The organism is Actinomyces sp. oral taxon 175 str. F0384, from assembly GCF_000223355.1.
Lineage (GTDB): Bacteria > Actinomycetota > Actinomycetes > Actinomycetales > Actinomycetaceae > Actinomyces > Actinomyces oris.
Genome location: NZ_AFUR01000006.1, coordinates 692,059 through 746,000, shown reverse-complemented (window position 1 = coordinate 746,000; position 53,942 = coordinate 692,059). Strand labels below are relative to the sequence as shown.

The 53,942-nt window shown below is 69.1% G+C and carries 45 protein-coding genes, 1 tRNA gene and 1 pseudogene (1 of these 47 running past the window's edge); 29 read left to right on the top strand and 18 right to left on the bottom strand.

All coding sequences use genetic code 11. The annotated features are described in order from the left end of the window. Positions 1-84: 84 nt before the first annotated feature. From HMPREF9058_RS11630 to HMPREF9058_RS11605, 7 genes and pseudogenes are all read left to right on the top strand, one after another. Positions 85-492 (top strand): FKBP-type peptidyl-prolyl cis-trans isomerase, encoded by a 408-nt coding sequence (locus HMPREF9058_RS11630; protein ID WP_003787493.1) that lies wholly within the window; start codon positions 85-87, stop codon positions 490-492. 222 nt (positions 493-714) lie between these two features. Then, positions 715-1,041 (top strand): annotated as a pseudogene (locus HMPREF9058_RS13215) (DUF2992 family protein); the annotation flags it as partial. A gap of 258 nt (positions 1,042-1,299) precedes the next feature. Next, positions 1,300-3,186, top strand: a complete 1,887-nt coding sequence (ilvD, locus tag HMPREF9058_RS11625) for a dihydroxy-acid dehydratase (RefSeq protein WP_009406970.1) — start codon at positions 1,300-1,302, stop codon at positions 3,184-3,186. Between the two features lie 81 nt (positions 3,187-3,267). After that, positions 3,268-4,119 carry an ATP-binding cassette domain-containing protein gene (locus HMPREF9058_RS11620; RefSeq protein WP_009407238.1) on the top strand — a complete coding sequence of 284 codons (852 nt, stop codon included), beginning with the start codon at positions 3,268-3,270 and terminating at the stop codon, positions 4,117-4,119. Then, positions 4,116-5,054 carry an ABC transporter ATP-binding protein gene (locus HMPREF9058_RS11615; protein WP_009747818.1) on the top strand — a complete coding sequence of 313 codons (939 nt, stop codon included), beginning with the start codon at positions 4,116-4,118 and terminating at the stop codon, positions 5,052-5,054. Before HMPREF9058_RS11620 ends, HMPREF9058_RS11615 begins: the two co-directional genes overlap by 4 nt. Before the next feature lie 62 nt (positions 5,055-5,116). Then, entirely contained in the window at positions 5,117-6,673 is a 1,557-nt protein-coding gene (locus tag HMPREF9058_RS11610; RefSeq protein WP_009747779.1) for an ABC transporter substrate-binding protein, read from the top strand. Next, complete coding sequence (locus tag HMPREF9058_RS11605) at positions 6,670-8,415, top strand: ABC transporter permease subunit (protein ID WP_254654146.1); 1,746 nt, start codon at positions 6,670-6,672, stop codon at positions 8,413-8,415. Before HMPREF9058_RS11610 ends, HMPREF9058_RS11605 begins: the two co-directional genes overlap by 4 nt. Positions 8,416-8,574: 159 nt before the next feature. On the opposite strand, the gene HMPREF9058_RS11600 is transcribed toward HMPREF9058_RS11605, so the two are convergent. Then, positions 8,575-9,108, bottom strand: coding sequence for a DUF4242 domain-containing protein (locus HMPREF9058_RS11600; protein WP_009407354.1), 534 nt, complete (start codon positions 9,106-9,108; stop codon positions 8,575-8,577). Positions 9,109-9,569: 461 nt separating this feature from the next. On the opposite strand from HMPREF9058_RS11600, the gene ilvA reads away from it, so the two are divergent. The 4 genes from ilvA (at position 9,570) to HMPREF9058_RS11580 (ending at position 15,143) form a co-directional block, all read left to right on the top strand. Next, positions 9,570-11,135 carry a threonine ammonia-lyase, biosynthetic gene (ilvA, locus tag HMPREF9058_RS11595; RefSeq protein ID WP_050798065.1) on the top strand — a complete coding sequence of 522 codons (1,566 nt, stop codon included), beginning with the start codon at positions 9,570-9,572 and terminating at the stop codon, positions 11,133-11,135. A gap of 206 nt (positions 11,136-11,341) precedes the next feature. Continuing rightward, positions 11,342-11,896: an NADPH-dependent FMN reductase gene (locus HMPREF9058_RS11590; protein ID WP_009407103.1), complete on the top strand. Its 555-nt coding sequence runs from the start codon at positions 11,342-11,344 to the stop codon at positions 11,894-11,896. Between the two features lie 146 nt (positions 11,897-12,042). Next, positions 12,043-13,992 (top strand): ABC-ATPase domain-containing protein, encoded by a 1,950-nt coding sequence (locus HMPREF9058_RS11585; RefSeq protein WP_009406968.1) that lies wholly within the window; start codon positions 12,043-12,045, stop codon positions 13,990-13,992. Between the two features lie 200 nt (positions 13,993-14,192). Beyond that, positions 14,193-15,143: a hypothetical protein gene (locus tag HMPREF9058_RS11580; protein WP_009747842.1), complete on the top strand. Its 951-nt coding sequence runs from the start codon at positions 14,193-14,195 to the stop codon at positions 15,141-15,143. A gap of 121 nt (positions 15,144-15,264) precedes the next feature. Here the strand turns inward: HMPREF9058_RS11580 and HMPREF9058_RS11575 are convergent, their stop codons facing one another. The 6 genes from HMPREF9058_RS11575 to HMPREF9058_RS11550 all read right to left on the bottom strand — a co-directional run bounded on the left by HMPREF9058_RS11575 (position 15,265) and on the right by HMPREF9058_RS11550 (position 19,729). Next, a complete protein-coding gene (locus tag HMPREF9058_RS11575; RefSeq protein ID WP_009407454.1) occupies positions 15,265-15,993 on the bottom strand; it encodes a hypothetical protein in 729 nt (242 codons plus the stop codon). Between the two features lie 152 nt (positions 15,994-16,145). Beyond that, a complete protein-coding gene (gene msrA, locus HMPREF9058_RS11570; RefSeq protein ID WP_009747730.1) occupies positions 16,146-16,862 on the bottom strand; it encodes a peptide-methionine (S)-S-oxide reductase MsrA in 717 nt (238 codons plus the stop codon). 92 nt (positions 16,863-16,954) lie between these two features. Continuing rightward, a complete protein-coding gene (locus tag HMPREF9058_RS11565) occupies positions 16,955-17,518 on the bottom strand; it encodes a hypothetical protein (RefSeq protein WP_009407370.1) in 564 nt (187 codons plus the stop codon). A 38-nt stretch (positions 17,519-17,556) separates the two neighbouring features. Further along, complete coding sequence (locus tag HMPREF9058_RS11560) at positions 17,557-18,042, bottom strand: hypothetical protein (RefSeq protein ID WP_009407065.1); 486 nt, start codon at positions 18,040-18,042, stop codon at positions 17,557-17,559. 156 nt (positions 18,043-18,198) lie between these two features. Then, on the bottom strand, positions 18,199-18,684 hold the full coding sequence (locus tag HMPREF9058_RS11555; RefSeq protein ID WP_003787454.1) for a transcription elongation factor GreA: 486 nt from the start codon (positions 18,682-18,684) through the stop codon (positions 18,199-18,201). A gap of 334 nt (positions 18,685-19,018) precedes the next feature. After that, the gene (locus tag HMPREF9058_RS11550) at positions 19,019-19,729 is read right to left on the bottom strand and encodes a hemolysin III family protein (protein ID WP_009407273.1); all 711 of its coding nucleotides are present in this window, start codon (positions 19,727-19,729) and stop codon (positions 19,019-19,021) included. 366 nt (positions 19,730-20,095) lie between these two features. On the opposite strand from HMPREF9058_RS11550, the gene uppS reads away from it, so the two are divergent. The 3 genes from uppS to HMPREF9058_RS11535 all read left to right on the top strand — a co-directional run bounded on the left by uppS (position 20,096) and on the right by HMPREF9058_RS11535 (position 23,968). Next, the gene (gene uppS, locus HMPREF9058_RS11545) at positions 20,096-20,923 is read left to right on the top strand and encodes a polyprenyl diphosphate synthase (protein ID WP_009747928.1); all 828 of its coding nucleotides are present in this window, start codon (positions 20,096-20,098) and stop codon (positions 20,921-20,923) included. 384 nt (positions 20,924-21,307) lie between these two features. After that, positions 21,308-22,876: a DEAD/DEAH box helicase gene (locus HMPREF9058_RS11540; RefSeq protein ID WP_009747880.1), complete on the top strand. Its 1,569-nt coding sequence runs from the start codon at positions 21,308-21,310 to the stop codon at positions 22,874-22,876. Between the two features lie 234 nt (positions 22,877-23,110). Further along, positions 23,111-23,968 (top strand): hypothetical protein, encoded by an 858-nt coding sequence (locus tag HMPREF9058_RS11535; RefSeq protein WP_050798064.1) that lies wholly within the window; start codon positions 23,111-23,113, stop codon positions 23,966-23,968. 281 nt (positions 23,969-24,249) lie between these two features. Here HMPREF9058_RS11535 and HMPREF9058_RS11530 read toward each other — a convergent pair. After that, positions 24,250-24,323: transfer RNA gene (locus HMPREF9058_RS11530), tRNA-Lys, on the bottom strand. Positions 24,324-24,510: 187 nt separating this feature from the next. On the opposite strand from HMPREF9058_RS11530, the gene HMPREF9058_RS11525 reads away from it, so the two are divergent. The 3 genes from HMPREF9058_RS11525 to HMPREF9058_RS11515 all read left to right on the top strand — a co-directional run bounded on the left by HMPREF9058_RS11525 (position 24,511) and on the right by HMPREF9058_RS11515 (position 29,478). Beyond that, a complete protein-coding gene (locus HMPREF9058_RS11525; RefSeq protein ID WP_009747761.1) occupies positions 24,511-25,173 on the top strand; it encodes a hypothetical protein in 663 nt (220 codons plus the stop codon). A 348-nt stretch (positions 25,174-25,521) separates the two neighbouring features. Beyond that, on the top strand, positions 25,522-28,437 hold the full coding sequence (locus HMPREF9058_RS11520; RefSeq protein ID WP_043538231.1) for an RNA degradosome polyphosphate kinase: 2,916 nt from the start codon (positions 25,522-25,524) through the stop codon (positions 28,435-28,437). 12 nt (positions 28,438-28,449) lie between these two features. Then, a complete protein-coding gene (locus HMPREF9058_RS11515; RefSeq protein WP_009407303.1) occupies positions 28,450-29,478 on the top strand; it encodes an NUDIX hydrolase in 1,029 nt (342 codons plus the stop codon). A 12-nt stretch (positions 29,479-29,490) separates the two neighbouring features. Here HMPREF9058_RS11515 and HMPREF9058_RS11510 read toward each other — a convergent pair whose 3' ends face one another. Beyond that, positions 29,491-29,766, bottom strand: a complete 276-nt coding sequence (locus tag HMPREF9058_RS11510) for a cell surface protein (protein WP_254654145.1) — start codon at positions 29,764-29,766, stop codon at positions 29,491-29,493. Between the two features lie 196 nt (positions 29,767-29,962). Here HMPREF9058_RS11510 and pstS point away from each other — a divergent pair, with 196 nt between their 5' ends. The 4 genes from pstS (at position 29,963) to pstB (ending at position 34,251) form a co-directional block, all read left to right on the top strand. Next, complete coding sequence (gene pstS / locus HMPREF9058_RS11505) at positions 29,963-31,036, top strand: phosphate ABC transporter substrate-binding protein PstS (protein ID WP_009747941.1); 1,074 nt, start codon at positions 29,963-29,965, stop codon at positions 31,034-31,036. A gap of 91 nt (positions 31,037-31,127) precedes the next feature. After that, a complete protein-coding gene (gene pstC / locus HMPREF9058_RS11500; protein WP_043538229.1) occupies positions 31,128-32,144 on the top strand; it encodes a phosphate ABC transporter permease subunit PstC in 1,017 nt (338 codons plus the stop codon). Positions 32,145-32,360: 216 nt separating this feature from the next. Then, on the top strand, positions 32,361-33,383 hold the full coding sequence (pstA, locus tag HMPREF9058_RS11495) for a phosphate ABC transporter permease PstA (RefSeq protein WP_009407154.1): 1,023 nt from the start codon (positions 32,361-32,363) through the stop codon (positions 33,381-33,383). An 88-nt stretch (positions 33,384-33,471) separates the two neighbouring features. After that, positions 33,472-34,251 (top strand): phosphate ABC transporter ATP-binding protein PstB, encoded by a 780-nt coding sequence (pstB, locus tag HMPREF9058_RS11490; protein WP_003781705.1) that lies wholly within the window; start codon positions 33,472-33,474, stop codon positions 34,249-34,251. 444 nt (positions 34,252-34,695) lie between these two features. Here the strand turns inward: pstB and HMPREF9058_RS11485 are convergent, their stop codons facing one another. Further along, positions 34,696-35,367, bottom strand: a complete 672-nt coding sequence (locus HMPREF9058_RS11485; protein WP_009407144.1) for a response regulator transcription factor — start codon at positions 35,365-35,367, stop codon at positions 34,696-34,698. Positions 35,368-35,574: 207 nt separating this feature from the next. On the opposite strand from HMPREF9058_RS11485, the gene HMPREF9058_RS11480 reads away from it, so the two are divergent. The 6 genes from HMPREF9058_RS11480 to HMPREF9058_RS11455 all read left to right on the top strand — a co-directional run bounded on the left by HMPREF9058_RS11480 (position 35,575) and on the right by HMPREF9058_RS11455 (position 40,736). Then, positions 35,575-36,711, top strand: coding sequence for a hypothetical protein (locus tag HMPREF9058_RS11480; protein ID WP_043538227.1), 1,137 nt, complete (start codon positions 35,575-35,577; stop codon positions 36,709-36,711). A gap of 303 nt (positions 36,712-37,014) precedes the next feature. Next, a complete protein-coding gene (locus HMPREF9058_RS11475; RefSeq protein ID WP_009407034.1) occupies positions 37,015-37,791 on the top strand; it encodes an FABP family protein in 777 nt (258 codons plus the stop codon). Beyond that, positions 37,791-39,020 (top strand): folate-binding protein YgfZ, encoded by a 1,230-nt coding sequence (locus HMPREF9058_RS11470; RefSeq protein WP_009747878.1) that lies wholly within the window; start codon positions 37,791-37,793, stop codon positions 39,018-39,020. Before HMPREF9058_RS11475 ends, HMPREF9058_RS11470 begins: the two co-directional genes overlap by 1 nt. Positions 39,021-39,240: 220 nt before the next feature. Then, entirely contained in the window at positions 39,241-39,612 is a 372-nt protein-coding gene (locus HMPREF9058_RS11465; RefSeq protein WP_009407440.1) for a DUF2516 family protein, read from the top strand. Then, positions 39,612-40,040, top strand: coding sequence for a D-aminoacyl-tRNA deacylase (gene dtd, locus HMPREF9058_RS11460; RefSeq protein ID WP_009747827.1), 429 nt, complete (start codon positions 39,612-39,614; stop codon positions 40,038-40,040). Before HMPREF9058_RS11465 ends, dtd begins: the two co-directional genes overlap by 1 nt. A gap of 189 nt (positions 40,041-40,229) precedes the next feature. Next, positions 40,230-40,736 (top strand): DUF3995 domain-containing protein, encoded by a 507-nt coding sequence (locus tag HMPREF9058_RS11455; RefSeq protein WP_009407086.1) that lies wholly within the window; start codon positions 40,230-40,232, stop codon positions 40,734-40,736. Positions 40,737-40,911: 175 nt separating this feature from the next. Here HMPREF9058_RS11455 and HMPREF9058_RS11450 read toward each other — a convergent pair whose 3' ends face one another. Together HMPREF9058_RS11450 and HMPREF9058_RS11445 are read right to left on the bottom strand one after the other, a co-directional pair. After that, positions 40,912-41,748, bottom strand: a complete 837-nt coding sequence (locus tag HMPREF9058_RS11450) for a DUF559 domain-containing protein (protein ID WP_050798048.1) — start codon at positions 41,746-41,748, stop codon at positions 40,912-40,914. Positions 41,749-42,158: 410 nt separating this feature from the next. Then, positions 42,159-43,184 carry a threonine/serine dehydratase gene (locus HMPREF9058_RS11445; protein WP_009407216.1) on the bottom strand — a complete coding sequence of 342 codons (1,026 nt, stop codon included), beginning with the start codon at positions 43,182-43,184 and terminating at the stop codon, positions 42,159-42,161. A gap of 82 nt (positions 43,185-43,266) precedes the next feature. Here HMPREF9058_RS11445 and HMPREF9058_RS11440 point away from each other — a divergent pair, with 82 nt between their 5' ends. Both HMPREF9058_RS11440 and HMPREF9058_RS11435 read left to right on the top strand, forming a co-directional pair. Further along, positions 43,267-44,184, top strand: coding sequence for a LysR family transcriptional regulator (locus HMPREF9058_RS11440; protein ID WP_009407139.1), 918 nt, complete (start codon positions 43,267-43,269; stop codon positions 44,182-44,184). Positions 44,185-44,237: 53 nt separating this feature from the next. Next, positions 44,238-45,221 carry a ribokinase gene (locus HMPREF9058_RS11435; protein ID WP_009407450.1) on the top strand — a complete coding sequence of 328 codons (984 nt, stop codon included), beginning with the start codon at positions 44,238-44,240 and terminating at the stop codon, positions 45,219-45,221. 105 nt (positions 45,222-45,326) lie between these two features. Here HMPREF9058_RS11435 and HMPREF9058_RS13535 read toward each other — a convergent pair whose 3' ends face one another. The 6 genes from HMPREF9058_RS13535 to HMPREF9058_RS11415 all read right to left on the bottom strand — a co-directional run. After that, positions 45,327-46,529, bottom strand: a complete 1,203-nt coding sequence (locus HMPREF9058_RS13535) for a hypothetical protein (protein ID WP_009747910.1) — start codon at positions 46,527-46,529, stop codon at positions 45,327-45,329. 2 nt (positions 46,530-46,531) lie between these two features. Further along, positions 46,532-48,733 (bottom strand): hypothetical protein, encoded by a 2,202-nt coding sequence (locus HMPREF9058_RS13530; RefSeq protein ID WP_139019029.1) that lies wholly within the window; start codon positions 48,731-48,733, stop codon positions 46,532-46,534. A gap of 153 nt (positions 48,734-48,886) precedes the next feature. Then, positions 48,887-49,819 (bottom strand): hypothetical protein, encoded by a 933-nt coding sequence (locus HMPREF9058_RS11430; RefSeq protein WP_254654143.1) that lies wholly within the window; start codon positions 49,817-49,819, stop codon positions 48,887-48,889. A gap of 276 nt (positions 49,820-50,095) precedes the next feature. After that, positions 50,096-52,300 carry a hypothetical protein gene (locus HMPREF9058_RS11425; protein ID WP_009407155.1) on the bottom strand — a complete coding sequence of 735 codons (2,205 nt, stop codon included), beginning with the start codon at positions 52,298-52,300 and terminating at the stop codon, positions 50,096-50,098. Positions 52,301-52,324: 24 nt separating this feature from the next. Further along, positions 52,325-53,512, bottom strand: a complete 1,188-nt coding sequence (locus tag HMPREF9058_RS11420; RefSeq protein WP_254654142.1) for a hypothetical protein — start codon at positions 53,510-53,512, stop codon at positions 52,325-52,327. Positions 53,513-53,538: 26 nt separating this feature from the next. After that, positions 53,539-53,942, bottom strand: partial view of an MFS transporter gene (locus HMPREF9058_RS11415; protein WP_254654141.1) — the final stretch only. It continues 1,726 nt past the right edge of the window; 404 of the gene's 2,130 nt are visible here — the last part of the coding sequence; the start codon falls outside the window, past its right edge; the stop codon is at positions 53,539-53,541.

Here is a 53,942-nt window from a genome sequence, read left to right as displayed (position 1 = left end):
GGCGGTGCCGCCCCGCTTGCCGGGTTCGCGCTGGGCCGAGGCCCGCTGCGGCGTCCAACCGGGGGCCTCACGTAGGCTCGCCGCATGATTAACACCAACATGCCCTCCGTCGAGGGCGCCAAGGGCACGAAGCCCACGCTCACCTTCCCCGGGACCGAGGCCCCCGAGGGGCTCCAGGTCCAGGTGCTCGACGCCGGCGACGGCCAGGTGGTCGAGGCCGGCGACACGATTGTGGCCAACTACCTGGGCCAGATCTGGGGCGGCGACGTCTTCGACAACTCCTACGACCGCGGCCAGCCGCTGAACTTCCAGGTCGGCGTCGGCATGGTCATCCGCGGCTGGGACGACGGCCTCGTGGGCCAGCGCGTCGGCTCGCGCCTGCTGCTGTCCATCCCCTCCGAGCTCGGCTACGGCGACCGCGGCGTCCCGCAGGCCGGCATCCGCGGCGGCGACACCCTCGTCTTCGTCACGGAGATCCTCGGCGTCATGTGAGCCAGGCCCACTGAGCCACTGACCGCGCGTTCGCACGGCAGGCGCCCAGGACACTGCACCCTGACAGTGCGTCCTGGAGCCCTGCCGTGCGAACGCGCGTCTGTATGCGGTGCTCCGGGGCGGCGTTCACTGCGCTAGCCTGGGGGCGGCGCGCTCGCGCCACACCCGGTAGCACGAACTGCACGGTCCGGAGGAAGTCCGGATGACGCCGTCGGGGCCGAACCCAGCGACGTCGAGCTCTACGACTTCCTCCTGACTCACGGCGGGGCCCTCATCGACCGAGCCGCTGCTTGTCCTCCGGTACCGGCGTCCAGACCGGTGGGCTCGTCATCTGCCCCACGCCCCAACCCCAAGCGCGCCGCCCGGCAGGCCGCCAAGGAGGCTGCCCGGGCGCGTCCGTCCACCGCTGCACAGGCTGCCCTGGCCGCTGCCCGTGAGGAGACCGCGACCCGTGCCTCCCGTGACCGGAGCAGGCGCCGTCGCCAGAAGGCGGACGAGGACTGGGCGCGCCGTCGTCAGCGGGCCAAGCGCCGTCACCGCGGCCGGTGACGCAAGCCCGGTGTTCCGCAAATCGTGGCGGTGAGCGCGGCCCCCTGGGGGTGCGGGACGCCGGCCCGAGACCGTGCCGGGGGTGGCCTTGGCGCGTCTCAGTGCGTCTCAGCGCGTCTCAGGGACAGGGAGCGAAGCGGCGCCCGGAGCCAACGAGGGCTACGCTATGGCAACACGGCGTCGTGAAGCGCTGGCCACCCCCTGAGGCCGGCTCCTTGCGACGCCGTTCCAGTCCGTCTGCCCGAGAAGGAATCGCTCATGCCGCAGTACCGCAGCGCCACCTCCACCCACGGCCGCAACATGGCGGGCGCCCGTGCACTGTGGCGTGCCACCGGCGTCAAGGACTCCGACTTCGGCAAGCCGATCATCGCCATCGCGAACTCCTTCACCCAGTTCGTCCCCGGTCATGTGGGCCTGCGCGACGTCGGACGCCTCGTGGCCACCGAGATCGAGGCCGCCGGGGGCCTGGCCAAGGAGTTCAACACGATCGCCGTCGACGACGGCATCGCCATGGGCCACGACGGCATGCTCTACTCCTTGCCCAGCCGCGACCTCATCGCCGACTCCGTGGAGTACATGGTCAGCGCCCACTGCGCCGACGCCCTCGTGTGCATCTCCAACTGCGACAAGATCACCCCGGGCATGCTCATGGCGGCCATGCGCCTCAACATCCCGGCCATCTTCATCTCTGGTGGCCCCATGGAGTCGGGCAAGATGACCGCGGCCGACGGCACCACCCGCAAGCTCGACCTCATCGACGCCATGATGGACGCCGCCGACCCCACCGTGACCGACGAGACCATCAGCGCCATCGAGCGCCTGGCCTGCCCCACCTGCGGCTCCTGCTCGGGCATGTTCACCGCCAACTCCATGAACTGCCTCACCGAGGCCCTCGGCCTGGCCCTGCCCATGAACGGCACCCTGCTGGCCACCCACGCCGACCGCGGCGAGCTCTTCAAGCGCGTCGGCCACCAGATCGTCGAGATCACCCGGGCCTACTACGAGCACGACGACGCCTCCGTCCTGCCGCGCTCCATCGCCACCAAGGCCGCCTTCGAGAACGCCATGAGCCTGGACATCGCCATGGGCGGCTCCACCAACACCGTCCTGCACCTGCTGGCCGCCGCCCAGGAGGCCGAGGTCGACTTCACCATGGCCGACATCGACCGCCTCTCGCGCAAGGTCCCCCACCTGGCCAAGGTCGCGCCCTCGACGAACCTCTACCACATCGAGGATGTCCACCGCGCCGGCGGCATCATCGGCATCCTCGGCGAGCTCGACCGCGGCGGCCTGCTGGAGACCACCACCTCCAACGTCCTGGGCACCACCCTGGGTGAGGAGCTCGCCGCCTACGACATCGCCCGCCCCGGCCCCGACGGCGTCCCCGGCTCCCAGGTCAGCGAGGAGATCCGCACCGGCTACCTCGCCGCCCCCGCCGGCGTGCGCACCACCGAGATGTTCTCCCAGGCCTCCCGCTGGGAGTCCCTCGACACCGACCGCGCCGCCGGCTGCATCCGCGACATCGAGCACGCCTACTCCGCCGACGGCGGCCTGGCCGTCCTCTTCGGCAACATCGCCGAGAAGGGCTGCATCGTCAAGACCGCCGGCGTGGACGAGTCGATCCTGACCTTCTCCGGGCCCGCCGTCGTCTTCGAGTCCCAGGAGGACGCCGTCGCCGGGATCCTCGGCAAGCAGGTGACGTCCGGCGACGTCGTCATCATCAGCCACGAGGGACCGCGCGGCGGCCCCGGCATGCAGGAGATGCTCTATCCGACCACCTACATCAAGTCCATGCACCTGGGCAAGGAGTGCGCCTTGCTCACCGACGGGCGCTTCTCCGGGGGCACCTCCGGGCTGAGCATCGGCCACGTCTCCCCGGAGGCCGCAGCCGGCGGACTCATCGGCCTGGTGCGCAGCGGCGACATCATCGACATCGACATCCCGCGCCGCGCCATCTCCGTGCGCCTGAGCGATGAGGAGATCGAGCGCCGCCGCGCCGAGGAGGAGGCCCGCGGCGAGGCCGCCTGGACCCCGCACGTGGACCGCCCCCGCAAGGTCTCCGCGGCGCTGCGCGCCTACGCGATGCTCGCCACCAGCGCCGACCTGGGCGCCGTGCGCGACCTCAAGCGCCTCGGCATCAAGTAGCTCTCAGCGGCCGTCAGGGACGACCAGGGTTGACCAACTGCATATTTGAAAATCGTTGTCACTTGCACCTAGGGTTTGCGTGTGACAATCGTTCTCAGATCGCTGGTGGTGCGATCCGGCAGCACGACGCTGGTCAACGGCGTCGCCCTCCGCTTGGAGCCCGCAAGCCGGACCGCCCTGGTCGGCGCCTCCGGAGCGGGCAAGTCCCTCACCTGCGCCGCGCTCGCGGGCACCCTCCCGGCCTCGCTGGGGGTCGCCGGCTCCCTGACCGTTGAGCCCGATGACGCTGACGCAGGCAGCGACCCGAGCACGAGCTCCCCAGCGGGAGGTGAGGACGGCAGCGTCAACCTGCTGGGGCTGCCCGCCGCCCGCCGCCCCCGGGGCAGCCGCATCGCCCTGGTCCCACAGGACCACTCCACAGCCCTGCACCCGCTCATCGCGGTCGGCCGCCAGATCGCGCTGGCCTCCCAAGCCGCCGGACGCAGCCGGGACGAGGCCCGCCAGCGCGCCACCGACTACCTCTACGCCGTCGGGCTCGACGAGTCCTTCGCCGACCGCGTCCCCGGGCGCCTCTCCGGAGGCCAGCGCCAGCGCGTCAGCCTGGCCCTGGCCCTGGCCGCCGAACCAGCCCTCATCATCGCCGACGAGCCCACCACCGCCCTCGACGTCGTCGCCCGCGCCGAGATCCTCGGGCTCCTGAGCTCTCTGACCAGCCTGCCCCAGGCCCCCGCCCTGCTCCTCATCACCCACGACCTGCCCGCCGCCGCCATCTGCGAGAACATCGCCGTCCTCCACGACGGCGCCATCATCGAATCGGGGCAGACCCGCTCCGTCCTGACCCGCCCCGAGCACCCGGTCACGGCCGCCATGTGCGAGGCCGGCGCCGAGGAGACCATCGACGGGGCCCTGGCCGCAGCAGGAGCCGCCGCATGAGCGGGCTTGAGACCCGTGGACTGAGGCGCTCCCACCCTGGGGCCGGCGGCGAGCGACGAGAGGTGCTGCGCGGCGTGGACCTGCGCCTGGAGCCGGGGGAGAACGTGGCCCTCATCGGACGCTCAGGATGCGGCAAGACGACGCTGCTGCGCGCCCTGCTGCTGCTCGACTCCCCGGGCCCGGAGGACACCGGCGAGATCCTGCTCGACGGCCGCCCCGTACGCCGAGGCGGCGCCCGAGCGCTGCGGGCCTTCCGGCGGGCGGTGCAGTACGTGCCCCAGGACGCCGCCGCCACCCTCCACCCGCGCCGCTCAGTGCTGGCGCAGGTGAGCACCCCGCTGCGCACCCTGGGCGTGGTGCGCGACCGCGAGGAGGCCGTCAGCCGAGCCCGGAAGATCCTGGAGAGTCTCGAGATTCACCGCGAGATCTGGGAGAACCGGCCCCACGAGATCTCCGGCGGCCAGGCGCAGCGGGTCTCCATCGCCCGGGCCCTGGCCCTGTCCCCGCGCTACCTCCTGCTCGACGAGCCGGTCTCCGGGCTCGACCCCGCCCTGCGCCGCCAGACCCTCGACCTGCTCGCCGCCATCGAGGCCGACCCCGACGCCGCCACCAGCGATGAGCAGGAGCCCCCCGCCAAGTCCGGCGCGAGTGGCGAGCCGGAGCCCGCCCCGGCTGTGTCTGGCGCCGTGCCCGCCCCGGCTGTGTCTGGCGCCGTGCCCGCCCCGGCTGTGTCTGGCGCCGTGCCCGCCCCGGCCCTGCTAGTGGTGTCGCACGACCTGGCCGCCGTCGCCCGCGTCTGCCAGCGGGCCCTGGTCATGGACGAGGGCTCCATCGTCGAGGACGCCCCCATGCGCCGCCTCCTGACCGAGCCCGCCCACCCGGCCACCCGCGCCCTACGCGACGCCGTGCCCAGCCTGCCGACCACCACCGACTGACGACCTCCCGACCGATGACACCCCGACCGCTGACACCCCGACACAGGCCCGAAGGAGCTTCCATGTCCTTGCCCAGCCCCGCCGTCACCCGCCGCCAGGTCCTCGCCGCCCTCGGCGTCGGAGCCGGCGCCGCCGCCATCGCCTCCTGCTCGCGCAGCTCCTCGGGCGACGGCCGCATCCGCCTGGCCATGTTCCACGCCCCCGAGAGCAAGCTCAACCCGCTCACCAACGACGGCTCCAAGCTCGTCCGCTGGTCCTGCGCCGAGAGCCTCACCACGCTCAACGCCGACGGCGACGCCCAGGAGCTGCTCGCCACCTCCTGGAAGCGCGAGGGCGAGACCACCTGGCGCCTCACCCTGCGCGAGGGCGTCACCTTCCACGACGGCACCGCCCTGAGCGCCGAGAACGCGGCCGCCGCCCTCACCTTCGCCGCCACCGCCGCCAAGCCGCCACGCGTCCTGGACGGAGTCAAGCTCACCGCGAAGGCCGACGGCAAGGACCTCCTCCTGACCACCGCGGCCCCCGACCCCCTCATGCCGCAGCGCCTGTCCAGCCCCCAGCTCGTCATCCTGTCCCCGGCCGCCTACCCCAGCTCCGCCGACGGCGCCATCGACCCCGTCGGCCACGGCACCGGCGCCTTCATCCTCAAGCAGACCAACGGCTCCTCCGGCGCCACCCTGGAACGCAACGACAAGTACTGGGGCACGAAGGCCACCGCCCCCGGCATCGACGTCACCTACGTTCCCGACGGCGCCGCCCGCGCCAACGCCCTGCGCACCGACACCGCGGACATCGTCGAGGCCGTCCCCGTCGCCCAGGTCGGCAACATCGACAAGAACCTTCTCCACGAGGTGGCCACCCCGCGCACCTCCACCCTCTACCTCAACACTCGCTCCGGCCCCTTCGCCGACCCCTCCCTGCGAGCCGCCGCCCGCAACGCCGTCGACCCCGCCGCCCTCATCAAGACCGTCTTCGAGGGGCACGCCGACTCTCCTGTCGGGCTCCTGGGGCCGGCCGTGCCGTGGGCCGCCGAGCTGCGCGCCTGGAAGAAGGAGACCTACCCCGGAGCCTCGGGTGCGGCCGCCACCGGTAAGGTCCCCGGCGCCACCGCCGCGGGGGCCGTTCCCGCCGGCACCGCCATCACCCTGGCCTCCTACACCGACCGCCCCGAGCTCGGAGAGATGGTCCCCCTCCTGGCCCAGCAGCTCGAGGCCGCCGGCTTCAAGGTCACCCAGGACGTGCGCGAGTACAACCAGATCGAGTCCGAGGCCCTGGCCGGCAAGTTCCACGCCGTCCTTGTGTCGCGCTCCACCGTCCTGGACTCCGGCGACGCCGTCGCCTACATGACCGCCGACTTCTCCTCCTCCGGCTCCTACTCCATGAGCGGCCTGCACGACGAGAAGGTCGACGCCGCCATCTCCAAGGCCGCCGCCACGCAGCCCGGCGACGAGCGCCACAAGTCCATCATGGCCGCCGAGCAGGCCATCCTCGCCTCCGGCGCCGCCATCCCGCTGGCCCACGAGCGCGTCATCCAGGGCGAGGCCGCCGGGGTCACCGGCGCCCAGCGCGACCCGGGCGAGCGCGCCCTCATCACCTCGGCCACGACCGTGAAGAAGTGAGCGGCGTGCTCACCCGGCTCGCCGGGCGCTTGCGCACGGGCGACCTCGTCACCGGCATCTCGCGCCTGCTCGCCCTGGCCTGCCTCGTGGGCCTGGTGGGCATGCTGCCCTGGCTCTCGGGCAAGGACCCGGCCCTGACGATCCTGCGTGCCACCTCCTCCGACCGGGAGCCCACACCGGAAATCCTGGACTCCATCCGCAAGAGCATCGGGATCGACGGCGGCCCCCTCCACGTCATCGGGCACTGGCTGGCCGGAGTGGCCCGCGGCGACCTGGGCCGCTCCTGGGTCTCCGGAGCCGACGTCGGCCCGGATGCCGTGGACGCCTTCGGAGTCTCCCTGAGCCTCATGGCCGCCGCGCTCGGCGTCGGAGTCATCGTGGCCGCCGCCCTGGTCCTGCCCGCCCTGCGCGACGGGCTGCGAGGGAGCCCTCGACCCCGCGGCGGCGGCGCCTCCGCGGTCCTCATCTCCCTGCCCGAGTACCTCCTCGCCCCGATCCTCATGCTCGTGCTGGCCGTCTACCTCAGGATCCTGCCGCCCTTCGGGTGGGGCAGCCCCGAGAAGGTCATCATGCCGGCCCTCAGCTTGGGCCTGCCCACCGGCGGCTACCTCGGCGGACTCGTCTCCGACGCCGTCACCGCCACCTTCTCCGAACGCTGGGTGGCCACCTGGTCCACCGCCGGCATCCGCGGCCGAACCCTGGCCGGAGCCGTCCTGCGGCGGGCCCTGGCACCACTGACCGGGCAGGTGGCGCTCGTCGTCGTCGCCCTGACCGGCGGCGCGGTCGCCGTGGAGAAGATCTTCGCCATCCCCGGGCTGGGGCGCGAGCTCCTGGACGCCGCCTCCGCCCAGGACGTGCCGGCCCTCCAGGCCCAGATCCTGCTGCTGCTCGCCCTGGCACTAGCTGCCGGCGTCATCGCCGGAGCGGCCCGGCGCCTCCTCATGGGGCGGGCCGCCGGGGCGGGCGGGCTCACGGCACCGCCCCCGGTGGAGCACCCGGGGCGAGCCGCCCGCGTCATCGCCGTCAGCGGTGCCGCCCTGCTGGCCCTCATGGTCGCCGTCGGGATTCGGCGTGACCCCTACGCCGTCGTCGCGGACAAGCTCGCACAGCCCAGTGCCGCCCTCCCACTGGGCGCCGACTCGCTCGGGCGCGACGTGCTGGCGCGGGTGGCTCACGGGGCCGTGTCCACCGTGAGCGGCGCCGTCATCGTCACTGTGGTGTGCTTCATCATCGCCATGCTGGTGGGACTGGCACCGCGGGCGGCCACGGGGTTCATCGAGGTCGCCAACGCCGCCCCGCCGATCCTGGCCGGCCTCATCGTCGCCGGCGTGTCCGGGCCCAGCGCCACCGGAGCCGCCATCGCCGTGGCCGCTGTCGGCTGGGCGCCCCTGGCCTCCCACGCCGCCGGGCTCGTCGCCGAGAACCGGCAGCGCCCCGACGTCCTCCTCGCCTCGGTCCTGGGGGAGGGGCGCGTGCGGATCACCCTGACCCGGGTCCTGCCCGCCGTCGTCGGCCCCCTGGCGCGCCACGCGGCCCTGAGGCTGCCGGGCAAGGCCCTGGCCCTGGCCGCCCTGGGGTTCCTCGGCCTGGGCGCCCAGAGCCCCGCACCGGAGTGGGGACTGGTCCTGTCCGACGCGCTGCCCTACATCGAACGGGCCCCCTGGGCTGTGGCCACGCCCGCCGCCGCCCTCGTGGTCCTGTCGATCACGTCCGTCGCCGCCTCCCGCAGCATGCGGCGCTGAGACCGCGGAGACCGCTGGGGCCGCTGAGGTCTTGTGGCAGCGGCCCGGCTCCGGCCGGGCCCAGGCCGGGCGCGAGGAGCTACGCCGTCGGGCACAGACAACAAGGCGGGCGCCAACCGCGCGATGGGTTGGCGCCCGCCTCATCAGCGGACCGGAACCTCAGCCCTCCAGGGCGTGGAGGCGGTCGATCGGGGTGGAGACGGCCTCGCGGGCGCGCACCACGGCCTCCTCATCGGGGGCGTCGTAGAAGCACAGGCACTTGACCGTGTCCTCGCGCACATAGGTGCGCAGGAAGCTCACCTCCGGCACCTGGGCGTACTTGGGGGAGTTGGCCTTCTTGCGCGCCAGGTAGGTCTCCATGGAGATCTCCTCGGGGATGTCCCACTCCACGAGGTAGTCGGCCTTGCGGGCCAGGGCGCGCACGTCCTCCAGCTCGGCGCCCACGAGGCGGACCTCGTCGGGGCCGGTGACCTCGGCGTCGGCCGCAGCGGACCGGACGGCCTCGGTCAGGGCGGCGACGTCGTCGGAGCCGAGCTCGACGATGGTGAAGATGCGCTCGTGACTGGCGGTGACCTGCGACTCCAGGACGGAGGCGCCGGCGGCCTCAACGGCCTGGGAGACCTGCGCGATGAGGGCCTCGGCGGCCTCGCGCGACGGGGTGGTGGGGACGAGCTCGAAGAGCTGGAGCGACATGGCGGCTCCTTTCCGTAGGGTGTGCGTACCAACCTTGCGGTCCAGCCGAATTATTCCCGCCGGCTCCGGTGAACTGAGGACGTGCTCGCTCTGCGGACTCACATAGGTATGAGTGTTTCCAGCTATAGGCAGGCGTGGGAGGTGTTGGCCGCCTGTGCTGGCGAGAGCCTCCTTCCGGTCCTGCGTCCAGTTGTGCATCGGCGGGGTCTTGGCACCTCGGGTGCGCCGGCGTGCTGAGCAAGGTGGCCTGACGGCTTCGCCGATCCGGTTCGTGAGGCGATCGGCCTGAGAATGTCCAAAACGGATACAAAGGCCCGAAACGGGGTCAAGGCGTTAGACAAGAACCGCATGATTCCAAGGTTCTATCAGCTACCTGATCGAGCCGCAGGCTCCTTTGTATCCGTTTTGGACATTCGGAGCCCTTCATCGTGATCGGCGCCTTGCCCGTTACGCTGTCACTCGTGAATGAGCTCGACAGCGTCAGCAGCAACGGAACTCCAGCCTGGGACAGCGCCCGCTACCTGCGGGAGATCCTCAAGGCCCCCGTCTACGAGGCGGCCGAGCACACGCCCCTGCAGGAGATGCCGTCCCTGTCGGCCCGCCTGGGCAACACCGTTGAGGTCAAGCGCGAGGACCTCCAGACCGTCCACTCCTTCAAGATCCGCGGCGCCTACAACGCCATGCGCTCCCTGAGCCCGGCCGAGCGCGAGCGCGGCGTCGTCACCGCCTCGGCCGGCAACCACGCCCAGGGCGTGGCCCGCTCCGCCGCACTGCTGGGAATGAGCGCCATCATCGTCATGCCCACCGTCACCCCCCAGATCAAGGTTGACGCCGTTCGCGCCCTGGGTGGCGAGGTCCGCCTCCACGGGGACAACTTCGACGCGGCCAAGGCCGAGGCCACCCGCCTGGCCGAAGCCGAGGGCCTGTCCTACATCGCCCCCTTCGACGACCCCCGCGTCATCGCCGGCCAAGGCACCATCGGCCTGGAGCTCATCCAGCAGGACGCCCACCTCGACCGCGTCTTCGTGCCCGTGGGCGGCGGCGGGCTGGCGGCCGGCGTCGCCGTCCTCATCAAGCAGCTCATGCCCGGGATCAAGGTCATCGGCGTCGAGCACGAGGAGTCGGCCTGCCTCAAGGCCGCCCTGCTGGGTGGGGAGCCCATCACCCTGCACCACGTGGGTCTGTTCGCCGAAGGGGTGGCCGTGCGCCGCATCGGAGAGGAGACCTTCCGCATGTGCCGGGCCCTGCTCGACGACGTCGTCACCGTCTCCTCCGATGAGACCTCCGCCGCCGTGCGCGATATCTTCGACGACGTGCGCGCCATCTCCGAGCCCTCCGGCGCCCTGGCCCTGGCGGGGCTCAAGCGCTACGTCGCCGAGCACCATCTGTCCGGCGAGCGCCTCGCCTTCATCCTGTCCGGCGCCAACCTCAACTTCCACCAGCTGCGCTACATCTCCGAGCGCAGCGAGATCGGTGAGCAGCGCGAGGCCATCCTCGGGGTCACCATCCCCGAGGAGCAGGGCTCCTTCCTGCGCTTCGCCTCGGTCCTGGGGGCCCGCTCGGTCACTGAGTTCAACTACCGCCTCTCCGCGGCCCGTGCCGAGACCGACCCCGCCCGCATCTTCGTGGGTGTGCGTATCGCCCGGCGCCAGGAGCGCGCCGAGATCGTGGCGGACCTGGAGGAGGCCGGCTATGACGTCATCGACCTCACCGACGACGAGCTCGCCAAGGTCCATGTGCGCTCCATGATCGGCGGGCGCGCCACCCCGGGAGTGCCCGAGCGCCTCTTCTCCTTCCTCTTCCCCGAGTCGCCCGGAGCGCTGGCTCACTTCCTTGAGGTGCTGGGGACCCGCTGGAACATCACCCTGTTCCACTACCGCACCGACGGCGCCGACTACGGCCGCATCCTGTGCGCCTTCGCGGCCGGGTCCGACGATGTCGAGCTGACCGAGCACATGGACCGCCTCGGCTACTCCTACAACGAGGAGACCGCCGACCCCGCCTTCCGCTTCTTCCTGGCCCGATAGTCCGTGACGAGTTCGCGGCTCCATGCGCCCTCACCGGAAGGGCGGGGAGGGGGCATTGTGGCCGGTATCATGCAATAAGGGGGAGTTCGTTCTGTCGAAACTCCCATAAGGTTGTTGGTAAATCAATTGTCGCGGCCGGGCACGCCATCGGAGTCTTCGCCTGACGCTGACACCCCGCCCCGGCTCATCTCGATCAGGAGAGAAACATGACCCGTCTTGCCGTCGTCGTCGGTTCCGTCCGCCCCAACCGCGTGGGTGGCGCCATCGCCCAGTGGGTGGTTGACCAGGCCAACGAGATCGAGGGCGTTGAGGCCGAGATCGTCGACATCGCCTCCTTCAACCTGCCCCTGTTCGCCGAGGAGATCCCCCCGCGCATGGCCGTCCCCAGCGACCCGGCCGGCGCCGCCTTCGATGAGGCCCTGAAGTCCTTCGACGCACTGATCTTCGTCACCCCCGAGTACAACTTCTCCATCCCCGGCGCCCTGAAGAACGCCATCGACTTCCTCCAGCCCGGCGCCGTGGCCAACAAGGGCGTGGGCGTGGTCGGCTATTCCTACAGCGTCGGCATCCGCGCCGTCAGCCACCTCCAGCAGATCCTCCAGGGCATGGGCGCCACCGTCGTGGCCTCCAACGTGTTCCTGTCGCTCAACACCGACTTTGCCGACGGCGCCTTCTCGCCAGCCGCTTTCCACGACGCCGAGGTCCCGGCCATGGTGCGCGACGTCGTCGCCCACTCCGACGCCCTGGCCTCCCTGCGCTGAGGACGTCGAGCTCGGCCGGTTCGGCTGAGCCGGAGGACGCCAGTCCATCACGTTGCCGTCGGCGGTACCTGCGGGTGCTCCGGCGGCGACGTCGTTCGTGCCGGGGATGCCGGGACGCGCTTCGGCGGGTGGGTAGGGTTTCCCCCATGACTGAGCGCAGCGAGCGAGACGGTTCCCGCCGGGACGACAGGGGCGGACACGGCGACCGCGGTTATCGGGGAGGCTCCGGCGGCGGAGGGGGCCGCAGTTACCGGGATGGCGACCGCGGCTACCGGGGTTACCGGGGCGGCTCCGGCGGTGATCGCGGAGGAGACCGCGGCTACCGGGATGGCGAGCGAAGCCGTTCGCGCCGCGTCTACGACGACGAGCCCCGCGACGGCCTCCTGGCAGATCTCGTCGGCCACCTCCACGCCCTGGACGGACGCTCCTACGCCGCCTACAAGGCGATCGTCGGACGCTACCGGGCGCCCGCCGGCTGGTTCCTGCACATTGACCGCGTCCAGTCCGACCCCTACGCCCCGCCCACGCGCATCCACGTGGACGTGCCCACCGACCTGTACGGCCTAGAACTGCTCGACGAGGCCGACCTGCTGGCCGATGCAGACCGCCGCCTGGCCGTGGGCGACTTCCTCACCCGCGAGCTGCACGCGGGCTTCCGCGGCACGGCGCTGTCCATCGCCTCCCCGGGCCAGGAGATCCTCCAGCGCTCCAGCATCATCCTGCGCCCCGAGGAGAAGAAGGAGGGGACCGGTTGGGTGCTGGAGGTCCGCGCCCGCCTGGCCCTGCCCGCCCAGGGTCGCTCCATCCAGGGCCACGAGGCCTCCCGGATCGTGGGGCGCGACCTCGTGCGCGAGCTGGAGGAGGCCATGGACCTCACCGGCGAGCGGGGCGATCGGCTCGTGCGCCACGTCGCCACCCTTGAGGACCACCGGGCCCTGACCGCGACGGTGGCCCGCAACGGCTGGGTGGCCTTCCTCGCCGACGGCTCCGTCCTGCCGCGCCGCTCCGGGGTGAGCGACGATCCCCTGGACGGCGGTGTTCCCCTCCAGGCCCCCGAGTCCATGGCCGCCACGGTGGAGCTCCCGCACGCCGGGACAGTGCGCGGCACTGTCGTCGAGGCGGGCGTCAACGTCATCGTCGGAGGTGGCTACCACGGCAAGTCCACGCTGTTGAGCGCCATCGAGCGCGGTGTCTACCCGCACGTGCCCGGGGACGGGCGCGAGCTCGTCGCCACGGTCCCCGACGCCGTCAAGGTGCGGGCCGCCGACGGGCGCGCCGTGACCGGCGTCGACCTGACCCCCTTCATCTCCCACCTGCCGGCCGGGCGCGACACCGCCTCCTTCACCACCCGCAACGCCTCGGGATCCACCTCCCAGGCCGCCTCCATCATCGAGGCCGTCGAGGCCGGCGCCACGACGCTGCTGCTGGACGAGGACACCTCCGCCACGAACCTGCTCATCCGCGACTCGCGCATGCGTGAGCTCGTGGCCGCCGAGCGCGAGCCCATCACGCCCCTGGTGGACCGCATCACCGCGCTGTTCCGCAGGAGGGGCGTCTCCACGGTCATGGTCATGGGCGGCTCCGGGGACTACCTGGACGTGGCCGACCGGGTCCTGCTCATGGACGCCTACCACCTGCGCGACGTCACCGAGCAGGCCCGCCGGGTCGTCGCCGGCCAGCCCCGGCCCCTGACCGGCCTGGAGGACTTCGCCGCGCCCCGGCAGCGCGTCCCCGAGCCCGCCCCGCCGCGCACCCGCCGGGGGCCGGTGCGCACCCGCACCCACGGCACCTCCACCCTCATCCTGGACCGGGAGGACATCGACATCTCCGACGTCGGCGGCGTCACCGACCCGGGGCAGGCCGAGGCCATCGCCTACGCGTTGCGCGCCCTGCTGGAGCAGCGCTTCGACGGGGTCTCCCCGCTGCGCGAGTGCCTGGACGACCTGGAGGCCCTGCTCGATGAGGAGGGCCTGGACGCCCTCACCGACGAGCGCGAGCGGCCCGCCTTCCTCGTGCGCCCCCGCATGGTCGACGTCGCCGCGGCCGTCAGCCGCTACCGCAAGCTCGAGCTGGCTGGCCGGGGGAGCGAGGACTGACGATACGCCCCTGACCGCTGGCCTCCCGCCCGCACACTTCGACCGAATCTTCAGAATCGACCCGGAGCCGCGTCGATTCTGAAGATTCGGTCGAAGTGATCGGCGATCCCGGTGTCCACAACTGCGTCGTCGGCACCCCGTTTCCACAGGACGGCAAGCGCGCTGAGTGAGGGCTGGGGCGTTGCGGGCAGCATGGGGGCATGACCACCGCGATCTCCTCCCCGCCCCTGTCCGACGGCGAGACCCTGCGCCCGCTGATGTGGAACGAGACGGGGCTCGACGGCGCCGCGTGCGCGCGCCCGGACCTCAGCCGCGACTGGCTGCGCGTCGCCGCCGGCGTCTACGCGCCCCGCGCGGCCTGGCAGGAGGCTGCATGGATGGAGCGCTACGAGCTGCTGCTCGAGGCGGCGCACCGGAAGTACGGTGACGAGCTGGTGCTGGCGGGCGCCTCCGCCGTCGCCGCCTACGGGCTGCCACTGGTCGGGACGGTTCTGCGCCGGGTGGAGGTCGTGGGCGGGCACCCCGGCCGGGTTCGGACCTCTTTGCTGAGGCGCCACGTGCGGCGCCCCGGCACTGAGGTCGTCAGAGTGGGCGGGCATCTCGCCGTCGCACTGCCGGACGCGCTCATTGACCTGGCTCGGTGGAATGGCCTCATGGCGGGAGTCGCCGCCATGGATGCGGCCCTGCACGACGGACTGTGCTCCGCGGAGGCCCTGGAGGAGGCACTGGCCCGTCTGCCCGAGACGGCAGGTGGCGGCCCTCGTGCTCGGCAGGCCGTGCGTCTGGCCGACGGCCGCTCCGAGTCGCCGGGCGAGTCGATGTCCCGCGTGCGCATGTGGGAGCACCGGCTTCCCCAGCCGGAGCTGCAGGTGAGTGTGCGGGTTGGGTCGGAGCTCTACATCCTGGACTTCTACTGGCCGGATCATGGGGTGGCCGGGGAGTTCGACGGTCGAGTCAAGTACCGGTCGGCATCCTTCGGGCAGGACCCGGAGGATGTCGTGTGGCGTGAGAAGCTCCGGGAGGACGCGTTGCGAGCCTCGGGCCTGGCGATGGCCCGCTGGACATGGGCGCAGGCCTGGGGCGATACCGGAGCGCAGATGCTGCGGCGGCTGGCCGCTGCCGGGGTCAGGCCCACTGGCCGACGCTGGTAAATCCTCCCACGCTTCGACCAAAACTTCAGAATCGACCCGGAGCCGCGTCGATTCTGAAGATTCGGTCGAAGTGAGTGGGTCGGCGGGGGCTGGTGGGCGCTGTGCGGCTGCGCGGTTCGCGCTAAGCGGCTGAGCCGGCTCGGTACTCGGCGCGGTACTCGCTGGTGCGGGTGTGGATGAGACGGGGGATGGAGATGGTCTTGTCGAAGCTGCCGTCGCGGTAGCCGGCCTGGAGATTGAACAGCACCATGAGCCGCAGCGCCATGGGATTGCTCGTGCGAGCCACGCGCCGCAGCGTGGAGACTGGCATCTTGCGCAGGATGCCCGCGATCTTGCCGGCGTCACGCCAGTTGGCACGCACCGCCGGAACGTTGAGACGGTTGAGGGCCTCGACCTCGCGCAGGAAGAAGTCGGCGCCCTCTCTCTCAGCCGCGCGCCACCAGCCGGCGCGGTAGGTGGCCTCGAGCTGCTCGACGGCGTCGCACAGGGCGTCGTAGTCGACGCCGACGACCTCGGTGCGCAGTTCCTCGGCCCGGATCCGCTCCAGAGCGGCGTGCGCCAGCGGCAGGATGGCGCGGGCGACGGCGTCGACGGCGTTGTTGCGGGTGAGGCGGTCCGTTTCCGGCAGGGGCTTGCCGTCGCGGGGCAGGTGCGCGTCGACCTCCTCCAAGTGCGCGACGGAGGTGCGCAGGTCGCCGGTGAGGCGGGCGGTGGAGCGCGGGACCCCCATGGCGATGAGCAGCTCGGTCGCGGCGCGCCACTGGAAGTCTGTGTCCTCGGACCAGTGGGGCTGCGATGCCTCCCCCGCTGGAGACCGGTCCAACGGGGTGCGAGTCTGCTGGCTGCTCATAGGGGTTGAGCCTCCTGTGGTGCGCAGGGAAACAGGTCAGGAAGTCGCGGGCGCTCGCAGCTGGGAGTGCTGGCCGGCGGCCGGGGGACAGCATCTCAAGACAACGTGTGAGAACGCTGGTGATTGACCCGTCAATGGCTGGGGTGGTGTCCTCAGGCCGGGGCGTCGTCGGGGGCCAGGACGTCGGTCTGGGCGGGAAGGTCCGTGAGGCCGACCGGGCAGGTCACCCCGTTGGGGCCGTGGTTGCAGTAGCCGCCGGGGTTCTTGTGCAGGTAGGCCTGGTGATAGTCCTCAGCCAGGTAGTAGGGGCCGCCGAACTGAGCCGGCGCGTCCGCGGCGTCCTCAATGGTGGTGACGCAGGTTCCCAGGCCCAGGCGGGTCAGCTCGCCCTGGAAGGCGTCGCGGATCTGCACAGCCGCCTCGCGCTGGGCTGGCGTCGTCGTCCACACCGCCGAGCGGTACTGGGTGCCGACGTCGTTGCCGTGGCGGTTCAGGTGCGTGGAGTCGTGGTTCTCCCAGAAAGTCCGCAGTAGGGTCTCCCCGCCCTCGCCGCACACGGCCGGGTCGTAGACGACGCGCACCGTCTCAGCGTGACCGGTCGTCCCGGTGCACACCTCCTGGTACGTGGGATTGGGTGTTTGGCCGCCCATGTAGCCCACCGACGTCGAGACGACGCCGTCCTGGCGCCACAGGATCCGCTCCACCCCCCAGAAGCAGCCGGCCGCCAGGTAGATGACCCGACTGCCCTCGGGCCACGGCCCGTCCAGGGGCGTCTCCAGCACCGGGTGGTCTCCGGGGGTGGGCAGGACCGGCGTCTCGCGGCCGGCCGGCGCCGATCCGCTGAGCGAGTGACGAAGGGCGTTGAACATGAGGACACCGTACTGCGGCCGACCCCTATTCCCGCCCGCGCTTCACTGACCGCGAGGAACGGTCGGGGCGGAGGGACAGGTGCGGGTGTCGGTCAGGCTCTCGGTGAGGGCTCCGACCCGGAGCTGTTCAGCTCGAGCTGGGTGAAGGCCCTCTCGCGCCAGTTGAGGAAGCTCTGGAACCCACCGGTGAGCAGCGCCTGAAGCTCCTCGCCGCTGTTGACGCCGATGATGTCCTGCTCCTGATCCTCCGCGCTCATGTCTTGCGTGATGACTCGCAGATTCTCGGCCGTGTGGTTCCCACGCGGGACGACGAAACTGGGGCATCCTTGAGGGTTGACGATCATGAAGCCCGCCGAGATGCACAGATCAAAGATGAAGTCGCACTCACCGGAGGTGAGGTGGGCATGCCCGGTCCCGGCCGTCATCGCCTCATCCTCCTCGAGCACATTGGAGAAGTGGAAGTCCTGGAGCCCATCGACATTGATGTCGGAGCCGTCCTCGTTGAGCAGCGTTGCGGATGATGACCGGTCTGCGCTGGAGGGCGGGAAGACCTTCATGTGCATTCGACGCCGTTGCAAGAACTCCTGCACGCCGTCGCGATCCGGATCGACGAGTCGGTCTCCGTCGATCTTGTACAGATAAAGAGAGAAGCCCATGGGTGGATACGTCCCGTCCGTGGTTGGATTCCTCGTATCTACGGGATACGCGTATACTCGTACTTTAATGCGGCTTGCATTTCCTGCCAACTGTTGGCCACAACAATCTCAATCTCACCTCGGTCTGCATCATCCCTCACCTCTTGCGGCAGTTGGTCGATCCGGTGATTCCCGCCCGGGATGACGAATAGTAGGGGGACGTCCACGTGAACGAGGAGGAAGTTCGTTGAGACGCACAAGTCGTAGAGCAGTTCGCACTCGTCATCGCTGAGATGGGCGTGTGCAATGAAAGCGCTCAGCTCCGAGTCGTGAATGGAGGGGTCGGAGAGGATGAGATCTCGTGGGTAGCCGTCGTCGAATAACAGTACCGAACCGTCTGCGTTCGTCAGGTGTGTGGTGTCGCTGGAGTGTGTGCTGCGCTGAAGGCTTAGTCCTCGGCGCTCAAGAAAGTCCGACAACCCCCGCTTGTCGCCCCCGATGCTGCGTCCGTCGCTGAATCTGTAGAAATACATTGCATAACCCACAGAACTCTCCTTGCGTCATCTCGACGTCTCAGGGGTTGATTGTTTTCTTGGGTATCGTAGGATCTGGGCCGGGCATTTCTCGCGGCGCCCAACGGAAATTCGGTGGGGCTGCGCGAAGAATGCCCGGCTCGGTGGAAAGAGGAGCGGAAAAGGGGGTCAGACCCGCTCGACCTTGACGATCTCGGCCTGGATCTTCCGGCCGTTGGGGGCCTCATAGGAGACGGTGTCGCCCGCGCGGTGCCCCATGAGGGCCTGCCCCAGCGGGGCGTCGGGGGAGAAGACCTTGACGCCGTCGGGCACGTCCTCGGTGATCTCCTGGCCGCCCAGGGCGAAGACCTGCTCCTTGCCGGCCACCTTCGCGGTGACGATGGTGCCGGCCGAGACCGAGCCGTCGTCGGCCGCCTCGCCGATCTGGGCGTTCTCCAGGGTCTCCTCGAGCTGGATGATGCGCGCCTCGTTGAGCCCCGCCTCCTCGCGGGCGGCGTGGTAGCCGGCGTTCTCCCGCAGGTCACCCTCCTGGCGGGCCGCCTCCACGCGCTGGGCGATCTCCTTGCGCTCGGTCGTCTTGCGGTGCTCAAGCTCGGCGGCCAGCCGGTCGTAGGCCTCCTGGGTGAGCCAGGTGCCCTGTGACTGCTCGGACATGGGTCCTCCTTGAATGACTGGTGATGGTCGCTCGGCAGCCGACGGGTCACCTTGCGACGACGACACCCGGCGGCTCCTCGCGGGGCCGACCGGGTTTGAAGCGCGAGTCTACGCCGCAGCCTGAGGGAATGCTGTGCGGTTGGCGAAAGATACTGGAATACTCCGGGGCTGGGGTTGGGCGGCGGGGTGGGCGAATCCGTGCCGGCCCGCCTGATCGACGTCGTCGCAGGGGTTGGGGGAGAGGGGTGGACAAAGTAGTCGGCTCGACGGCGTGGCGGGCCGCCCACCGGGCCCAGCAGCCTCCGTGGCCGCCTCGCTCAGTCGGCCGTCCCCGCTAGCGCAGAACCGCCAGGAAGCAGGCCACGCACTGGCAGGCCCACGCGGCCACGGTGCACACGTGGAAGATCTCGTGGAAGCCGAACCAGCGCGGCGAGGGGTCGGGAGTCTTGCGGGCGTAGACCACGGCGCCCAGCGTGTAGGTGACGCCGCCGGCCACCAGTAGCCACACGATCGCTGGGCCGCCCGCCCGCCAGAACTGTGGCAGGAACCAGATCGCCACCCAGCCCAGAATGATGTAGAGGGCGGTGGTGAACCAGCGCGGGGCGTGCATCCACAGCAGGTTCGTGGCCGTGCCGATCGCCGCTCCCGCCCACACGATCCCCAGGACCAGGGTGGTCGTGCGCGTCGGCAGCAGCGCCGCCGAAAGGGGCGTGTAGGTGCCGGCGATGAGCAGATAGATGTTCGCGTGGTCGATCCGCCGCAGGGTGGCCGCGACCTTCGCCGGCCAGTGCCCGGTGCCGATGTGGTAGACGCCGGAGTTGGCGAACAGCAGCAGTGAGCACGTCAGGTAGACGGCGCAGGCCCACTTCAGGCCCGCTCCCGGCGCCAGCACCGTCAGCACGATGCAGGCCGCCAGGGCCAGCGGTGCGGTACCGGCGTGGATCCAACCGCGCAGCCTGGGCTTGACGGAGGCGATGACGCCCTTGGCGCTCATGGACGTGGAGCGGCGCGGGGCCTGCGACGTCGAGGGCGATGTCGGTGACATGGGCGTGAGCGTCCTTCTGGGTGGTGTGGAGTGGGAACGGGTTGATGCTGAACCTTACGACTCCGTAGGTTACGTGACCGTAGGTTGCGGTGGTAGCGATCCGGACGGCGATGTGACACGGCAGGCATGGTGGCCTGCGTCGGCAGGTTCCGCGGCCGCCGTCGTCAGAGCCGGTGCGGTCCGGCCGCCTGGCACGCCTCCGTTGTGCCCCGGCAACCCTGGGTGAACCTGATGGCCGGATTTGACCCGGCTGTTAACCGGCTCGTCCAGCGCAGGAGGGGCCTTGCGCGATAGCGTTGGAGGTGGCCCCGAGCCGTCGGGCCCCGTCCCCCAGCAACCCCACCGAGGAGCCCCGAGGAATACGGCATGGCAGGCGACAACCTCCTCTACGACATCTACGAGCGCCGGCTGGCTGCGCGCATCGACCCGGCCACGGTGCCCCACCACGTGGGTGTCATCCTCGACGGCAACCGGCGCTGGGCCAAGTCCATGGGCTTCGGGGCCGCGCAGGGCCACAAGCGCGGCGCGGACAAGATCGAGGAGTTCCTCGGGTGGGCCGAGCAGATGGGGGTCCAAGTCGTCACCCTGTGGCTGCTGAGCACCGACAATCTCTCCCGCGACCCGGCCGAGCTCTCGCCCTTGCTGGACATCATCGCCCACGCCGTCGACGAGCTCGCCGAGACCGGCCGCTGGAGCCTGCGCCTCGTGGGCGCCGTCGACCTCCTGCCCGAGCCGCTGGCCGAGCGCCTGCGCGCCGCCGTCGTCCGCTCCCGGCCGTCGAGCGCAGAGGCCTCTGGGGTAGGTGGGTCGGCGGACGAGGCTGTCGAGACCGCTGAGGCCGAGGACCGGCGCATGCAGGTCAACATCGCCGTCGGCTACGGGGGGCGGCAGGAGATCGCCGATGCTGTGCGTGAGCTGCTGCGCGAGCGGGCCGCCGCCGGGGCGAGCCTGGAGGAGGTGGCCGCCTCCCTCAGTGAGGAGGACATCACTGAGCACCTCTACACCAAGGGTCAGCCCGACCCCGACCTGGTCATCCGCACCTCGGGCGAGCAGCGGCTCTCCGGGTTCCTGCTGTGGCAGTCGGTGCACTCCGAGTACTACTTCTGCGAGGTCAACTGGCCGGCCTTCCGGCGCGTGGACTTCCTGCGGGCGCTGCGCGACTTCGCCAGTCGGGAGCGCCGCCTGGGCCGGTAGCCGCCTCATCACGTGACTGAATGACGTGGCCGTCGGGGGCTGTCCTGGGGCCTTAAGTGTCACGGATGGCGACTTTTCCGCCTGTTCTGCGGCCGCTGTTTCTCGGGCGTGCCGTATAACCGCTGGTCATAGGGTTTCGCGGGTCGCCGCATCGAATGCCTGCACAGTGAATAGTCGCCCGTAGTGACACATTGCGGGATCTCAGGCAGGATGGCTCCCTGGTCCGGGCGCCGCCCGGCCTGGCTGGTGCCCCGGCCCCGGCGCGCGTCGACTCACCTGACGCCCCGCGCCGTTGAGCCGCGTACGCCGGCACCTCACGCACCGACGCGCACGCTGCCAGCGACACGCGCCGGCGTGCCCGCGGTCCCAAACGACAGGATCCTCGTGGCCGCACACCGCACCTCCGCCTCACACCGCTTCGCCTCCGGGAAGACCCCGGCCGCGGGTGAGGCCACCTTCGCCGACCTCGGCGTGGACTCAGACCTCGCCGCCGACCTCGACGCCCGCGGCTTTACCACGCCCTTCCCCATCCAGGCCGCCACCCTGCCCGACACCCTCGCCGGGCGTGACGTGCTCGGCCGCGGCCGCACCGGTTCGGGCAAGACCCTGGCCTTCAGCCTGCCGCTGGTCCAGCGTCTGGCGCAGCAGGACAAGGCCCGCCCCGGCCACCCCATCGGCCTGGTCCTGGCCCCCACCCGTGAGCTCGCCCTCCAGATCGCCGAGGTCATCGAGCCCCTGGCCCGGGTCGTCGACATGGACGTCACCACCATCTTCGGCGGGGTCTCCGCCAAGCCCCAGGAGAAGGCCCTCAAGGCGGGGGTCGACGTCGTCGTCGCCTGCCCCGGCCGGCTCCTGGACCTCATGGGGCAGGGACTCGTCAGCCTCGACGAGGTCGAGATCACCGTCCTGGACGAGGCCGACCACATGGCCGACCTCGGCTTCCTGCCCAATGTCCGCCGCATCCTGCGCGCCACCCCGCAGCGCGGCCAGCGCCTGCTGTTCTCCGCGACCCTGGACAACGGCGTGGACACCCTGGTCAAGGAGTTCCTCCACGACCCGCTGCAGCACTCCGTGGACCCCTCGACCTCGCCCGTGGACGCCATGACTCACCGTGTGTGGATGGTCGCGGACAAGACCGCCAAGGACGGCATCGTGCGGCGCCTGGCCTCGGGGGAGGGGCAGCGCATCCTGTTCACCCGCACCAAGCACCTCGCCCGGCGCCTGGCCCGCAAGCTCGTCCAGGCCGGGATTCCGGCCGTCGAGCTGCAGGGCAACATGAGCCAGAACGCGCGCGAGCGCGCCATGCGGGCCTTCTCCACCGGACAGGTGCACGTCATGGTCGCCACCGACATCGCCGCCCGGGGCATCGACGTCTCCGGCGTCGAGCTCGTGGTCCACGTCGACCCGCCCGCCGAGCACAAGGCCTACCTGCACCGCTCAGGCCGCACCGCGCGCGCCGGGGCCGCCGGCAGCGTCATCACCCTGGTCCTGCCTGAGCAGAAGCACGATGTGCAGGTCCTGCTCAAGAAGGCGCGGATCCGCGCGGACATCGAGCGCATCCGTCCCGACGACGACGCCGTGTCCGCCCTCGTGGGGCAGGTCGCCGAGGCCGTCGCGCTGGAGGACATGCCCGAGGGTGTGGCCATCAAGGGCGGCAGCCCCAGCGGTCGGGCCTCCACCGGGCGTCCGGGGCACGGCCACGGAGAAGCGGGGCGCGGCCGGTCCGGTCGCGGGGCCAAGGGTGGTCAGGGCGGCCGGGGTGGCCGCAGCGGGGGAGCGCGCGGCGGGAATGCGGGGCAAGGCGGGCGCAGTGCGAAGCGACGTGGCGGAAGCGGCGAGCAGGGTGCCGGGCAGCCCTCCGGCCGGGGTGGCCGCAGCGGCGGCTCCCGTGGACGTGGAGGCCGCGGTCGCGGGGCCAAAGGAGGTCAGGGCAGTCAGGGCGCTCCCGCCTGAGACATTATGCGAGGCGGTATTCGGCGTGAGGTCTTGGGCATTGACGATGTCGCGTCACGAGTTGCGCGCCCCATGTCTGTGTCGGTGAGTGGCGCCGGTGGTACGGCGGTTCAGCCTCAGCTCCGGCCGAGCGGAACCGGGATGCCGGTGCTACCGTCGAGTGGCTGACGGCGATCGGGAAGGTGGGTGGAGAGCGTGGTGGCGCACCTCTCGCGGCGAGCCCTGACTGGCGCGATGGCGGGCATCATCCTGGCCGGCTGCGCTTCTCGGGGTCCGCAGCGAGCGGCAACGCACTCGACTCCGCCGCCGTACCTGCGCTCGCGCGGGGCCGGCGCTGCGCCAAGCCTGCGGCCGACGTCGGGAGACCTGTCGGTTCCTGCCGCGTTCTCCTACACCGACGATGAGGACGAGACCTCCGACTGCATCTTCTACGCGACCACGGGAGCGCCGGTCGGACTGGTCGTCTACCTCGACGGCGACGGGCAGTCCTTTCACAGCCAGGGGAACCAGGATCAGGACGAGAGGTCCCGCGGTGGCCTGGCCGGTGCCGGGGGAGTTGTCGAGGCGGCGAGCGCTCGCGGGTACGACGTTGTCTCGGTGCGCGCTCCCGGAGACGACGGAACCTGGTGGCTGGAGGATCAGGACGGCAAGGTCCACTACCTGGAGCAGGCGCTCGACTACGTGGTCGCCGAGTGCGGCGCCACCACGGATCGGGTCTGGCTCGTGGGCTACTCCGGCGGCTCGGAATTCATCAGCCAGTGGTTCTTCCCGGCCTACGCCGAGCGCATGGCGGGCGGGGGCTTCCTGCTCTTCGGGGGCGGCGACGCGCCCGAGGGGAAGATGGCCTTCTCCTCAGGCACCAAGGAACGGCTCTGGCTGAACTGGGTCACCGGGACGCGCGACGTGCCTGCCAACAGCCTCGACGGATTTGACGGCAGCGGGCACGCCCGCAACAGCCTGGCCTACTACCGCTCGGTGGGCTTCGGCCATATCTGGAGCGAATGGCCCGACGACGACCACGGCAGCATCACCGAGAAGTTCGGCAGCTACGTCGGTCGCGTGCTCGACGTAGCTGCCGAAAACGGAAAATGACCAAGCTGCCGCGGAGGCTGGATGGTGAGTCTCCGGAGCAGTCCGCGATCTGCAAGGTGCGGTCCTCGTGCCTGGGTGTGTCACTGTGGCAGAGTGAGTTGTGCCGTCCTCGCTGGTCGCGGCATCCGCCCCGTGTGGATCGGTGCCACCTGCACTCACTGGATCCCAGCAACCATCACGCAGTCTGAAACCATATGCCGGCAGGGCAACAGGCTAGTGCCGCTGTGGCGCCCCGGGCACGAGTAAGGCCCCGACCCCTGGTGGGGCCGAGGCTGGCGGGGTACCCCCTGTGGGGCTCGAACCCACGACCTTCGGATTAAAAGTCCGCAGCTCTGACCAACTGAGCTAAGGGGGCGCACCGACGGCCGGAAGCAGAGTCCAGACGCCATCGGCAGGGGCCAGCATAGCCGGACAACCGACCGCCGTGTCGAACCGGCCTCGCCGTCGGCCGGAAGTGAACCCATGGGGGAGCGCCCACGCTCCCGCGAGACAATGGGGCCGTGCGTCGTCGCCGGCGCGCCCGCACCGCGTGAGGAGTCCCCATGGCCCGCCAGTTCCACCGCCCCGCCCGACTCGACCCCGAGGCCGCCGAACAGATCGAGGGCAGCACCGACACCGCCGTCGCCTCCGAGCTCGCCCACCGCGCCGCCCAGGCCCTCATCGGCGGCTTCCCCGGCACCGAGACCGAGGATGACCCCATCACCCGCTCCGGCATCGTCGCCGCGGTCGCCACCAACGGCATCGACGATATCGCCGAGCTGTGGGCCGACTCCCCGGCCACCACCCTGCCCGGCACCCTGTGGCGCCTCTTCCTCGTGCGCGAGTGGATCCGCCGCGACCCCGAGCTCGTCGCCCGCCGCTACGCCACCGTCATCGACCTCACCGAGGCCGACGACGCCACGAACGCCCGCCTCGAGTCCGCCCTCGGCGAGGCGCGCCCCGTGCCTTCCCCGACCGACCTGCGCGAGCACCTCGACGCCGTGCTGGCTGGCAGCGTTGAGGGCTCGGTCACCGAGATCGCCCCACTGCTGAGCGCCACCGCCGGATTCCTGCGCGCCCTGGCGGCCGGCTCCAACCCCGTGTGGATCGAGGACGACACCGACGAGCTCGCCGACCGCGTCACCCGCCGCGACTCCGCCCTCCTGGCCACCGCCGACGAGCTCACCGACGCCGCCCGCCGCGCCGCCGCCGGCCTCCTCGACTGAGAGGGCCTTGCGCAGGGGCGATCCGGGCGCGAGATGTCCAAATCGGATACAAAGGCCCGAAGTGAGTGTGTGAAGGTAGATCAGAACCGCATGATTCCGCGGATCTGTTGAAGCCGTGAAGAGTGCGCAAGCTCCTTTGTCTCCGATTTGGACACGATTGGCGAGATCATGCGCGCTTCGTGGGACGAGACGTGGGGGAGCGCGCAGCGGGGGCGCTGTCTCAGGTGGCGGGGTCGCCTATCGGCCGCGAGTCCCGAAGATCGGGCGTGAGCTGCGGCGCCTCGCATATTCGCTGAACTGGGGCGGACCCCGCCCCACAAGGCCGCCCGGACGTGGGACCATGTGGCCATGACCAACGACGCCCCCCACTCCGCCCCCACCCCGCTCTCCCGCTTCCTGGGCGGGTGGATGCGTCACCCCAGCCCCCAGGAGCCCGAGCAGGTGCCCGACGACGCCGAGGCGACCGAGGCTGCCGAGACTGTTGAAGCCGTCGAAGCCACTGAGGCCGCCGAGTCGGCGGTCTCGCCCGAGGCCGCGAGCACCGACGGGCCGGCCGCCTCCGCCATGGTCGCCGGCGCCGACACCCAGGGTGAGCCCGACGCCACCCCGGCCGCCCCCGGCGATTCCTCCACCGGTGACGAGGCCCCCGTGGGGCAGGAGGTCACCGAGCGCGCTGGCGACCCGGCCGACTCCACCAACCCCACCAACCCCGACGACCCCGAGGGTGCCGAGGAGGCGGTCGAGGAGGAGCACGTCATCGAGGTCGCCGACCCGCGCGACTTCGCCGACGACTCCGGCCCCCAGTACGAGGACGAGGACTTCGACGACATCGTCGACGGCGAGGCGGCCCCCGCCCCCGGCCCCATCGGCACGGCGACCCCCGCCATCGCCCCCTCCTCCATCACCTCCGCCAGTTCGCACTCGGCCCCTTCGGCCGCCGAGGCCCAGGCGGAGTCGGCCGCCGTGGCACCGGGGGACCCGGGTCTGCCCGCTCCCGGCAGCGCCCTCAGTGCGGGCCCCGCCGCCGGCTCCGGCAGCGCCCCCTCCGCAGCCTCCTCACTGAGCACGGCCGGTGCGGCCGGTGCCAGCGCTGCCGACGCCGCGGCCTCAGCCGCCTCCGCCGACACCGCCCAGGTGGACCCCGAGGATCTCCTGCCGCCCCTGAAGTCCTTCAAGAACCGCTTCATCGACCGGGAGCTGACCTGGCTGGATTTCAACGAGCGCGTCCTGGAGCAGGCCGAGGACCACACCCTGCCCCTGCTGGAGCGCGCCTGGTTCCTGTCGATCTTCTCCTCCAACCTGGATGAGTTCTACATGGTGCGTGTCGCCGGGCTCATGCGCCGCATCAAGGCCGGCATCACCCCGGTGCGCGCCTCCGGCCTGGACGCCCACCAGGTCCTGGCCCAGGTCACCAGCCGCACCAAGGAGCTCACCGCCCGCCAGGCCGCCCTCTTCCAGGAGGACATCCGCCCGGCCCTGGCCGAGCGCAACGTGAAGATCCTGGGCTGGGACGAGCTCAACTCCGACCAGCAGGAGCGCCTGACCCGCTACTTCCGCCACCAGATCTACCCGGTCCTCACCCCGCTGGCGGTCGACCCTTCCCACCCCTTCCCCTACATCTCGGGCCTGTCCCTCAACCTCGCCGTCATCCTGCGTAACCCGCGCAGCGGCAAGGAGCACTTCGCCCGCATCAAGGTGCCTGACTCCCTGCCGCGCCTCATCCAGGTCCCCGGCCGCGAGCTCGACGCCGCGGACAAGGCCGCCGGCTGCGCCGTCATCCCCATTGAGATCGTCATCGGCCAGCACCTCGATCACCTCTTCCCGGGTATGGACATCCTGGAGCACCACCTCTTCCGGGTCACCCGCAACGAGGACCTCGAGGTCGAGGAGGACGACGCCGAGAACCTCCTCAAGGCCATGGAGAAGGAGCTCGAGCGGCGCCGCTTCGGCGACTGCGTGCGCCTGGAGGTGGAGGACACCATCTCCTCCTTCACCCGCCGCTACCTGGTGCGCGCCCTGGGCCTTAAGGGCGACGACGTCTTCGAGCTCCCCGCACCCCTGGACCTGACCTGCCTCAACCAGCTCCACGACCTGGACATCCCCGACCTGAAGTACCCGCGCTTCGTGCCGGTGACGGCCGCGGGCCTGGCCGCCTACGAGTCCTCCTCCGCGCCGGACGTCTTCGCCGCCATGCGTGAGCACGACGTCCTGCTGCACCACCCCTACGACTCCTTCTCCACCTCCGTCCAGGAGTTCGTGGCCCAGGCCGCCGCCGACCCCAAGGTCCTGGCCATCAAGCAGACCCTTTACCGCACCTCCGGCGATTCCCCGATCGTGGACGCCCTCATCGAGGCCGCCGAGGCCGGCAAGCAGGTCGTGGCCATCGTCGAGATCAAGGCCCGCTTCGACGAGGAGGCCAACATCTCCTGGGCCCGCAAGCTCGAGCGCGCCGGCGTCCACGTCGTCTACGGCATGGTCGGCCTCAAGACGCACTGCAAGCTGCTGCTGGTCGTGCGCCAGGAGTCCGACGGCCTGCGCCGCTACTGCCACGTCGGCACCGGCAACTACCACCCCAAGACCGCCCGCGGCTACGAGGACCTGGGGCTGCTGACCTGCGACCGCGATGTCGCCCAGGACCTGACCACCCTGTTCAACCAGCTCTCCGGCTACGCCCCGCGCGCCCGCTTCCGCCGACTGCTCGTGGCCCCCCGCGGCCTGCGCGACGGGCTCGTGGAGCACATCGAGCAGGAGATCGCCAACCACAAGGCCGGCCTGCCCGCCTGGATCCGCATCAAGGTCAACTCCATCGTCGACGAGACCGTCATCGACGCCCTCTACCGCGCCTCGCGCGCCGGGGTGCCCGTCGACATCGTCGTGCGCGGCATCTGCGGCCTGCGCGCCGGCGTCGAGGGCCTCAGCGAGAACATTCGCGTGCGCTCGATCCTGGGGCGCTTCCTGGAGCACTCGCGCATCTACGCCTTCGCCGGCGGAGGCCAGACCGAGCTGTTCATCGGCTCGGCCGACCTCATGCACCGCAACCTCGACCGCCGCGTCGAGGCCCTGGTGCGCATCACCGACCCCGCCATGGTCGAGGACCTCGAGTGGCTGGTCACCCACTGCGCCTCCGACGACGTCGCCTCCTGGCACCTCCAGCCCGACGGCTCCTGGGAGCGTCGCCTCCTCGACGCCGAGGGCAACCGCCTCGAGGACATCCAGGACAGCCTCATGGCCCGGGCGCGCTCGCGCGTCAAGGGCCGGCACTGAGACGGCCGTGCCATGAGCCCGTCCAGCAAGAAGAACCGGTCGCGCGAGACCGTGAAGGCCGCTGGCGCCCTCGTGTGGCGTGAGAACGGCAAGCACCTCGAGGTGCTCCTGGTCCACCGTCCCCGCTACGACGACTGGTCCATCCCCAAGGGCAAGGTCGAGCCCTGCGAGTCGGTGCGCACCTGCGCCGTGCGCGAGGTTGCCGAGGAGACCGGCGTCCAGGTCATCCTGGGCCAGCCCCTCAGCCGCGTGCACTACAAGCTCGCCGACGGCTCGCGCAAGGAGGTCCACTACTGGGCCGCCCGCGTCGCCCCCGAGGCCTCGGCCGCCGTCGCCGCCCGCTGCGCCGTCAAGCCCGCCTCGACCAAGGAGATCGACGCCGTCGAGTGGCTGCGCGTGGGACAGGCCCGCAAGCGCCTGACCTACTCCTACGACCGCGACCTGCTCGGCGAGCTCGTCGACCTGTGGGAGGACGGCAAGCTCGACACCTGGACCCTGGTCCTCGTGCGCCACGGCCGCGCCGTCAAGCGCTCCGTGTGGAACCGCCCCAAGGAGCGGGACAAGGAGACCGACGAGACCACCCGCCCCCTGACCCACGACCAGGGCGAGACCCGGGCCCGCGCCCTCGTCCCGATCCTGGCCGCCTACGGGGTGGGGCGCGTCCTCACCAGCCCCTGGAAGCGCTGTGTGGACACGGTCGCCCCCTACGCCGCGGCCGCGGGCCTGGACCTGGAGACGGCCGGGGCGCTGACCGAGATGGCCCATGCCGAGAGCCCCAAGGGCGTGCGCTCCGTGGTCAAGAAGGTCCTGCGCGTGCGCGAGGAGCCGACGGCGCTGTGCACCCACCGTCCCGTCCTGCCCACCATCATGGAGGTCGTCTCCCAGTACGCCCCCGGCCGGCTCCTGCGCTCCGTGCCCGACCGGGACCCCTGGCTCAAGACCGGCGAGATCCTCGTGGTCCACATGGCCCGCCGCCCCCGAGGCAAGATCCGGGCCGTCGCCATCGAGAAGCAGCGCCCCGTCCTGTCTGAGGGCCGCTGACCGATGCCGTGGTTACTCAGGCTGCGAGCGGGACCTGCGCCATGCCAGGAAGGCGAGGACGTCGAGGGCCAGGAGGCTCAGCAGTGAGGCGTGCGCGGCGAACCAGAACGGTGTGGCGTGGGGCAGCAGCTGGCTGGGGTCGAAACCGTGCTCCTCGGCACGGTTGACCGCCGCGGTGTCGGCATTGCTCCACAGCACGAAGAAGCTGATGACCGAGGCGTTGAGCGCCGCCAGCACGGAGAGGAACGCGGGGCGTGAGGAGATCGTGAGGTAGTGGTCGTGCGTCATGTCGATGTCCTTCATCTGAAGCAGCCGTGTCCCCACCACCGTATCGAAATATGACGGTCCTCATAGGGATCGTTTACCAACCGTTTACCCCGGTCACCCGGAACCTTCATCCGGGGCGCCTATCGTGACCGCTGCCTGACAATCACCCGGTATCCGACTGGACCCCCGACCCCCTCTGACTGAGCGAGGAGAGCCTGTGCTCCTGACCCGTCGCGGCGCCCTGGGCGCCCTGAGCGTGGCCACCCTGACCGCGCTGACCGCCTGCGGGCGCGACGCCGGCGCCGCCGACCCCAACGCCTCCAGCGACCTGGTGGGGGAGATCCGCGGCGCGGGCGCCACCTCCCAGTCCGACGCGCAGGACGCCTGGATGAACACCTTCATGGGCGCCAACCTGCGCGCCACCGTCGACTACGCCGGCGGCGGCTCCGGGGCCGGGCGCACCAAGCTCGTCGAGGGTGCCGTCGACTTCGCCGGCACCGACACCCCCATGACCGCCGACGAGATCAGCCGGATCGGCGGCGCCGTCGAGCTGCCCCTCTACATCTCGCCCATCGCCGTGGCCTACAACCTGCCCGGCTTCACCGGCGAGTCCCACGTCAACATGACTGGCGAGGTCCTCGCCAAGGTCCTGTCCGGGGCCATCACCCGCTGGAACGACCCCGCCCTGGCCGCCCTCAACCCCGGCGCCGCCCTGCCCGACCTGCGGATCATCGTCGTGGGCCGCTCCGACGACTCCGGCACCACTAAGGCCCTGACCACCTACCTGGCCACCGTCGCCCCCAAGGCCTGGCCCCACGAGCCCGAGGAGACCTGGCCGCTGCGCGGCGGCCAGTCCGGCGACGGCACCGCCGGCATGATCCAGACCGTCTCCGCGGCCACCGGCACCATCGGCTACGCCGACGCCTCCAAGGTCCCCGCCACCCTGGGAACCGTCGCCGTCGGCTCCAACGGGGCCTACGTGCCCGTCTCCGCCAAGGCCGCGGCCGCCGCCCTCGATGCCGCCACCCTGGGCTCCGAGGCCGACGAGACCCGCCTGCTCTACCAGCCCAGCCACGATGCCGAGGGCGCCTACCCCATCGTCCTGGTCTCCTACCTCGCCGCCCGCCTGCGCTACGACGACGCCCGGATCGCCGCCGTCGTCAAGGCCTACCTGCGCTTCGCCGCCTCCACCCGGGGGCAGGATGTCTCCACCAAGGCCACCGGCTGCGCCCCCATCACCCGCCAGATGCGCGAGAAGATCAACGCCGCCATCGACAAGATCGCCGCCTGAGGCCGCCAGGCCCGACGCCGCACGCAACCACATGACCAGCCAGCACCCACCCGCCCAGCCGCCGCCCCAGACACCCCGAGGAGGGTCAGCCGTGGCCAGCACCACCGCACCGCCGTCGTCGCCGCCCCCAGCGGGCACCGCGACCGCCTCCAGCAGTGCCGACGACGCCATCATCCAGCCCGGCAAGGCCCCCGGGCAGGCCGGCAACCGGATCTTCACCGGCCTGTCCTTCGGCGCCGGCACCTTCATCATGGTGGTCCTCGCCCTCGTGGCCGCCTTCCTCATCCGGGAGGCGCTGCCGGCCCTGACGGCCTCGCGCGAGACCCTGGAGTCGGTCTCCTTCATGCGCGACCGCAGCCTGTGGGGCTATGTGGCCCCGCTCGTCTTCGGCACGCTGCTGTCCTCGACCATCGCCCTGGGCGTCGCGGTGCCGCTGAGCATCGGGGTGGCCCTGTTCATCTCCCACTTCGCCCCGCGCCGCCTGGCCCAGGCCCTGGGCTACATGGTGGACCTGCTGGCCGCGATCCCCTCCGTGGTCTTCGGCCTGTGGGGCTTCCTGTGGCTGGTGCCCCTGCTCGACCCCATCAACACCTGGCTGAGCGAGCACCTCGGCTTCATCCCGCTGTTCGCCGACTACACGGCCCCGGCCAAGAACATCACCACCGCCTCCCTGGTCCTGGCCGTCATGATCCTGCCGATCATCACCGCCACCATCCGCGAGATCTTCCTCCAGACGCCCACCCTCCAGGAGGAGGCCTCCCTGGCCCTGGGCGCCACCCGCTACGAGATGATCCGCCAGGCCGTCCTGCCCTTCGGCCGCTCCGGCATCATCTCCGCCTCCATGCTGGGGCTCGGGCGCGCCCTGGGGGAGACCATGGCCGTCCTCATGATCCTCTCGCCCGGGATGGGGCTGAACCTGCGTGTCCTCCAGGCCGGCCAGCATCAGACCATCGCCGCCAACATCGCCTCGCAGTTCCGCGAGGCCTACGGATTGAGCGTCAACGTGCTCATTGCCACCGGCCTGGTCCTGTTCATCATCACCTTCGCGGTCAACTCCCTGGCGCGGTGGATCATCGCGCGCCGCTCCGAGTTCTCAGGAGCCAGCTGACATGACGCCCACGAACACCCCCGAGCCCCCCCGCCGACGCCGCTCCCCGACGGTACGGCCTCCCGCCCCGCCCCGGCCGCCGGTACCGTCGGCGCTGCTGGTTCCGCAGGCGAGACCGGCGCCCCCGCGCCCAAGTCCCTCAAGGCCGCGCTCGCGGCCGCCGAGGCCCCGGCCGCCCCCGTCGACCCCCTGGCCGATCCTCCCACCATCGAGGGCGTGCCCCTGACCTCCTACCGCCTGCCCGACTGGTTCATCTGGGCGGCGCTGGGAGCCGCCTTCGTCGTCGTCGGCGGGATCGGCCTGCTGGCCGGATGGAGCATCGCCGCCGTCGTCGCCCTGACCGCCGTCGTGTGGGTGGTGGGCGCCACCGCCGTGTCCTGGGTGCGCGAGGGCGAGCGCTGGGGCCGCAACACCCTGGTGACCCTCCTCATCTACCTGTCCTTCGCCGTCGTCATGGTGCCGCTGGTCTCCCTGGTGTGGATGGTCCTGTCGGGCGGCTCGGCCCGCTTTGGCTACGACTTCCTGACCACGAACATGCGTGGCGCCGACGCCTCCAACGGCGGCTTCTACCACGGCATTGTCGGTACCCTCCAGATCACCGGGATCGCTACCCTCATCTCGGTGCCCCTGGGGCTGTTCACCGCCGTCTTCCTCGTGGAGTACAACGGCGGCTGGATCGCCCGGGTCATCACCTTCCTCGTCGACGTCATGACCGGCATCCCCTCGATCGTGGCCGGGCTGTTCGCCTATTCGATCTTCCTCATCGCGGCCGGTCCCCGCTACCAGGCCGGCATCATCGGGGCCGTCGCCTTAAGCGTCCTCATGACGCCGGTGGTCATCCGCGGCGTGGAGGAGATGCTCAAGCTCGTCCCCTCCCACCTGCGCGAGGCCTCCTACGCGCTGGGCGTTCCCAAGTGGCTCACCATCGTCAAGGTCGTGCTGCGCACCGCGGTGGCCGGCATCACCACCTCCGTCATGATCGCCATCGCCCGCGTCATTGGCGAGACCGCCCCGCTGCTCATCACCGTGGGCCTGACGATCCGCACCAACACCAACCCGCTGGACGGCTCCATGTCCACCCTGCCGGTGCTCGTCTACGACCAGTACTCCCGCGGGGAGGCCGCCGCCATGGAGCGGGCCTGGGCCGGGGCGCTGACCCTCATCATCCTGGTCATGCTGCTTAACCTCGCGGCCCGCCTCATCTCCAAGTACTTCAGCCCCAAGGGCGGCCGGCGCTAGCCCGGCGGAGCCGCCGGGACCACCGCGCCTGCAGCGACCCCAGCGCCCCCAGAGCCCTCAGCAGTCCACCTCAGGTAAAGGAACCGACGTGTCCAAGCGCATCGACGTCATCGGCGAGAACATCTACTACGGCGACTTCCTGGCCGTGAAGGACGTCAACGTCGTCATCGAGCCCAAGTCCGTCACCGCCCTCATCGGCCCCTCCGGCTGCGGGAAGTCCACCTTCCTGCGCACCCTCAACCGCATGCACGAGACCATCCCCGGCGCCCGCGTCGAGGGCCAGGTCATCGTCGATGGCGTCAACCTCTACGGTCCCGGCGTCGATGCCGTCCAGGTGCGCCGCGCCATCGGCATGGTCTTCCAGCGGCCCAACCCCTTCCCCACCATGTCCATCGCCGAGAACGTCCTGGCCGGCGTGCGCCTCAACAACCGCCGCATCAAGAAGTCCGATGCCGACGACCTGGTGGAGGCCTCCCTGCGCGGGGCCAACCTGTGGGACGAGGTCAAGGACCGTCTGGACCGGCCGGGCCTGGGACTGTCCGGCGGCCAGCAGCAGCGCCTGTGCATCGCCCGCGCCATCGCGGTCAAGCCCGCCGTCCTGCTCATGGACGAGCCCTGCTCCGCCCTGGACCCCATCTCCACGCTCGCCATCGAGGACCTCATCTCCGAGCTCAAGACGGACTACACGATCGTCATCGTCACCCACAACATGCAGCAGGCCTCGCGCGTGAGCGACATGACCGGGTTCTTCAACCTGGAGGCCACCGGCAAGCCGGGGCACCTCGTCGAGTACGACTCCACCGACAAGATCTTCTCCGCTCCCAGCCAGCAGGCCACCGAGGACTACATCTCGGGCCGCTTCGGCTGAGGATCGAGGGGCCAGGTGTCACGAATGGCGACTTTTCAGGCCGCCCGAGGCCGGTCCGAGCGCACCTTGATTCACGTTTGTGCAGGTCAGTGGGTGACACGTCGATCGGGGAGCTGGTGCCGCGCAGGTAAAAGTCGCCCGGAGTGACACTTTTGGTCGCCGTGCGTGACGCGGCGGTGCGACACGAGGGGGAAGCGGGCGACAGGCCGCTGGGGAGAGAGGGAGGACGTCGGGCCGGAGAGCGCCAGTCGGCGCGAATGCCGCTCGCGGCGGCTTGAGTTGGAGCCCGGGGCCCGTCACGGCCCGACGCCGCCCACGAGTCTACAGGGCCGGGCTGCGGGCCGCGGCGGTGTCCACCCAGTGAATCCACCCGGCGGTCGGGCAGACGTTTGCCCCTTGGCTGGGCCGGCCCGGGCCTTCTCAGGCTCCCCGGGGCCGGCGCGCTCAGGCGTCCTCGGGGGCGTCCAGACGGTAGCCGACGTTGCGCACCGTGCCGATGAGGTTGTCGTGCTCGGTGCCCAGCTTGGCGCGCAGGCGACGGATGTGCACGTCCACCGTGCGCGAGCCGCCGATGTAGTCCTCGCCCCACACCTCGTGCAGGAGCGCGTCTCGGGTCAGGACCCGCCCCCGGTTGGCGGCCAGGAACTTCAGCAGCTCGAACTCCTTGTAGGTCAGGTCCAGGATCGTGCCGCGCAGTCGGGCCGTGTAGGCGGTGACGTCAATAACGAGGTCACCCACGTCGATGCGGTCGTCGTCGGCCTCGTCCACGACCGGGACGTGGGCGCGCAGCAGCCGCAGCCGGGCCGACAGCTCGGCGGGCTTGGCGCCTGCCATGACGAAGTCGGCGGCGCCCCAGTCGATCTGCACCGCGGCGGCGCCTCCCTCCTCCACAATGAGGATGATGGGCGGGCAGTCCATGGGGCCGGTGAAGAGCTGGCACAGGGCGCGAGCGCGGGTCAGGTCCCCGCGGGCGTCGATCATGACGACGTCGGCGCTGTCCACCTCCGCGTAGGAGGAGGGCATCGGGGGGAGGCACTCCACCGGGGAGTCGAGGAAGGCGGTCGCCGGCAGGACGTCAGTGGCGTCACTCTCACGAGTGAACATGATGATCCGCAAGGCTGCTCCTTCCGTGGCTCGCGACCAGGAACCGCTGGCGCAGTCGAGCTGAGCAGCGGCGATACTGTTGGGACAAGTCAACCACACCTGGTCGCAGGCGGAATCTCCTGGGGCAACGACTGTCCGGATAGTGACCGTCCGCGAGGAGTGTGGGGCGGGGCCGCAGTGAGGTCGCAGTGGGCCCTGCGGCCGCCCGGGTGTGGGACGATGCGTGCTGTGACTACCCACCACCGACGAGCCCAACCGGCCGCGCGCACCCGCAGAGCCTCCCGCGGCTCGCGCCATGACTCCCATGCCGCAGCCGTTCCGACGGCCGCCGGTGGCGCGTCGGACTGGGCCAGCGTCATCGGCCCGGGCGACTCCCACGCCTCGGCAGGGCCTGACGGTTCGGAGGCAGCCGCGGCCTCGGCCGGCTCGGATGCCTCCGGCGAGACGGCCGCCTCCTCCGACGTTCCAGAGGCGGCCCGCTCAGCCGACTCAGGTGACACTGCCGACCTCGCCGAGGACTTGGGCTACGCCACCCGTCGCGCCTCCAACCGCCCCAAGGAGCCGGGCCTGGTGGACCCGGCCTGGACCCGGCTCGCCTTCGCAGGCGTGGTCCCGCTGCTGCTGGCGGTCGGCTCAGTGCTGCCCGGCTGGGTGAGGCTGGCCCTCGTGGCTGTCCTGGTGCCGGCCGCCGCACAGGGGTGGCCCGCGCTCGTGCGCGCCCGGCACGACCTGGGCGGCACGATCGTCATGACGATCAGCGGACTGTCGGCCGCCGCCAGCGTCTACCTCCTCGACGACATGGGGGTTGCCGGCCTGGTCATGGCCTTCTCGATCCTGCTGGCCTTCGTCGGCCAGATGCTGCGCCGCGACGGCCGGCACAACCTGGTCGAGGACCTGTCCTCAACGGTGGCCGGCTGCCTCGTGGCGGTCTCCGGCTCGGCCTGGTGCGCCCTGGAACCGGGACTGGCCGACCCGGCTATCGTCGTGCCCACCTGCCTGGCGCTGTTCGTCGGCGCCGTCCTGACCGTCCTCAACGTGCGCGCCCGGATGCTGGAGGCCCTCACCGTCACGGTGCCGGCCCTGTTCGCCGGCGGCGCCGGCTACGTGCTGGCCTCGGCCGGCTTCTTCGGCCTGTCCCACATCAGTGCGACCGCGGCCCTGCAGAGCGCCGTGGCCTGCGTGGCCGTCGGCTTCGTGGCGGGGGTCCTCATGGCTTCGGGCAACCGTGTCCTGTGGACCCACCGGTGGGTGCCCGGTGGGCGGGCGGCGGTGGCCTCGGCGCTCGTGCCGATCCTGTCGGTCGGCGTACCGGTCTACGCCATCGCCCGCCTCCTGGGCGGCTTCATCGCCGGCTGAGGGCGGCCGACCGGCCCCGCGAGGTCCCGAGAACGCCGCGTCACGGCGGCCGGATGTCCAAATCGGATACAAAGAGACTCCGAGGCCCAGCGGTCACGCGAAGGAGCCGCAGAATCATGCGGTTTCGTCTGGCGCACTCAGTGCTCCTCACCGCCTTTGTGTCCGATTTGGACACGACAGTGCCGATCCTGCCCGGATCTGCGGCTCCAGAGCACGCCGGAGGCTCAGGGCGCCGGCGGATCCGCGCGGCCCGAGCGGGCGGCGCGCGTGATGCGGGCCGGGGAGACGACGTAGGCTGCGGGCATGGCATTCACGCTTCCTGACGACCTGGCTCCCGAGCTCTACCCGCTGGCCTGGCTGGCCGGCACCTGGCGCGGCTACGGCATCCTCACCTATGGCGAGACCGTGCCTGAACAGGCCGTCTACCAGGAGATGACCTTCGACCACGACGGTGGCCCCTACCTGCGCCAGACCACCACCATCTGGACGGTCGACGCCACCCGCTCCAAGAACCTCGATTTCGAGATGCCGGGCCTCCAGGGCGCCTCCCTCCTGGCCCCCGCCCAGATCTGGTCCACCGAGACCACTTACTGGCGGCCCGTCGGCCAGGAGCAGCCCGACGGCGCCGAGACCGCTGAGCCCGCCCAGGACAGCACTGACACCTCTGACACCACCAACGCCGCCGACACCAAGGGCTCCGGCGGTCCGCTCATCCCCGTCACCCAGCTCGAGCTCGTCTCGGCCGACCCCGCCGGCCACGTCGCCGTCTGGGAGGGCTGGATCCAGGGGCCGCGCGCCCAGGTCGGCACCCAAGCCGTGGGCCGGGCCCGCACTGCCGTCCCCGTGGAGGAGATGACCCGCATGTTCGGGCTCGTGGGCGGTGACCTCATGTGGACCCAGGACATGGCCGCCTTCGGTCGGAGCGAGGTGACCACTTACGCCTCAGGCCGCCTCGGCCGCGTTGACGACGTGAACGACCCCGCCGCCCAGCCCGGCTCCGCCCTCGACCCGGCTGAGCCGGAGGGCGAGTCCTCCACCTCCTCCGCTCCCGCCTCCGACGACGCCGAGCCGACCGCCTGATGCGCCCCTCCCCGCTGCTGAACCGCCCCGGCGCCGTCGCATCCGCCCCGGAGGACCCCGACCAGGCCGTCCCCGCCCACCTCGGCGACCCCGGCCGCGAGCAGGCCGCCCTGGCCGAGGGGCGCGCGGTCTGCGCCCTGGCGCGCGACGTCGTCACTGTCGCCGGGCCGGACCGCCTGAGCTGGCTGACCACACTGTCCAGCCAGGTGCTCACCGGCCTGGAGCCCGGCGACGGAGGCGCGGAGACGCTGCTCCTCGACGCCCAGGGCCACATCACCCACGCGCTCGCGGCCCTCGACGACGGTCGCACGCTCTGGCTCGTCACGGAGGCCGGCAACGGCGAGGCGCTGGCGACCTTCTTGGACTCCATGCGCTTCATGCTGCGCGTCGAGGTGACTGAGCGCCCCGACGTCATGGTGTTGGGCGCCCTGGGGGAGGGCCTCGAGGCCCTGGTCCAGGCGGCGCGCGACACCGCGCCGGACGCCTCCGATTCACCGGCCGAGGCCGGTGACGCCGGGCCTCAGGGCTCGCTCATCGGCCTGTGGCGCGACCCGTGGCCGGGCGTCGTCGAAGGCGGCACGAGCTACGACGTCGGAGCGGACCGGCCCCATCCCGGTGAGACCTACCGGGGCGGTTTTGTCCTCGTGCCCGCACAGAGCGTGAATGCTGTGGTGAGCACCTTCCTCGCCGCCGGGGAGGGGCGGCGCCTGGCCGGCGCCCTGGCCTGGGAGGCGCTGCGCATTGAGGCCGGCCGACCCCGCTGGGCCCGCGAGGCCGACGCCCGCGCGATCCCGCACGAGCTGGACTGGCTGCGCACGGCCGTGCACCTGACGAAGGGCTGCTACCCGGGCCAGGAGACGATCGCGCGCACCCTCAACCTGGGCCGGCCTCCGCGCCGCCTCACCGTGCTCCAGCTCGACGGCCTCGTCGGCGACCTGCCCCAGCCGGGGGCGAGCGTGCGCATGGGGGAGCGGGCCGTGGGCGCCGTGACCTCCGTGGCGCGCCACCACGAGCTCGGCCCCATCGCCCTGGCCCTGCTGCGCCGCGCCGTGCCCGCGGGCGAGCAGCTGACCGTGGAGATCACCGAGGTCGACGAGGCCACCGGCGAGACCATCCCGGTCGGGAGGGTCGACGCCGCCCAGGAGGTGCTGGTCTCCCCCGAGGGGCGCGCCCAGGCCAGTCCCGCCGAGCGTCCCGGCGCGGAGCTGCGCAAGGGCCTGCGGCTCTGAGCCGTCCGGTCGTGCCCCGGATCCCGGGCGCTCCCGGGACGGCTGCTCTGGGACCCGAGCCCGATGTCTGCCGGGATGGTTGGGGCTGCGCCAGCGGCCGGCAACCGTCTGACTGCCGGCCGCCGTGTGAGGCCACCACTGTTCTCGCTGGGCGTGGCCGCCTCTCTGGGATCGGTGACCGGCGACCGGTAGCCTGGGGCGCGTGAGTGTCCTTTATGCTGTGTCATTCTTTCTCTCCGAGGCGGTCAGGTGGAGCTGGATCGCCGCCCAGTTCATCTCCTTCGTCATGGGGGTCTGGGCGCTGATCGACTCCCTGATGCGGCCCGCGGAGCACTACGCGGCGGCCGGCAAGAACACCAAGCGATTCTGGAACGTGGTCAACGCGGTGGGCACGGCGGTGGTTGGCCTGCTCGGGGCCGCCTCGATGTTCGGCCTGCTGGGCGTCGTGGCCAGCGCCGTCTACCTGGTGGACGTGCGCCCCGCCTTGCAGGCACTGGCGCCGGTGCGGGTGCGCTCCTCGATCCGCATCCCGGGGCGGGCCTCGCAGCGTCGGCCGGGGCGCGATGGGCGCGGCTGGAGTGCTGGTCGCTGATGCGCGCCGTCATTCAGCGGGTCAACCGCGCGGCGGTCCGGGTCGACGGCGAGGTGGTCGGCGAGATCACCCGCCCTGGCCTCATGGTCCTCGTGGGCGCCACGCACGACGACGGCCCCGCGCAGGTGGCCACGGTGGCCCGCAAGATCGCGGACCTACGGCTCCTGGAGGGCGAGCTCTCGGTGACCGACGCCGGAGCGCCGGTGCTCGTCGTCTCCCAGTTCACCCTGTACGCCGACACCCGCAAGGGCCGGCGCCCCACCTGGAACAAGGCGGCCCCCGGTGAGGTGGCCGAGCCTCTGGTGGAGGCCGTGGCCGAGGATCTGCGCGGGCGCGGCCTGGAGGTGGCCACCGGCCGCTTCGGCGCCGACATGAAGATCGACATGGAGGCCGACGGCCCGGTGACGATCCTCATCGAGGCTGAATAGGGCCTGTTGCGAAACTGGGGTGAGGCGACCGCGTGTTCATACCCTCTACCTCTCGAGCGCGCGCCCCAAGGTACGACCGCGATGTCGGCGAGAACCGGCCTGCCCCGGACATAGCCAACAGGAACTAGGTCAAAGGAGGTCGACGACGATGCAGTACCGTGGCCGATGCGATGTTCAGGAGCCGCTGAGATGACGGGACGCTCACGGGTGGTGGTCATCGCCATGATGCTGTGGTGGGCCGTCTTCGGCTGTATCAGCGTGTCCTGGGCGCTGGGTTCCCCGTGGCTGGTCGACACGGTCCTCCAGGGTGAGGGGCTGCGGCTCGCCCAAGAGCGGCCCACCTGGTTCATCGTGGTCGTCCTCGTCTCCGGGCTGGTGAAGCTGGGGTTCGTCGTCTTCGGCTTCGCCCTTCTGCGCCCGGACGTCATCAGGGTGCCGCGCTGGATGCGTCTGGCCTTTGGCTGGGTCTCGGGAGCCCTGCTCATCGCCTACGGGCTGGTCGGCTCGGCGCCGGCGATCCCGACGATCATGTCCGGAGAGCCACTCTCACGATACGGTTGGTGGCGCCTGGTTCTGTGGATGCCTCACTTCTGGTTGGGCGGGATCCTGGTGCTGTCCGCGACGGTCGCTTACCTGCGCTGGAGCCGGCCCGCGGTGGCCGAGCCCGCCGTGCACGCGGGCCCTGCTGGGCGCTGACTCTCCGCGGCGGGTGTCCACAGAAATGACATTAGCCCGCACAAGCCACCCGCCCACCACCTAGAACCACGGAATCACGCGGTTTTCAAGCCAGCACCAACCTCGTCGGGCATCCAATGTCATTTCTGTGGACATCGGGCGTGGCCGGGCGAGGTATGTCGATTCCATGCATCGCCTATGGGTGGGTGGAGAGAATCCGTTGGACATCGGTGACGATCTTCCCTGAACGCACATTGTTGGACGTGAAGCGGATGGGCGTATAACCCTGCCGGACCAGTTCGCGATCGCGTTCCCGGTCGTGGTGGAAGGACCAACGGTCGGAATGGAACTCGTAGCCGTCCAGCTCGATGACAAGCCACCCGGCCACCACCAGGTCCACTTCTCCAACGTCTGAGATCACCATGCCGTCGGAAACATCTATTCCAGCGTCCTGCAACTGAACTCTGGCCAGGGTCTCCAGTGGACTGCGAGCGCGATCGCTGGTGCGCTTCAGGCGATTCCGGCCAAGAACACGGCGAGGACCGCGCAGATATGCGGATACCTGCTGGCGAGTCGTTCTGCCCCGATGCAGGGCGGCGTCGGCGGCGACCAGAGCCGTCCACTCTTCTGCGCAGCACAGGAGATCGGCGATGCAGCGGGCGAGGGAGACAACCGGGAAGTCTTCCAGCCGAAGGACGGAACGCCCACGAGTCTCGTGTCTGTGCTCACCCCATAACGGAGGTAATCGACGTCCTTGCGGAGTCAGAACATGGACACTGCGCGGTGGAGAGGGGAGCGGAAGGCCGTAGTAGGCGGCTGCATGCTCGCAGGTGATAAGACCTCGGTGAAGGCGGGCGATGAGGATGCGTCGGTCGGTGCCGGGCAGCGCTACGATTCCGTGCGGGTACCGTTTGAGTTCTCCCGCGTCTACCAGGGCCTGGAGGCGGCGGCGCCCGGTACGGTTCAGATGTAGATCAGCCTGTGCAACGGCGCCAAGCGCGTCGCCGATGCGGGTCAGCACATTGTCGTCCATGAGACGATTCTTGGACTGCCGGAGCTGAGGCGCTAGGAAGTGGCTGGTTCCTGTGGATAACTTCCGGCGTTGACGAGCCGCGTCTCCTGCTTGACGTCCACAGAAATGACATTGGATGCCCGACGACGTTGGTGCTGGCTTGAAAACCGTGTGATTCCGTGGTTCTAGGTGGTGGGCGGGTGGCTTGTGCGGGCTAATGTCATTTCTGTGGACACTCGTGGCCGCGGGAGGGCCCGTGGTGGGGTGACGCAAGGGCGCTTGTGGCGGCGCGGGCCGCCGGGGCAGAGGAGAGGGCCGGGTATGCGCCCCCGACTGCGCTCCCCGGCCCTCAACCGAGTGTCGCCCGATTCTCCGCATCGGCTCAACGGGGAGTGGTCCCCAACCGGCCGTCAGGTATGGATCGGCCGGCTTCAGCAGTTGAGGGTCGCGTCGGTGCCGACGACGGAACCGGTGGAGATGCCGGCGAGCTCGTGGTCGTCGGCGTTGCCGCCGGTGCAGACGATCGCGCAGTGGCCCTGGCGGGTGGGGTCGGTCATGAGCCCGGCCAGGCTCGCAGCCCCGGCGCCCTCGGCCAGGGTGTGGGCGTGGGTCGCCAGGAGACCGACGGCGCCCTGGATCGCGTCGTCGTCGACCAGGATGAAGTCGTTGAGGCTGCGGCCCAGTACCGACTGGGTGAGGGCGAAGCTCGCCCCGACGGCCAGTCCCGCCACGCGTGTGCGGCTGTGGACGGTGGCCGGCTCCCCGGAGGTCCAGGCGCGGTGCGCGGCCGGCGCGGCGCTGGACTGGACGCCGATGACCCGGCACCCGGGGGCCAGGACGTCGCGCACGAGGCAGGCGCCGGCGGCCCCGGAGCCCGAACCGACCGGCGCGTAGACGGCCTCCAGGCCCGGGTGGCGACGGAAGAGCTCGAGGTAGACGGTGGCGTGCCCGAGCACGATGGCCGGCTCGTCCCCGGGGGAGACCATGCGCATCCCTTCGGCCAGTGACAGGGCCTCGGCGTGGGCCAGCGACTCGCACATCGTCTCCCCCTCCACGACGACCCGGGCCCCCAGCGCGCGCACCGCGGCCACCTTGCGGGCCGGCGCGCCCACCGGGACGACGACGGTCACGGGGACCTCGCTGCGGGCGCCCGCCCAGGCCAGGGACTGGGCGTGGTTGCCGGTGGAGGCAGTCACGACACCGCGGCGCCGCTCCTCGGGGCTGAGCGCCGCCATGAGCGCCACCCCGCCGCGGACCTTGAAGGCGCCGGTGGGCTGGACGTTCTCGTGCTTGACCGTGACATCCACCCCGGCCTCGGCGTTGAGCAGCGGGTAGGACCAGGCGGGAGTCTCGGGCAGGACCCGCGAGACGGCCTCGTAAGTGCGCAGGACGGCGTCGAAGTCGAGACCGGTCTGGATAGCGGCGGGAGCCTGGGGCAGGGTGTCGGTGACGGTCATGGCTTCATGATGCGGGCGGCCGGAGTATCGGTCCAATGAATCTTTTGACGAATACCCATCGATACAAGACATACTTGGTGGCGTGATCGATGTGCAGCAGCTGCGGGCCCTCGTGGAGCTCTCCCGCCTCGGCACCGTCTCGGCAGCCGCCGAGTCCCTGGGGTTCAGCCAGTCCACCGTCTCCCACCAGCTCGCCGCCCTGTCACGGGCGACCGGCGCAGTCCTGCTGACGCGGGCGGGCAGAGGGGTACGGCTCACCGAGGAGGGGAGGGCACTGGCGGCCCGCGGTCAGGAAGTCCTCGACCTGCTGGAGCGCACCGAGCGCGAGGTCGTCTCCATGGCCCGCGCCGAGGCGGGGCGCGTACGCCTGGCCGCCTTCCCCTCCGCAGTGGCCTCCCTGGTGCCGGGGGTGCTCGACGTCGTCGGCCGGCAGTACCCGGGCCTGGAGGTCGAGCTCGTCGACGCCGAGCCGCCCGAGGCCCTCGACGCGCTGCGGCGCGGGCGGGTGGACGCGGCCCTGTCCTTCTCCTACGTCGACGACGACGCCGGCGAGGGCCTTCAGGCCGAGCACCTGCTCGACGACGTCCTCTACCTCGTCACCCACCCCGGCGGCATCACGCGCATCGCCGACGGCGCCCAGTGCCGGTGGGTGACCGGCTGCGCTCGCTGCCGTGAGGAGCTTCTCGCCGTGGGGCGGGCCAACGGCTTCACGCCCGAGACCGCCTACGCCTCCGACGACTACGTGGCCGTGCAGGCGCTCGTCGCCGCCGGGGTGGGGGCGGCCCTGCTGCCCGGGATGGCGCTGAACGCCTATCGGCACGAGGGGGTTCAGGTTCGGCCCCTGGCCCGCGAGCAGCGGCGCGTCGAGGTGGTCACCCGCGCCGAGCAGCCACGCCCGCTGGCCATCGACGTCCTGGTGGAGGCCTGCCAGGCGGCGGCCCGCCGCACGAGCCTGCGCCGCCCGATGGTCAGGACCGGCAGGAGTGCTGCTTCACGGTGAGGTGTGGTGTGATGGGACGTGTGTCCGTGCTGCATCACAGAGAGGAACCGGAGATGGGAGCTGGTGTGCGAGTTGTTCTGGGTGACGTATCCGGCGAGGTCGCCGTCTTCGGGTCCCTCAATGCTGACCTGACGGTCCGAACGGAGCGCTTCCCCAAGCCCGGTGAGACGATCAGTGGGGAGGACCTGGTGATCCTGCCGGGAGGCAAGTCCGCGAACCAGGCGGTTCAGGCCGGTCTTCTCGGAGCTCGTGTGAGGATGATCGGGGCAGTCGGTGCAGACGGTTACGGCGACCTGCTCATCGAGTCCCTCCAGCGCGCCGGCGTGGACACCTCCGCGGTTCAGCGTGAGGATGTGGCCACCGGCACCGCCATCATCACCGTGGACTCCGCGGGGGACAACACCATCGTGGTGTCTCCCGGTGCAAACGGGACAGTGGATGTCTCGACGGCGCAGCGGCACCGCGACGTCATCGGCGAGGCTCGCGTGCTGGGCTTGTGCATGGAGGTGAGCCCTGGCGCGGTGGAGGCTGCGGCCCGTATCGCCCACGACGCCGGTACCCGCGTGGTCTTCAACAACTCGCCGTTCCACCCGGTGCTGTCCGCTGGGCTCCTGGAGGCCATTGATGTCCTGGTCGTCAATGAGCATGAGCTCGCCGACATGCTGAAGCCGGGTACGAGCGACGCTGCGGCAGAGCCGGAGTGCGGCCGGGCCGACAACGTCACGGACTGGGGCGATTGCGCGAGGCGGTTGGCTGCCATGGGGATCCCCTCCGCGGTGGTGACTCTGGGGGGCCGTGGGTCGATGGTGATCGAGGGAGAGGAGATCACCCCGGTCGATCCCTTCCCGGCGGATGTCATGGACACTACCGGTGCCGGTGACTCCTTCCTGGGCACGCTGTTGGCGGCGCTCGCCGCAAGGGCGGGACTCAAGGAGGCGGCAGGTGTGGCCTCGGCCGTCTCCGCCTTCGCGACGACCTCTGTGGGGGCGCAGGCCTCCTACGGGAACATCGCCGCAGTCGAGCAGCACTTCGGATAAGCGCGGCCCGACGAGCGAGCGAGAGCCGAGGTGGCTCGCAGCCGCCGCGGAGGCCTGTGAGCCTTGGGGAAGCGGTGACAGAAGCCTGCCCCGCCGGCCAGAGCTTCAGTCATCCGTGAACTGCTCGAGGTTCTCGGTGTGCGGGTGGCCGTCATCGGTCGAGCTGAGCCAGAAGACAGGGACGTACTTGGTCTTGCCGTCATCAGTAGGTACCTCGTTCTGGACGAATACTCCAGTGCCTGTCGGTGTGTCCGAGATCCAGGCTAACTTTCCGGAAGCGTCCACTTTTGCGCCAGTGTCGACGTGCAGAAGACTGGATTTCTCGCTAGTCTCGGCATCAGGTTTTGATTCATTCGAAGAGGTGGGCAGTGTTCGTATCCACCCTCCGAACACAATCTCCGTGACGTTGGGGATTGTATTCACTACATGTCCATGGATGTCTAGCTGTGTGACTGTGGTGGTGTTTGGAAATTCTGAGACGCGCCTTTGGACTGCTGTTTCTGAAGACAGCAGTAGTGTTGTCCTGCTGGCGCCGACCAGCCACTGATCGACGGGGATCTCGGCGGCTGGATCAGATTTCTTCTCCAGTGAGAAAACATGAAGTTTACCTCGGCCGGAGCCGCCGGGAAAGAAATCCTGAGCTGTTTCAACGGCGAGAGCGTTGTTCGTTAACGCCTGCCCGAGGACCAGGTCGGGCAACTTCTCCTGGCGAACCACGTCACCCGTTCTGGCGTCAAGAACGACGACGTGAGTGCTTCGACTGAATACAGTGATGTCAGGGTAGTTCGCATTACTTTCATAGAACGCGGTGACGTGAAGAAGTACTGATACATGCCGTCCGTCAGGGCTGGAAACCAGTGTTCCAGAAGTACGAGAATCCATCTGGTTCTCTGGTTCCGTCAAGTAAACTGTGCTGTATGTACGTGAAGGTGTTGAGTGCTGGAACGCCCTCAGTGACTTCGCCCATTGAGGATTCTTAGTCTTCGGGTCGTAACTGATGACAGACAATGCGGAGGCGTCGCCTATGCTGCCGTTGTTGTACTGGTAGAAGGAGGTGTTGATTCCCCCGAAGGCCGTTCGCAGCTCGAACTCGCTGAATCTGTAGTTGTGTTGACTTTCGAGGTCATCGCGTCGAGGTTGGTCCAAGTCAAGGTCGGTTACCGTGACTCGAGGAGCTTCAGGCGCGTACTGAGTATCGGACGGGTAAGGAGTTAATGAGACCGCGACCAGTGATGCTGTGGCAATGATTTGAATGAGCCGACGGCGATTCAGGAGAATGGAGGGTGTCGTGCTGGTATGTCTTTCCATGCTTACTTTCCTGTCACCCCAAAGACTCGGAACGTACTTCCTTGAGTTGGTTTGGGATCAAGGTAGGAAGCGTCGTCAGTTCTGTCAGTGACATTGAGTGCAACAACAGTGGCCCCCGGGGTGTTCACGACAATCCTGTCGGAGGGTGGATGCTCTTCGGTGAACATTTCATGAGGATTGTATTTAAGGCCGTCTACGTAGGAGGATGGGGGTAAGTAGGTGGTGTTCGGGGCAAGTGGGATAGTAGTCTCTGGGCTCCCATCTCCGGGCTGGATGGTGATCGCAGCCATATGTGTACCCTCGTGGACCTTTGATGTGAACCCGATTCGTGCTCCGGCAATCCCGGAGTGGTGAGCAGGATCTGATACTGCCTGTGTGGAGGGGTCAAAGATGGAGGAAACTCTGGCCGCTCCTTCTTTGTTGATCGACGCTTCGAAATCATCAGATGAAGTGACATCGGAGGGTGGGTAGGTGACGATGCATCCCGAGGCTATTGACGCGTAGGAGTTTAGTCCTGAGGTCACTCCGAGGGGAATGGCTGTGTGGGGCGCTGATTCATGTGCGGCTGAATCCAAGGAGATTGCCTCGGCGGATGCCTCGCCATTTGAATTCATGGACTCGGCGTTGTACCTGGCTATCCATCCGTCGATTATAGGAATATAATGTCTGCTGTAGACGGGGTCAACTACGACTTCAGTAACTTCGGACGTGACGCTCGGATCTGTGTCGCGGGCAACTGTCAAAGTTGCGTGAGGGACGTAGTGGTCCCCGGAGTACTCATCGTAAGAGACGCTGAGGATAAAAGTATGATGTCCGGCTGAGCCCCAGTATGTGGGTGTCGTCTTTGAGTCGTCTCCGTCATGAGATGAGAGCGTCCATAGTTTTGATTTGCTGTGTAGTGAGTAGGCCGTATTCCCGTCAAGGAGGGTGGAGTCTGTCATTTGAAGTGTGCCACCGGAGTTGGTTGCCTCCAGGATGATGTCGCCAGTGAGGGCATCGAGTACTAATGTTCTGGATAAGATGCCATCATCGGGGTAGTCCAGAATGGCGCTTGTCTCCATTCTTGCGGCGACATACTTCCGGTCTGGGCTGACAACCAGTCTTCCTTTCTTGTCCCGTATGTTGTCGGCTAAGTAATGGGCTCCCGGGTGTCGGTATGACCAACGGGTCGTGCCGTCGGAAGGATTGAGGGAGGTGATTCCGTCTGCGCTCAGAACAATGGGCCCTCCAGCTCCTCCGACAATGTCCATGATGTTGACGAACTCTGCACTCCAGGCGGCGTCGCTGTTGAGTGATGTTGGCATAGAGGGAGTTTCTATGCTGCCAGGGTTGGCTGTCGTGTGTGATTCTGGTCGATGCAAGGTGGGGACTGTTACGAAGCCGGCGAAGAGCAACGTCGGCAGGATGGCAATACAGAGGTAGGTGCCGCGTTGTTTAGTGCTGATGCTGAGTGGTGCAGTTTTTCTATTCTTCTTCTCCTCGCTGGCTTGACTGCTGGTTGCCGGTTGATGGAGGCGCCCCCAGTAGGTGAGGTCGCACTTGATGCTCGGATTCCGAGGAACGTAGTTTTGTATGTAGTGGAGGCTGGAATTTGCTAGAAGGGCGATGGCGATAGATGCGGGAATGCAGGGAATGATGCTCAGGGTGGGTTGAAAAAAACCGGTGACCCGATAGTCGTACCACCACTTGCTAGCCGTGATGGCTGTTGCCATCAACCCGCCGATGAGGGTGAGCGCTGCAGATATGCCAAGCCACCGGCCAGGGTGGCGTGACTGTCGTGGGCTCAGGAGCCATCCGAATATGGCGACAACTGCGAGAATAATTAAGTAAAATGTGGTTCCGACGCTGCCTACGGGGGTGCGAGGATCCCAGGCGAGCCGAGCTCCCTCAGGCCACAGCAGGTAGATGGCGGCCGTGGAGGCAAATATTGCCAAAACTCCGCCCCAGCGCAGGGCGCGCAGGGTAAGGACACCGCGTGGTGGGAAGGGCTCGCCGTCGGCCTCGCTTTCGCCGTTGTCGGTCGCGGCCTGGGCGGCCTCAACGGCATCACAGTTGGCGCTGCCTTCGGCCTCACCCGTGTCCGGCTCGGTCGAGGCCTCGTCGCTGGAGGCGGTGGTGCCTGGCTGGGTTCCGATCCCCTGGCTGCCGGGATCGGTGCTGTGCTGATCGGTGCCGTGCTCGTCGGCGTCAGGCGTGAGAGGCATGAACCTATTGTGGTGACCCATCCGTGACTATGTCAGGCGTTTGCGAGGCCATCACTCGTTTGAACGGGCCAGGCGGAACACTCCGGTGGATGGGCTTCGGGTGCTGCTCTGGGCGATCCCAGTGCCACCGGTTGAGGCGTCCTGGCCCGCGCCTCAGTTGTTCTTGAACTGCTCGAGGTTCTCGGTGTGGTGGTGACCGTCGTCGGCGGCGCTGAGCCAAAAGCGTGGAGTACCTGCCTCCCGGTATCCCTTGTCGTTGATGACAACCTGGCTGATGAGGAGCCCCGGACCAGTGGGGACTCGTCGCGCCACGGCGCTATCGGTGTCCTCGTTGTAGACCGTTCCCGAGTTGGTGTCGACGACCTCCCAGCGGATTCGGTCCTCATCAGGAAGATAGGTGCACCGCCTGACCCACCCGCCGAGAAGGATCTCGCTGGAATTGGTGAAGGTGGCCAGGTGCTTGCCGTGAAGATCGACCTGCGTCACCGTGGAGGTCGTCGCGGTGTCGTGGGAGTGGGCAGGCTGTGAGGACAGCAGAAGCGAGCTCTTTCCGGAGCCTGCGAGCCACAGGCCGGTGGTGAAGGACGTCGGAGGTGCGGACGGTTCCGTCAGCGAGAAGATGCTGATGCGGCCCTTGCCCGCGCCGGCGGGATAGTAGGCGTCAGCGGTCTCGACGGCGAGCGAGTCGCTGGTGAGGGCCTGCCCCAGGACCAGCCCGGAGACCTCCACCGTGCGAACCGGCTTCCCGGAAACTGCGTCAAGAACGACAACGGTCGTCCGCTGCTCGGCGGGGACGGCAGGTGTCTGCCGAGCGGGGCGGGGGCTGTCGTCGGCAACTTCCGGTGGACGCAGCACCAGAGAGAGGTACTTCCCATTCGGGCTCACGGTTGCATACCCTGCGGCGCGGGATCTGAGGACGTCTCCGGCCAGCTCCTGCGCCGACTGAACATCCGCGTCGTTCTCGTCACGTCCGTAGGCCGCAATTCTCGGCGTCAGGGACATCGCCCACTTGGGCTCCTTGTTAGAGGCCTCGTACCGTGCGATGAGTGTTGATTCCTGGTTCTCAGCGTTGAATGACTGGATCACGCAGATGTCCGCTCCCTGCGCGGGAAGATAGGAAGGATCCTGAGATTCAGGGTTGCTCATCCAATCGCTTGCCTTGTGTTGGCAGTCCTCCATCTGTTCTACTGTGAGAGACGTTGGTGACATGGGTGGCGCCGTGCTCGAAGAAGATGCACGTGAGTTGGAATGGCAGGCGGTCACCATGAGTGAAAGCACCAGTGGCAGCGTCAGGAGGCGTACTCCGGGACCTCGTCTCTCCAGGTCGCTTATGACATGAGATGCTTGTGCGGGCATGTGTGCTCATCCTGGAATGCCGTAGAGCCGAAACGCTCGTGACGATCGAAGATATTCTGGTGAATTGTTGAGAATGGCGATAGTGGCTCCTGGGGTGCTCAGTACCGAGATGTGTCGTGAGGAGTTCCAGGAGGAGGCGATGTTATCCATGGCGGAGTTGTACTCGCTCGATCGTGGAGAATAGTAGATGGAACCTGGTTCGACGTCGGAGACTGCGGTGATATTCCCGTCTCCCGTTTTGATGGTGATGCGGCCGTCTCCTGTGGTTGTGATATAGTGGCCGTCTTGGGGTTTCTGTGTTGCGGGTTTGCCGCTTTCGAGGCTCATTGCCGTGATCCCTACTGCCGTAACATAGTGTGGAGACTGATTGAGTGGCGCAACCGTCATGGTGGCTGGATTGAAGACCGTGCCGACACTGCTCGAACCCTTCCATATCGAAGAGTCGTCAAGGTTACTGAGCTTGGTGGGTTGTCCGTCCGGCGTCGTCGCCGGGAAGACGGAGATCGTGCTGGTGGAGAGCGATGCTGGGACGTTGATCCCCAGTGTTGTTCCCAGGTCGAAAGTGCGGGCGTCTGCCTCAGGTGCCTCACTGAGGGCGTCCAGACTGACCGCGTGCGCGCGGCGAGCTTTCGCCTCCTCGTCTAGATGGCCCTGCGGGGCTCGGTCGTCGTAGACGCCGATCCACCCCCGGGCGGTGACAACATCTCCCCGTTCCTGCTCGTGAAGAGTTCCTTTGACTCTCCTGGGGTGTGAGGGGTCGGCCTGAGAGATGACTCCCAGAGAGTCACGGCCGCCGTCATACCCGAGAATGAAACTGGAGTGGCCCGCTGTGCCAGCATACTCGTTGGCTACTGGGGGTAAAAAAGTATAATCCAGCTTGAGGTCTTTGAGATCCCACATCCGTGAGCCGTCGCTCAGGGAGTAGGCGACGGTGCCGTCAAGAAGAGCTGAATCGCTGAGCTGAAATGTGTCGTCGTAGTCTCCGGCCTTGCGGGGGTGCTCCACAACGATCTTCCCGGTGACGGCGTCGAACACTAAGGTCGTGACCGGAGACTTGCCATCGAGTTCTGGCCATTCTGAGTTCATGGATGTGTAAGTGGTGGGACCTGTGGCGATCACTGCCACGTATCGCCCGTTCGGGCTGGTGATAAGACCCTGCTTACCCGACGCGACGGGATCCGTCTCGAGTCGCCAGATGCGGAACTCGGCGCCGGCACGGCGATACTGCCATCGCGCCGAGCCGTCAGCGGGGTTGATTCCGGTGATCGTGTCTTTGGTGAGGAGAATGGGGCCCGCGGCCCCGCCGGCGATGTCGAGGAAGCCGTCAACATCCTTCACCCACGCCTTCCGTGCTCCGAAGGATGTGGGGTAGGCGGGGAGCTGGGCGGAATCGACAGCGGGTGCCGTGGTCTGCGTGATCGTGGGGGTATTGGCGTGCGTGCTTCTCAACGTGAAGTAGGGGACGCCGAAGCCGGCCACAAGGCCGATTGCGGGCAGGACTGCGATGGCAGCCGTGCTGAAGCGGCGGAAGGGGTGGCTTTGAAGGGCGCGGAGCCACCTCTGCCGTAACCCGGCACCCCGAGGGCGGCTGAACCAGAGATCCAGCTCGTCGGGGGACAACTCGTCGCTGTGCGGCTCCTCAGCGGGGAGGGTGACTGAACGGGCCGCCCAGAGTCCGATGTGCGACATCACGATCAGCCCGAACGCGGCGATGCCCATCGCGAAAGCCAGGAGCTCGCCGAGACGGACACCGAAGGTGGAGGACGTCTCCCTCCACAGATGCAGGACCGGAAGGCAGGCGTAGACGGTGCATGCTGCAACCCCGGCCACGGGCAGGAGCTTGAGGGCTGTGATGACACCGGTCAGGAGCCTGCTCCTCCCGGCAGCACGGTAGTAGGGCGTGGGCCATACGGAGGCGCCCACGAGCCACAGCACCAGCAGCAGTGCGCATCGTTTCCATGACTGGGCGATCGCTACCCGACCCACGCCTTTGATGCCGCTGTTCCACACGAAGAACAGCGCGACTGCCGCGATCAGGGCGATGATGCTGCCGGTGAGCAGGGCGCGCATGCATGCCGGCAGGCGTGGGTGATCGCTGAGCGCGGCATCGTCGTGATCCAGGGGCGCCGGAGATGCCTCGGTGTCAGTGCTGGCGGTCTCCTCGGCCTCAGAAGGTGAGGGCGAGGTGGGCGGAGATGATGTGGATTCCATGATGGTGTGTGGATCGTGGTGATGTCAGTGGACGGAGAACTGCTCGAGGTTCTCGGTGTGGGGGTGGCCGTCGTCGGATGAGCTGAGCCAGAAGACGGGCTTGAGGTCCGTTGAGCCGTTCCCGTTGGGGACCTCCTGCTCGACGAGCATTCCGGGGCCGGTCGGCACGTCACGTTCGTAGGTTCTCTTTCCGGTGATGTCGATTGTCTTCTTGATGCTGGGATTGACGAGTTGTTGCTCACCTGCCTCCCGGGAGGGACTGAGTGACTTCTGTTCGTCCTCTGATGCTGCCTTCGAGCGTTGCTGAAAATCGCTGGCTGCTTTGGGGTTCGCGAACCGGTGGATCCATCCGCCGGGGTGGACGGCAGTCACTCCGGAGATGCTCCCGGCCGTGGTTCCGTCGGTGTTGACGAGGGAGACGGTCATCATCGAGCAGCCGCCAATGCAGTCGTCCGGGAGAAGGTCGGGTGCGAGCACGAGGTTCTCCCGGGTGGCACCCACCAGCCACTTATCGGTGGGGAAGGAGGAGGGCTGAGCGCTCGCGTCTGTCAGGGAGAACGTGGTGAGGGTTCCCTTCCCGGAGCCGGCCGGGAAGTAGTTCTGGGCGGTCTCGACGGCGAGGGCGCTGTTGGTGAGCGCCTGCCCCAGGACGACCCCGGAGACTGTGGCGTCTCTGACCGTCTTACCGGTCTTTGCCTCCAGGACGACGATATGCGTGCGCAGATCGGCTGCTGTTGCTCCCGTCTGCTGCTCGGCGGGAAGGAGAATCAGCGACAGGTACCGACCGTCAGGACTGACGACGGCGCTCCCCGACGACGAACGGCTCATGGCGTTATTCATCGCACTTTGGGCGTTGTCTGCGTACTTGGTTCTCTCTTGGTCGGCGACTGCAGGTTTGATCGAAACCGCCCACTGGAACTTATCAGTGGAACGTTCCCGGCTCACTACGATGGTCGTCAGTTCTTTGGTAGTGGAGCCAATCCCTCCGGCTACGTATGATGTGCTCATGGTGACGGTGCCACTGACGGTTGACGATGGTCCGTTGTCAATATGGCTGCTTGAATCCTGCGTTTTGGACGCATCTGCTTCCTGTGCGGTGAGGGATGAGATGACTGGATCGTCGTTACTCTTCCCAATGCTGCATGAACCCATGGTGAGCGCGAGCGTCGCGGTTGCGGCGAGTGCTGTCAGTCGCCGGAGCATGGAGGACATGCGGGGACTCAGGGGATGTGCGGCTCTCATTTCTGTCCTCCAGTGACGCCGAAGATCCGATATGTGCTGCGGCAGATCTGGTCTTGGTGATCTGAATCGACACCACAGCTGGTGTACAACGTATCGGTTGCGTTGAGAATGGCGACGACGGCACCGGGAGTCCTGACCGCTTTGACACGACTCGCGGAACTGACGTCCCGGGGGCTGAGCGGCTGGGCTGGAGCGTTCTTGGTGTCGGTCAGTTTCTGGGATGACTGATATGTGGAACCGGGTGTGATGGGGATGGTGGTGCCGGGTGAGCCGTCACCGGGCCGAATGACGAGTGCCGCGGAGGCGGAGCCGTCGTCGGCCGTCACCTCAACGATCCCAGTGCGTGCTCCAGCGAGGCTCCGATCCTGGGACACGGGAGTGACCGTACGGGTGACTGGGT

Excerpts from the sequence above, each read along its gene's own strand:
- ilvD (WP_009406970.1), top strand. The coding sequence starts at position 1,300 with ATGCCGCAGTACCGCAGCGCCACCTCCACCCACGGCCGCAACATGGCG.
- HMPREF9058_RS11475 (WP_009407034.1), top strand. The coding sequence starts at position 37,015 with ATGGCATTCACGCTTCCTGACGACCTGGCTCCCGAGCTCTACCCGCTG.
- HMPREF9058_RS11565 (WP_009407370.1), bottom strand. The coding sequence starts at position 17,518 with ATGGGCTTCTCTCTTTATCTGTACAAGATCGACGGAGACCGACTCGTC.
- HMPREF9058_RS11575 (WP_009407454.1), bottom strand. The coding sequence starts at position 15,993 with ATGAGCAGCCAGCAGACTCGCACCCCGTTGGACCGGTCTCCAGCGGGG.
- HMPREF9058_RS11525 (WP_009747761.1), top strand. The coding sequence starts at position 24,511 with ATGGCCCGCCAGTTCCACCGCCCCGCCCGACTCGACCCCGAGGCCGCC.
- HMPREF9058_RS11425 (WP_009407155.1), bottom strand. The coding sequence starts at position 52,300 with ATGGAATCCACATCATCTCCGCCCACCTCGCCCTCACCTTCTGAGGCC.
- HMPREF9058_RS11515 (WP_009407303.1), top strand. The coding sequence starts at position 28,450 with ATGAGCCCGTCCAGCAAGAAGAACCGGTCGCGCGAGACCGTGAAGGCC.
- HMPREF9058_RS13535 (WP_009747910.1), bottom strand. The coding sequence starts at position 46,529 with ATGGAAAGACATACCAGCACGACACCCTCCATTCTCCTGAATCGCCGT.
- uppS (WP_009747928.1), top strand. The coding sequence starts at position 20,096 with ATGGCAGGCGACAACCTCCTCTACGACATCTACGAGCGCCGGCTGGCT.
- HMPREF9058_RS11590 (WP_009407103.1), top strand. The coding sequence starts at position 11,342 with ATGACCCGTCTTGCCGTCGTCGTCGGTTCCGTCCGCCCCAACCGCGTG.
- HMPREF9058_RS11450 (WP_050798048.1), bottom strand. The coding sequence starts at position 41,748 with ATGGACGACAATGTGCTGACCCGCATCGGCGACGCGCTTGGCGCCGTT.
- HMPREF9058_RS11480 (WP_043538227.1), top strand. The coding sequence starts at position 35,575 with ATGCGTGCTGTGACTACCCACCACCGACGAGCCCAACCGGCCGCGCGC.
- HMPREF9058_RS11455 (WP_009407086.1), top strand. The coding sequence starts at position 40,230 with ATGACGGGACGCTCACGGGTGGTGGTCATCGCCATGATGCTGTGGTGG.
- dtd (WP_009747827.1), top strand. The coding sequence starts at position 39,612 with ATGCGCGCCGTCATTCAGCGGGTCAACCGCGCGGCGGTCCGGGTCGAC.
- HMPREF9058_RS11445 (WP_009407216.1), bottom strand. The coding sequence starts at position 43,184 with ATGACCGTCACCGACACCCTGCCCCAGGCTCCCGCCGCTATCCAGACC.
- HMPREF9058_RS11420 (WP_254654142.1), bottom strand. The coding sequence starts at position 53,512 with ATGTCCTCCATGCTCCGGCGACTGACAGCACTCGCCGCAACCGCGACG.
- HMPREF9058_RS11630 (WP_003787493.1), top strand. The coding sequence starts at position 85 with ATGATTAACACCAACATGCCCTCCGTCGAGGGCGCCAAGGGCACGAAG.
- HMPREF9058_RS11555 (WP_003787454.1), bottom strand. The coding sequence starts at position 18,684 with ATGTCCGAGCAGTCACAGGGCACCTGGCTCACCCAGGAGGCCTACGAC.
- HMPREF9058_RS11615 (WP_009747818.1), top strand. The coding sequence starts at position 4,116 with ATGAGCGGGCTTGAGACCCGTGGACTGAGGCGCTCCCACCCTGGGGCC.
- HMPREF9058_RS13530 (WP_139019029.1), bottom strand. The coding sequence starts at position 48,733 with ATGCCTCTCACGCCTGACGCCGACGAGCACGGCACCGATCAGCACAGC.
- HMPREF9058_RS11585 (WP_009406968.1), top strand. The coding sequence starts at position 12,043 with ATGACTGAGCGCAGCGAGCGAGACGGTTCCCGCCGGGACGACAGGGGC.
- HMPREF9058_RS11510 (WP_254654145.1), bottom strand. The coding sequence starts at position 29,766 with ATGACGCACGACCACTACCTCACGATCTCCTCACGCCCCGCGTTCCTC.
- HMPREF9058_RS11535 (WP_050798064.1), top strand. The coding sequence starts at position 23,111 with ATGGCGGGCATCATCCTGGCCGGCTGCGCTTCTCGGGGTCCGCAGCGA.
- msrA (WP_009747730.1), bottom strand. The coding sequence starts at position 16,862 with ATGTTCAACGCCCTTCGTCACTCGCTCAGCGGATCGGCGCCGGCCGGC.
- HMPREF9058_RS11435 (WP_009407450.1), top strand. The coding sequence starts at position 44,238 with ATGGGAGCTGGTGTGCGAGTTGTTCTGGGTGACGTATCCGGCGAGGTC.
- HMPREF9058_RS11610 (WP_009747779.1), top strand. The coding sequence starts at position 5,117 with ATGTCCTTGCCCAGCCCCGCCGTCACCCGCCGCCAGGTCCTCGCCGCC.
- HMPREF9058_RS11550 (WP_009407273.1), bottom strand. The coding sequence starts at position 19,729 with ATGTCACCGACATCGCCCTCGACGTCGCAGGCCCCGCGCCGCTCCACG.
- HMPREF9058_RS11580 (WP_009747842.1), top strand. The coding sequence starts at position 14,193 with ATGACCACCGCGATCTCCTCCCCGCCCCTGTCCGACGGCGAGACCCTG.
- HMPREF9058_RS11600 (WP_009407354.1), bottom strand. The coding sequence starts at position 9,108 with ATGTCGCTCCAGCTCTTCGAGCTCGTCCCCACCACCCCGTCGCGCGAG.
- HMPREF9058_RS11470 (WP_009747878.1), top strand. The coding sequence starts at position 37,791 with ATGCGCCCCTCCCCGCTGCTGAACCGCCCCGGCGCCGTCGCATCCGCC.
- HMPREF9058_RS11520 (WP_043538231.1), top strand. The coding sequence starts at position 25,522 with ATGACCAACGACGCCCCCCACTCCGCCCCCACCCCGCTCTCCCGCTTC.